This is a genomic window from Rhodococcus sp. YL-1 (assembly GCF_001942025.1).
Lineage (GTDB): Bacteria > Actinomycetota > Actinomycetes > Mycobacteriales > Mycobacteriaceae > Rhodococcus_F > Rhodococcus_F qingshengii.
Map to the genome: position 1 here is coordinate 1 of NZ_CP017304.1, position 57671 is coordinate 57671.

47 protein-coding genes and 2 pseudogenes (1 of these 49 running past the window's edge) are annotated in these 57671 nt (G+C 61.1%); 26 read left to right on the forward strand and 23 right to left on the reverse strand.

All coding sequences use genetic code 11. The annotated features are described in order from the left end of the window. Nucleotides 1-233: 233 nt before the first annotated feature. The 3 genes from BH682_RS34070 to BH682_RS34085 form a co-directional block, all read right to left on the reverse strand. Nucleotides 234-1214: a DUF4192 family protein gene (locus tag BH682_RS34070; protein ID WP_223304708.1), complete on the reverse strand. Its 981-nt coding sequence runs from the start codon at nt 1212-1214 to the stop codon at nt 234-236. Nucleotides 1215-1428: 214 nt separating this feature from the next. Next, nucleotides 1429-2352 carry a DNA-processing protein DprA gene (locus BH682_RS34075; protein ID WP_190287677.1) on the reverse strand — a complete coding sequence of 308 codons (924 nt, stop codon included), beginning with the start codon at nt 2350-2352 and terminating at the stop codon, nt 1429-1431. A 584-nt stretch (nt 2353-2936) separates the two neighbouring features. After that, nucleotides 2937-3941 carry a DUF3560 domain-containing protein gene (locus tag BH682_RS34085; protein WP_075836477.1) on the reverse strand — a complete coding sequence of 335 codons (1005 nt, stop codon included), beginning with the start codon at nt 3939-3941 and terminating at the stop codon, nt 2937-2939. A 224-nt stretch (nt 3942-4165) separates the two neighbouring features. Here BH682_RS34085 and BH682_RS34090 point away from each other — a divergent pair, with 224 nt between their 5' ends. After that, nucleotides 4166-4735 carry a hypothetical protein gene (locus BH682_RS34090; protein WP_157127687.1) on the forward strand — a complete coding sequence of 190 codons (570 nt, stop codon included), beginning with the start codon at nt 4166-4168 and terminating at the stop codon, nt 4733-4735. Nucleotides 4736-4807: 72 nt separating this feature from the next. On the opposite strand, the gene BH682_RS34095 is transcribed toward BH682_RS34090, so the two are convergent. The 5 genes from BH682_RS34095 to BH682_RS34115 all read right to left on the reverse strand — a co-directional run bounded on the left by BH682_RS34095 (nt 4808) and on the right by BH682_RS34115 (nt 12800). Beyond that, nucleotides 4808-5437: a hypothetical protein gene (locus tag BH682_RS34095; RefSeq protein WP_075836479.1), complete on the reverse strand. Its 630-nt coding sequence runs from the start codon at nt 5435-5437 to the stop codon at nt 4808-4810. Further along, on the reverse strand, nt 5437-6048 hold the full coding sequence (locus BH682_RS34100) for a terminal protein (protein WP_075836481.1): 612 nt from the start codon (nt 6046-6048) through the stop codon (nt 5437-5439). Before BH682_RS34100 ends, BH682_RS34095 begins: the two co-directional genes overlap by 1 nt. Next, nucleotides 6048-11450 (reverse strand): telomere-binding protein, encoded by a 5403-nt coding sequence (locus BH682_RS34105; protein ID WP_075836483.1) that lies wholly within the window; start codon nt 11448-11450, stop codon nt 6048-6050. The genes BH682_RS34100 and BH682_RS34105 overlap by 1 nt, the downstream gene beginning before the upstream one ends. A 255-nt stretch (nt 11451-11705) precedes the next feature. Further along, nucleotides 11706-12008 carry a hypothetical protein gene (locus tag BH682_RS34110; RefSeq protein ID WP_075836485.1) on the reverse strand — a complete coding sequence of 101 codons (303 nt, stop codon included), beginning with the start codon at nt 12006-12008 and terminating at the stop codon, nt 11706-11708. Nucleotides 12009-12461: 453 nt separating this feature from the next. After that, entirely contained in the window at nt 12462-12800 is a 339-nt protein-coding gene (locus tag BH682_RS34115) for a hypothetical protein (protein ID WP_030537743.1), read from the reverse strand. Here BH682_RS34115 and BH682_RS34120 point away from each other — a divergent pair. Next, nucleotides 12799-13077 (forward strand): hypothetical protein, encoded by a 279-nt coding sequence (locus tag BH682_RS34120; RefSeq protein WP_075836487.1) that lies wholly within the window; start codon nt 12799-12801, stop codon nt 13075-13077. The two genes, BH682_RS34115 and BH682_RS34120, sit on opposite strands and share 2 nt — an antisense overlap. 175 nt (nt 13078-13252) lie before the next feature. On the opposite strand, the gene BH682_RS34125 is transcribed toward BH682_RS34120, so the two are convergent. Continuing rightward, nucleotides 13253-14215: a ParA family protein gene (locus tag BH682_RS34125; RefSeq protein WP_030537745.1), complete on the reverse strand. Its 963-nt coding sequence runs from the start codon at nt 14213-14215 to the stop codon at nt 13253-13255. A 233-nt stretch (nt 14216-14448) separates the two neighbouring features. Here BH682_RS34125 and BH682_RS36145 point away from each other — a divergent pair, with 233 nt between their 5' ends. Further along, nucleotides 14449-14940: a hypothetical protein gene (locus BH682_RS36145; protein WP_143542649.1), complete on the forward strand. Its 492-nt coding sequence runs from the start codon at nt 14449-14451 to the stop codon at nt 14938-14940. 69 nt (nt 14941-15009) lie between these two features. Here the strand turns inward: BH682_RS36145 and BH682_RS34130 are convergent, their stop codons facing one another. Continuing rightward, nucleotides 15010-15702 carry a hypothetical protein gene (locus BH682_RS34130; protein WP_030537746.1) on the reverse strand — a complete coding sequence of 231 codons (693 nt, stop codon included), beginning with the start codon at nt 15700-15702 and terminating at the stop codon, nt 15010-15012. Nucleotides 15703-16594: 892 nt separating this feature from the next. Between BH682_RS34130 and BH682_RS34135 the strand changes: the two genes are divergently transcribed. The 21 genes from BH682_RS34135 (at nt 16595) to BH682_RS34240 (ending at nt 41426) form a co-directional block, all read left to right on the forward strand. Continuing rightward, nucleotides 16595-17098 (forward strand): hypothetical protein, encoded by a 504-nt coding sequence (locus BH682_RS34135; protein ID WP_143542648.1) that lies wholly within the window; start codon nt 16595-16597, stop codon nt 17096-17098. A 5-nt stretch (nt 17099-17103) separates the two neighbouring features. Beyond that, nucleotides 17104-17811, forward strand: coding sequence for an SAF domain-containing protein (locus BH682_RS34140; RefSeq protein WP_051720975.1), 708 nt, complete (start codon nt 17104-17106; stop codon nt 17809-17811). A gap of 4 nt (nt 17812-17815) precedes the next feature. After that, entirely contained in the window at nt 17816-18664 is an 849-nt protein-coding gene (locus tag BH682_RS34145) for a hypothetical protein (RefSeq protein ID WP_075836489.1), read from the forward strand. Beyond that, nucleotides 18661-20349 (forward strand): CpaF family protein, encoded by a 1689-nt coding sequence (locus BH682_RS34150; protein ID WP_083954822.1) that lies wholly within the window; start codon nt 18661-18663, stop codon nt 20347-20349. Before BH682_RS34145 ends, BH682_RS34150 begins: the two co-directional genes overlap by 4 nt. Before the next feature lie 2 nt (nt 20350-20351). Continuing rightward, complete coding sequence (locus BH682_RS34155; RefSeq protein WP_075836491.1) at nt 20352-21239, forward strand: type II secretion system F family protein; 888 nt, start codon at nt 20352-20354, stop codon at nt 21237-21239. Further along, nucleotides 21236-22141: a type II secretion system F family protein gene (locus tag BH682_RS34160; protein ID WP_030537752.1), complete on the forward strand. Its 906-nt coding sequence runs from the start codon at nt 21236-21238 to the stop codon at nt 22139-22141. Before BH682_RS34155 ends, BH682_RS34160 begins: the two co-directional genes overlap by 4 nt. Nucleotides 22142-22376: 235 nt before the next feature. Next, nucleotides 22377-22610, forward strand: a complete 234-nt coding sequence (locus BH682_RS34165; RefSeq protein ID WP_030537753.1) for a hypothetical protein — start codon at nt 22377-22379, stop codon at nt 22608-22610. Between the two features lie 129 nt (nt 22611-22739). Beyond that, a complete protein-coding gene (locus BH682_RS36150; RefSeq protein ID WP_155277957.1) occupies nt 22740-22886 on the forward strand; it encodes a hypothetical protein in 147 nt (48 codons plus the stop codon). Between the two features lie 27 nt (nt 22887-22913). Beyond that, nucleotides 22914-23339 (forward strand): TadE family protein, encoded by a 426-nt coding sequence (locus BH682_RS34170; RefSeq protein ID WP_030537754.1) that lies wholly within the window; start codon nt 22914-22916, stop codon nt 23337-23339. Between the two features lie 98 nt (nt 23340-23437). Continuing rightward, complete coding sequence (locus BH682_RS36155) at nt 23438-23578, forward strand: hypothetical protein (protein ID WP_155277958.1); 141 nt, start codon at nt 23438-23440, stop codon at nt 23576-23578. A gap of 167 nt (nt 23579-23745) precedes the next feature. Continuing rightward, complete coding sequence (locus tag BH682_RS34180; RefSeq protein WP_075836493.1) at nt 23746-24192, forward strand: TadE/TadG family type IV pilus assembly protein; 447 nt, start codon at nt 23746-23748, stop codon at nt 24190-24192. Next, entirely contained in the window at nt 24189-24644 is a 456-nt protein-coding gene (locus BH682_RS34185; RefSeq protein ID WP_030537757.1) for a pilus assembly protein TadG-related protein, read from the forward strand. Before BH682_RS34180 ends, BH682_RS34185 begins: the two co-directional genes overlap by 4 nt. 97 nt (nt 24645-24741) lie before the next feature. Continuing rightward, nucleotides 24742-28923: a LysM peptidoglycan-binding domain-containing protein gene (locus BH682_RS34190; RefSeq protein ID WP_075836495.1), complete on the forward strand. Its 4182-nt coding sequence runs from the start codon at nt 24742-24744 to the stop codon at nt 28921-28923. Between the two features lie 118 nt (nt 28924-29041). After that, nucleotides 29042-29671: a hypothetical protein gene (locus BH682_RS34195; protein ID WP_075836497.1), complete on the forward strand. Its 630-nt coding sequence runs from the start codon at nt 29042-29044 to the stop codon at nt 29669-29671. 1115 nt (nt 29672-30786) lie between these two features. Next, on the forward strand, nt 30787-32070 hold the full coding sequence (locus BH682_RS34200; protein WP_075836670.1) for an IS256 family transposase: 1284 nt from the start codon (nt 30787-30789) through the stop codon (nt 32068-32070). Nucleotides 32071-33273: 1203 nt separating this feature from the next. Further along, nucleotides 33274-33573: a hypothetical protein gene (locus tag BH682_RS34215; RefSeq protein ID WP_143542581.1), complete on the forward strand. Its 300-nt coding sequence runs from the start codon at nt 33274-33276 to the stop codon at nt 33571-33573. Between the two features lie 156 nt (nt 33574-33729). Next, the gene (locus BH682_RS34220; RefSeq protein WP_143542582.1) at nt 33730-37275 is read left to right on the forward strand and encodes a DEAD/DEAH box helicase; all 3546 of its coding nucleotides are present in this window, start codon (nt 33730-33732) and stop codon (nt 37273-37275) included. 189 nt (nt 37276-37464) lie between these two features. Beyond that, nucleotides 37465-38745 carry a zinc-ribbon domain-containing protein gene (locus tag BH682_RS34225; RefSeq protein WP_075836508.1) on the forward strand — a complete coding sequence of 427 codons (1281 nt, stop codon included), beginning with the start codon at nt 37465-37467 and terminating at the stop codon, nt 38743-38745. Between the two features lie 46 nt (nt 38746-38791). Further along, the gene (locus tag BH682_RS34230; RefSeq protein ID WP_075836510.1) at nt 38792-39337 is read left to right on the forward strand and encodes a hypothetical protein; all 546 of its coding nucleotides are present in this window, start codon (nt 38792-38794) and stop codon (nt 39335-39337) included. A 468-nt stretch (nt 39338-39805) separates the two neighbouring features. After that, on the forward strand, nt 39806-40714 hold the full coding sequence (locus BH682_RS34235; protein WP_075836512.1) for a hypothetical protein: 909 nt from the start codon (nt 39806-39808) through the stop codon (nt 40712-40714). 49 nt (nt 40715-40763) lie between these two features. Further along, nucleotides 40764-41426: a TetR/AcrR family transcriptional regulator gene (locus BH682_RS34240; RefSeq protein ID WP_075836672.1), complete on the forward strand. Its 663-nt coding sequence runs from the start codon at nt 40764-40766 to the stop codon at nt 41424-41426. A 78-nt stretch (nt 41427-41504) separates the two neighbouring features. On the opposite strand, the gene BH682_RS34245 is transcribed toward BH682_RS34240, so the two are convergent. From BH682_RS34245 to BH682_RS34305, 13 genes and pseudogenes are all read right to left on the reverse strand, one after another. Continuing rightward, nucleotides 41505-42392, reverse strand: a complete 888-nt coding sequence (locus tag BH682_RS34245) for a TolB family protein (protein ID WP_075836514.1) — start codon at nt 42390-42392, stop codon at nt 41505-41507. A gap of 440 nt (nt 42393-42832) precedes the next feature. Further along, a pseudogene (locus BH682_RS36160) lies at nt 42833-42950 on the reverse strand (short chain dehydrogenase); the annotation flags it as partial. A 613-nt stretch (nt 42951-43563) separates the two neighbouring features. Beyond that, a complete protein-coding gene (locus BH682_RS34255; RefSeq protein WP_143542583.1) occupies nt 43564-43842 on the reverse strand; it encodes a hypothetical protein in 279 nt (92 codons plus the stop codon). An 85-nt stretch (nt 43843-43927) separates the two neighbouring features. After that, nucleotides 43928-44191 (reverse strand): hypothetical protein, encoded by a 264-nt coding sequence (locus BH682_RS34260; RefSeq protein WP_223304635.1) that lies wholly within the window; start codon nt 44189-44191, stop codon nt 43928-43930. A 71-nt stretch (nt 44192-44262) separates the two neighbouring features. Continuing rightward, nucleotides 44263-45072, reverse strand: coding sequence for a hypothetical protein (locus BH682_RS34265; RefSeq protein WP_075836675.1), 810 nt, complete (start codon nt 45070-45072; stop codon nt 44263-44265). Nucleotides 45073-45172: 100 nt separating this feature from the next. Continuing rightward, complete coding sequence (locus BH682_RS34270; RefSeq protein WP_075836520.1) at nt 45173-45967, reverse strand: hypothetical protein; 795 nt, start codon at nt 45965-45967, stop codon at nt 45173-45175. Nucleotides 45968-46128: 161 nt separating this feature from the next. Continuing rightward, nucleotides 46129-46611: a hypothetical protein gene (locus BH682_RS34275; protein WP_223304636.1), complete on the reverse strand. Its 483-nt coding sequence runs from the start codon at nt 46609-46611 to the stop codon at nt 46129-46131. Nucleotides 46612-47364: 753 nt separating this feature from the next. Further along, nucleotides 47365-48762 carry an IS1380 family transposase gene (locus BH682_RS34280; protein WP_075835702.1) on the reverse strand — a complete coding sequence of 466 codons (1398 nt, stop codon included), beginning with the start codon at nt 48760-48762 and terminating at the stop codon, nt 47365-47367. Between the two features lie 333 nt (nt 48763-49095). Beyond that, a pseudogene (locus tag BH682_RS34285) lies at nt 49096-50302 on the reverse strand (IS4 family transposase). 504 nt (nt 50303-50806) lie between these two features. Further along, the gene (locus BH682_RS34290) at nt 50807-51562 is read right to left on the reverse strand and encodes a glucose 1-dehydrogenase (RefSeq protein WP_075836521.1); all 756 of its coding nucleotides are present in this window, start codon (nt 51560-51562) and stop codon (nt 50807-50809) included. Beyond that, nucleotides 51559-52941, reverse strand: a complete 1383-nt coding sequence (locus BH682_RS34295; protein WP_075836522.1) for an NAD-dependent succinate-semialdehyde dehydrogenase — start codon at nt 52939-52941, stop codon at nt 51559-51561. The genes BH682_RS34290 and BH682_RS34295 overlap by 4 nt, the downstream gene beginning before the upstream one ends. 31 nt (nt 52942-52972) lie before the next feature. Further along, nucleotides 52973-54598 (reverse strand): flavin-containing monooxygenase, encoded by a 1626-nt coding sequence (locus tag BH682_RS34300; protein WP_075836523.1) that lies wholly within the window; start codon nt 54596-54598, stop codon nt 52973-52975. A 36-nt stretch (nt 54599-54634) separates the two neighbouring features. Beyond that, complete coding sequence (locus tag BH682_RS34305) at nt 54635-55567, reverse strand: alpha/beta hydrolase (RefSeq protein ID WP_075836524.1); 933 nt, start codon at nt 55565-55567, stop codon at nt 54635-54637. Nucleotides 55568-55791: 224 nt separating this feature from the next. On the opposite strand from BH682_RS34305, the gene BH682_RS34310 reads away from it, so the two are divergent. Together BH682_RS34310 and BH682_RS34315 are read left to right on the forward strand one after the other, a co-directional pair. After that, the gene (locus BH682_RS34310) at nt 55792-56856 is read left to right on the forward strand and encodes an alcohol dehydrogenase (RefSeq protein WP_075836525.1); all 1065 of its coding nucleotides are present in this window, start codon (nt 55792-55794) and stop codon (nt 56854-56856) included. 4 nt (nt 56857-56860) lie between these two features. Further along, on the forward strand, nt 56861-57671 hold the 5' portion of the coding sequence (locus BH682_RS34315; protein ID WP_075836526.1) for a helix-turn-helix domain-containing protein. 407 nt of this gene lie beyond the right edge of the window; only the first 811 of its 1218 coding nucleotides appear in the window; it begins with the start codon at nt 56861-56863; its stop codon lies beyond the right edge, outside the window.

Here is a 57671-nt window from a genome sequence, read left to right on the forward strand (position 1 = left end):
CCTTCGGGGCCGTAGCTCCGGGCTGCGCCCGGAACCGGAAGGGCGCGGGCGGCAAGCCGCCCTGATGACGGAAGTCCTACGCGCTGCGCGCCGGACTCGTGGCTGCTTTTCGTTGTGGCAAAAAAGATTCCAAGAGAAGGCGCGCACAAAAAATGTGTGCGCTGTTTCGGTTGCGGCGCAATCGAAAGTGGTGGTGCCATCCTTTGGCTGATCGGGACGGCACCACCGAATCGTTATCTTCCGGTTCGAGTGCTCGCTGTTACCGCCGCCGTGCGCAGTTGGTCCCAGAGTGCCGGATTCATTCCGAAGTCGAGTGCGCGCTCGAACAACTGCCCGAAGGAATGAGCCGGATCGAGAGTGCGCCCCACGATGAGGGCCTCGCGAGAAAGCGCCGCATGACGCGCCACCCAATGGAATATCGCGCCGATGATGATCACCGGACCGGCAAGGTTGGCGGGCAGTAGTGCCCCTACTTGCCGCAACATCTCAGCGGCGGCATCGGCGTTCTTGTCCGTCACATGTACGAACAACAGATCACGGACAGTCACATCGTGCATCGCGGCCGCGATAAGCGCTGCATGTTCGTCCGTGACGACGATTCCCCCGTCATTCTTTGCACGACCGATATACGGCGCTAATCCACTGGTGAACGCGAGTTCGGCTGCCCCGCGTGGATCCATGGCCGCCAATTTCACTCGCTGCTGATCGAAACCTTGCGCGACCGTTGCGGCGCGCTCTGCGCCGAACTGAGCTGGTTCGAAAGCTGCGCGCATCTGCGCACGAGTCTGCAGCGTGGCCACGCCGAGTGACTGCGCCTCCAACACGATCGGATGCGACCGCAAATCCATCTGGTCACCGGCCTGCAACGCGAGCGATCCGACGCCGTGCCACCGGCGAACGACACCCTCGGTGAAGACGTACACCGGTGTAACCGCATCCGGTCGGAACTGCTCGAACACCTCACCCACAGCATCGCCACGCTCAACCGGCCCGAACACCACTACCAACATTTCGCGGCACTGGGCGAACGGAGTGGCGCCCTCCAGATTCGCCAGAACTCGCGCCGACTCGACATCAGTCAGCTTGATCATCGCAACCGGCATCGGCTCGAGATCGAGGGCGATCACAACCACCTCATCGACAGGAATATGACCGCCGAGCGCAACAGCACCGGCAACGCAATCGGACGGCGAAGACAAACGAAAAGTACTCACAGGTAACCCCTTTGGGTCGTGGGGGTGCGCTGGTGAGGCGCACCGGACTAGGACAACACCGATGACACTGCCACATGCCTCCGACAAAAAGAGCCATGAACGGCGGTGAAATGCCGCCTGCCCTCGCCGTGCCGGGGGCAGGGCGAGACGCGAGAAAGGCCCTGGTCCAGAGGGTGCGGACCAGGGCCTTCCCCGCGTCTGCGGGGATCGGGGTTTAGGCGATCGCGGCGACGACGTCCGCACTATTCGTCACCAAGGCAGCGTGACCCTCCCTGATCGCTCGGTGACACCCTTCGGAGGCGGCCGAGGTCACCGGACCTGGTACCGCCAGCGCGGGTCGGCCGAGCTTGGACGCCCACGTCAAAATGTCACGAGAACCGCCGCGCCAACCGGTCTCTACAACCACCGACGCCTGAGACAGGGCGGCGATCAAGCGATTCAGCGCGAGCGAACGATGCCGAGAGGGGACCGAGTGTGTGGGCGGGTACTCACTGACCACAAGGCCGCCATGCTCCGAGATGTCTCGGAACATTCGCTCATGTGCAGCGGGATGAGCCCGGTCGATGCTTGCTGCTGTGACTGCGATCGTCGCACCGCCCACTGCCAAGGCAGCACGATGTGCGGCAGAAGCAATTCCGAAGGATCCTGTCGAAACGACAGTCCAACCCGTAGCGGACAGGTCACCGGCAATCTCGGAGGTCACATGTTCGCCGTATGCCGTCGACGCCCGGCTTCCCGCGATCGCGATCATGCCCCGATCGGAGTGCAGGGAACCAGTGCCGAGGACCCAGAGTCCAAGAGGGCTCACATCATCCCCGTCTGCGCCGGTGAGGGCGCTAAATCGTTCGCGTGGCCACTCTGCGTCGTCGGGAGTGACGAACCGCCCGCCGAGATGCTCTGTGGCCTCGAGGAACTGCGCGGCCCGATCGCCTCGCCGTAGATCCTCAGATCCCAGAGGCAATCCCTCGACGGGCACTCGGTCCCTAACAGCTGCTGCAGCCTCTTCGACTCCGAGCTCCTCGACCAAAGCGACCAACGCCGCGGATGGCCCGTCCGAGACCACGGACAAAAATGCCCACGCCTCACGCCTGCTATCGGAAATTGCACTATCGACACTCGGTACTGAAACAAACACCACGACAGATCCCCTTTGAGTGGGCACAAGGTGAGCTGGTCATGCTCACCGAAGACGAACTAGGACAGCACAAACACTAATCGACAGCACCGACGGAATTGGTCTGAAACGCCACTGCCCCTCGCCGTGCCGGGGGCAGGGCGAGACATGGAAGAAGGCCTGGTCGCGCGGTTGCGCGACCAGGCCTGATCCATGGGTGGTGGCCGGCGAATCCTCGGGATGGCGCAGGCTCCGCTATATCGCAGCGACGCTCTCCGCTGTCATTGCTCCGACCGCAGTGCGCACTAGTAGCGAATTGGTTCCCTGTGCCTGTGCGATCCACTCCGACTGTTCACTCTCATTGAGTGACAACCATTCTCGCGACGTCAACACCGAGCAGTCGAGTGCTGCAACAACCGTGAGTGGTGTGAGAAGCCTCCAAGCGGCTAAACGATAAACATCGGCGAACTGTGCATTGACCGGAGGCCACTGCGCATCTGGGTACAACCTCGAAAAGGACTGCGCTGCAATATCCTCCACTGCCGCAGTAACCGGGTAGTGCCGAGACTGTCGAAACTCTCCGCTGTGGATTTCTGTTCGATGATCACTCATGAGCGGATCTCCTCTGAGGCGGTTCCGGCCGCCGCGGTCTGCGCACCTTCGTCGGGACGTTTATGCCCGCTGAGCTTGTGGTACGGCATGGTGTCAGTCCAACTCCCCCCGACTATGGAAGGAATCGTCACAGACTTTTTGTTGACCCGGACAACCGGGTACCAACCTCCGGACCACTGGACGAGATCGCCCTTCGAGATCGTGTCGGGACCGTAGTTCGTCGCCTTCCCGGATTCGATTTGCTGAGCCCGGACCGCTTCCCAGTAACTGATCTGGTCCTCGCGCTCGGCGATCCTGCTTTCGAGCAGTTCCCGGTAAGCGCCTTGCGCAGGTGGGAATTTCTCGACCTGCTTGGTGTCGCCCAGGACAAACAACGTCCGTTCATGTCCGTCGCGTTCGCGCTGGTCCGCCCGCTGATCGGCGTGCAACTTGTCGATGCGGTTCTTCACCGTCACAGGGCTGTAGCGAGCCTCTGTAGTCGCAGCTGCGGACTCTGCACGTCGTTGCGCTTGCCGTGCATCATTCTGGGCGGAAACTGCCTGACCGAGCCGCCTGTGCGCTGTATCGAGTGCTCGGCGATGGCGCTGTTCGGAATGATGACCGATCTTGATCGGCTCTCCCCCGGGAGGCAGCGCTTCGACCGCGCGATGTTCCGCCTTCCACGCCTGTTCCGCTCTATCCGAGCGGCGTTCCGCCTTCTGCTCAAGTGCAGCGACGCGCTCCGCCTGCCGATCGATGCGATCGGCTTCAACCTCGACCGCCGGCCTAGCTGTGGCATCGATTGAAATCTCGACCTCGAAACCCTGCGCCCGTAAGGCATCTGCCGTCATGTCGATCAAGCGAACACGGGGCGCTCGATCGCGACTCCCCCGCATTCCCCACATCGCAATGCTGCGAAACCACCGCCACCCGTGCGCCCGTAGTACCTCGCCGGAACCGTCACCGCGGGAGGTTCCATCGATCAACGTGCCATCAACCGCGCTGTGCGAAATCGTCAACATGCCAACTCCAAAATAACCGGTAGAGGGAGGATGGTCAGTCCGCCCACACTTCACTAGGACACTGATCATTCTACTGCCTGACCTGCTGATATATGGGAAACTTTCGATGAAAATGCCCCTGCCCCTCACGGTGCCGGGGGCAGCGTGAGGGGCAGGGGCAGGGGGCGGTAGGTTGTGTTCGGAACCCCGCAGTTTCGGCCCTTAGCCGACATGTGTGTGTTGAAGTGGATGAGGGTATTGAAACGGCAGTAGTACAGAGGATGAGGATCCCACCGATGACGCAGCAAGAGCCGTGGCGCAGGATCTCCAACCCTGTTGATTTGCCGGCCTTTAGCGGTGCCGCCGACCTGCGAGTGCTTGATGCAGAGGTTTTCGAATGCATCCTTCGTGACCACCTGATTCCTCGATCCTCAGAGCGAAAGTACAACGCGCACTGGCGAAACTTTTGGAATGTGCTGGCTTTCGACGATGAATTGGCGGATCGGGCGACGGCCATCCTCGAAGACTTCGTGGATCAAGCCAAAGCAGCTCTCGACGCAGGAGAGTTGGATGACAAACAACAAGGCCGCGCCAGGAAATTCATCGACAAATCAGTCATGGCGCTCGACCGAATCGACAAGGCAGAGGATGCGCCTCTGGCCTGGATAGGCGAGCGGGCAGCACAGTTCAACCCGCGATCACGCGAGGTCATAGAAAAGCTCGTCCAAGCCATCGCGGAACACCGCAAGACTTTGGACAACGAAAAACTCTGGCGAGTACTCAGACGCGTGGGACTGGACCCGGACGCACGCTGACCTCTCATTGATCGCGGTTTTCACCACTGTGGGGGCTTTTCCAATACGTCGGTATCGCGACGTTGGGTGGTGTCAGCGCAAAGCCGCGGCGACAGCGATCTGCGAAAGATCCACTGTTGGACCGTCTTCAGCCCAGACTTGAGTCCTACCGACTGCCAGGATCTCGCGAGAAGGCAAGACGCACCACGGCTCGACACGTGAGAGCACCTCGTGAACGAGAACAGTGGCGTGGAACCGTGTCGGTACGGTGGTGACGTCGAGCAACTCACCTCGCCGCCGCAGGTCGGCAGTCGATCGAGCAGTGCCGTTACTGATCACCACTTGCCGAAGTGCAAGACCGCGTAATGCGAGTACTCCGACGACGTGCGGTTCGAGCCAACCTTGTTCGCGCCATGCGGGAAGGATTCCTCGCCCTTTGGGCAGAGAGATTTTCACGATCGCTTCACGTGCATAGTCAGCAGCCTGTTGTGATCGCTCCTGAGTGTCGGCCGGCGGGCGGCACAACTGCAGAAGTCTGGTGTGCGGAATCGCCGCGTTCTGGCGATTGCTGCCCGCCATCCAGCGCTGGACGGTGCGAACGCTGACGCCGGCGGCATGTGCGACGGCAGCCGTATCGACGTGGCCGGCGAGGGTACGCCCGTAGCAGGTCCCCAACATCGTCTCGAGGCGCTTACGCGTCCACCGAGGGGCCGCAGGTGCCATCACGGGCGATCGATCCCCATCTCGTCGATGCGTTCGAATTCCCAGCCGGCGACATACTGCTCGTCGGCATGGTTCGTCATCCACGTGGACACGCCTTCATCGCCGTTCTGCTCGAACGCCGACCACATTGCTTCGACATCGGCAGGGGTGAGTTCGAGTTGGATCTGGCGGTCCCGCTTGTAGGTCTTGCCGGCGGCGCTCGGACCTTGATGGCCACGTATGCGAAGGTGACCACCCCGATTCGCGAGTGCCTTGCCCTTCGGCGTCCCTCGAAAAGATGCCAGCGCAGCTTTGCGGCCGCGCTGTGTCGTGGCCGCTTGCCGCGATTTCTTTGCGAGTTTCTGCAACGTGTCGGCTTTGGGCTTACCGATCCGCTGGCGTCCTTCAGTTGCTACCCACCGCTGAACCGTACGTTGTGTTACCCCAAGATCTTTGGCGGCATCTGCAGTGTTGAGGCCACCTCTCTTGTTGAGTCCATAGGCAGCGAGCAATAGTCCTCGAACGTCCGGAGCTGCTCGCCCGGGTGAGACCGAGGCGCCGCTTCTTCCAGTGAGGGCGCCGAAGATTTTCGACCGGCGGCCAGGATCTTTGTTCGTGTTCTTGCGCGCCATCACTGATCACCGCCCACGGTGTAGTCCGCGGCATTCCAGTCCAAATGGAGTTGGTCTTTTCCTCGGTAGCCCTTACCTGTCAAGAACTCGACCTGATCGGCGAGCAAGGCCGAACCTTCCCATTTGTACTGGCCGAACCCGCGACCCAACGTCTCTTGCTCTCCCGGCCAGGATGCGATCGGATCAGGATTGTTGGAGACGTACAGAACGGTGTCGTTCGAGATGGCAACTGGCCACCTGTCGCTGGCCTTGCCGATCTTCACCACGCGGCGCAGGATATTCGCTCGGGCTTTCGCGATGATGTGATGGCGCCGTTCCGGTGCATAACCCGGCCGGCCCTTCATGAAATCGCTACTGCCGAGCATGCCCAGAGTGCGCGTGTAGACAACCTTGAGTTGATCGCGGGCGAGTTGAGCATCGGGATCGGCAAGGTCCAATGCGGTACGCGCATCGCGGATCCGCTTGTACCAAGGATCGAGAACTCTGCCGTGCTCGTTCCACACGTACGCCTCGATAACTTCCGGCTCGTATCCGAGTTCGTGGGCGTACTGCATGGTCGGCGTTGTGACCCATTTGGGCTCGTTGATCGAAAGCCCTCTCGGGTTCAACGGATTCGGGTACCGCCAGTCCGAGGATTCCGGAATCTCGATCTTCCAGTAACCAGGCAGAGATTTGTCGAATACTGCCCCGCTCTCGTGATGCTGCGGATCTCCGATTCCGAGTTCGAGGCTGGCGATGCCCGCGGCGTGGGATCCGCCTCGGTCATACGCGTGGATAAAGAGATGTTCGGCCTCATCGGCGGTCGGCGGCCGTGACCAGTCGATGTCGGTTTCGGTGTTGCTCATCTGGGAGGGTGGAATTGGTTGTGACGGAGCGAAAACCGTGTCTCGTTCCCGTGAGCGAGTGCTGATCATGAGATCGAATCCGGTCGTGGACGCAGACATTGCCCACGGGAACTTCAACGCATCGGCGAATGTCGCCAACCTCGACGCCAGCACTGCTGGTGTCGGCGCATCAGCGAGGATTGGCATGTCCAATTCGTCCTGGCCCATGGCGGAGACGAACGCGACCCAGACGCCGCGCTCGTCGCCATGCCATACCCGCGTCCACGTACCCAGGCGATCGCCGAGCTTTCCGCCCAGCGACCACCCTTCCTCCAACGCTTCAGTCACGAAAGGGATCCCTGCAGTCAACGAGCGCATTTCTTCAGCGCGCTTGCGTGGATCGTCCCCGAGGGCGCCCGTCTCGATCCCGAACTGACGTGCCATGGCATCGGTGATCCAGATCTGTCCTGGTTCACTCCACCGCTCGTTGACTGCGGTACCGAAATTCTGTGCCCGGATGACCTCTGCGATGTGTCCGACATGGAAGATCGGCCCAGGATCGACTACCTCACCGCTCGGCAGCCACAATCCGTCGACGTCGAGCACCCCAGCCGGGCCGATGAACTTCGGTCGTGCCACAGCAGCGCCGGATGGCGACTTGGACTTGCCGGGAGACAACGACGTCGTACCTGTGCCGTCAATCGGTGCTGCGCTCGAAACCGAATGTGCAGAAAGATCAGTGGATTGTGCTGACACCGGCGACGCGTTTTGCACCGGATTTCCGCTATGGACGCTTGAATGTAGAAGGGCGGCACGCTTTTCCGATGTACTTCCGAGCCAGCACGGAACGTGCATCGCGTTTCCGTCGAAGGTGAAAGGCGCAAGCTCGCCACACACCAGGCAAGCCTGGGCCGGTGACATCGGTTGAGCGACTGCCTTGTGGCCGTCGGCATCGTAATAGCTACCCACCTGGAACTCCTCCGAAATAGCAGGGCTGGTCAGGCTCTGCACGTGCTTGGACACTGTGGACTGTATGTCATCGCTACGACCATCCGGCCCCATCGCCAGCAGATCGACAAGGTCCAGCGGCCGATCCGGAGATACAGAACCACCAGAATCGGGATCATCGATCCCCGGCCCGCCATCCCCGATCGGGCTGCCACCACCGTCAGGGCCGGAACCATCGATGCCATCGATATCGTCATCGCCGAGGTGCTCGCCGATCACCTTCCACAACCGCAGCGCAGTCAACCTCTGACGTCGATCTTCACAATGAATGGTGCGCTGAACCGTGTACCTGGGTGTTTTACCTGCGCGTTCCTCGCCGATCAGGATTCCCTCGTCGTACAACGCACGTAGCGCCGTACCTCGATCGATTTGCGGCGCATCCGACATCGACTGTGCTGCCGATTTGAGTACCTGCTCGAGCGCTGTCGATTCCACGAGCAACTGCGCTTCGCCGTCCCGCGGAGTCGGATCCGTCAGCACATAGCCGAGCCGGATTCCGCGAGCATCCTCGCGGTACTTCTTCACGTCCTGAAACTCGCCGACGAGAGTTCGCTTCCAACCCAAACGCCCAGCCAACGGCCGTCCCGGAGCCTCACCGGTACGCACATCGTCGACGTACGCCAACCCGGTTCGCAGAGCATGCGCAATCAACTCTCGCACCCGGGCACCTGTACGGGAAGGAAGATCCGGATCAGCTGCTGCAGTGATGGCATCACGAAGACCGACATGAACAAGCTCGAGCGTGTGATCGACCTCTGCCTGGGTCAAGGCTCCGATATCGAACAAAAAGCGCGTCATGGCAATCCAGCCACCCCAGACAGCGCCGACGGCTTCGGCTTGCCGGACGCTCTCACCGTGATCGCGCAGCGACTCTGCGTATGTCGCGGCCGCCCCGAACGCCAACTCCCGGATCTCTTCCAGCCTGCCCGCCAGATATTGCAGGAACGACGCCATCAGCAAAGCGCGCCCGTGACGACTTTCGGTCTGGTCGAGTGCGATCAACTGGTCGAGTTCAATTTCATCAGACTGCAACGGCACAGCGAGCATGCGCTGCGCTCCTGACCCTGGACGAGGCATCACCTCGGACGTCACAACCGCCGATGCCCTCGGCGGAGTGCCGTCGAGAATGCCCAAACCATCTCGTGTCGAACGCGACCGTTGCTCGCCGTTGTGCACCATACGCGCGAATTCCTCGAGCGATTTCTGCGCTGCACCCCAATCCCGAGTCGGCGCGACGTCATCAGCCCAATAGAGTGCATCCTTCGCCGAATTGAGCTTGATACGAAGAGCATTGAGGGTATCGCCGTTCCCGGACATCGACGATGCCGGACGGCGGCGATCCCACAGCTCACCCCAGTGGTGCATCGCAATCGAGGTAAGTGAGGTCTTGTACGACCCAGGCGAACCCACAACCAGCAGCACCCACGGGTTCGGGCCGAGAGCGGACCGATAGACATGACCGAGCAAGGTCGCCGAGACCCGCGCCGGAATTTTGGTCAGCATCGACCCGGAATGAGCGAGGAAAGCTTCGCGGAGCCGCGACGCGTCTTCCACAGGTGCCGGCAGGTCGTAACGAGCAAGAGGTCCGCTCAGGAGGACCGGCGCGACCCGGGCGCCGTCGTTGCTGATTGCACCCCCGGCATGAACGAAGAACCATTCACCTTCAGGGGTGCGTCGCCATCCAGTGGAGCGGAATCGAACTGTGCGGGTGATGGTTCCACCAGCAACTTTGAGCGCGTCGCGAAGTTTCGCGATCCCGGACGGTCGTGAATCGTAGGCGGGCGGACCGGGCAGAGACTCCACCCAACCGCAATCACGGAAGTCGAGCGCAGCGATGCGCAGCCGCATGAACTCCCTGGTGTCCGGGTGTGTGTAGCCGATGATGACAGCTGACAATTGCTCCGGCGCTGGAGGATTCGCCTCCTTCTGGCCGACGATTCCTTCACGTCCCATCAGCTCGGGAACATCGACGTCCAACGAATCATCGGTAGCTTCGAGATACTCCATCTCCACGATCCGGGCATCAAGACCCAAAACCAGTTTGGCGTTCTCCTCGCCGTCCTTGGTTGTGGTGATCTCGACCAGCTGCATATCGACGATCCGATACGTCGGCGCTGAGATCGCGGATCCGCGGCGAATAGTCGAACCGCCGATGGGGGCAGCAGCACCCGCTGCGAAGACACCGGTCTCGCCGGCCTTTCGCTCAGCCGCTTCTGCCTCGGGGACCGGCTCCTCGTCGAGCGCGGGGACGATGTCGATCTGCTCGTCCGGATCCTGAAGCAAGGGAGGGACCGGCAATTGAGCGACATCATGGGCAGCGCGTGCGGCGCTGCGTGCCAGACGCCAGATCGCAACAGCTTCATCAGCCGCCTGACCCGCCCATTCACTTCCCTCTGTTGCCGCCTGCAGACGGCAACGGTCGACAGCTTCGCTCAACGACTCGAAACGGAGCTCGGACTCCACAGCCCAACGCTTGGCGCGCTTGAGCGCAAGCTCGGAAGACTCTGCATCGGTGGCCAGCGCGGCGTGCGCGGCGGCCTCGGCAGCAGCTTTCTCAACCAAGACATGTTTGCCGCGCACAGCACCTGCATATGCATGCGCCGCAACCTCCCCCACCCTGACCTCGATGAAGCCACCGAGCTCTTCGTCGCACTCCCACAGGCCGCCGTGCACATGGTCAGTGAAATCGCTCTTCGGATCGAGTGTGGCGGGCACCAGCAGTTGCACATGTGCGCCCACTCCCCCAAGCAAGGAAGCGAGATCGATCCCACGATCCCACCCGGCGTCGTCACGATCGAGCACGACTCGGACAGTGGCATTCTCGAAAACGGCGGCGCACTCCGCAGGAAAGCTTCGCCCGCCCTGCGCGTTCGTGGTGGCGACAAGACCGACCTGCTCGGCGGTCTCGACATCTTTTTCACCTTCGACCAGCCACACCGGAGTGCCGGCTGAGATAGCGGCGAGGAGCTGTGGAGTCCGGTAAAGGACCGACTCGAAATCGCGGGGCTTTTGCTTGACCCGTCGCCCCAGCGCAGAGACGAACACCTGCCGAAACTGCTTGTGCCGGCCGAGCTCGCAGCTGGAGCATTCTTCCCTGACAACCTCCTGGACGAGCGAGCCCTCGGCATCGACGTACGGGTATGTCGCAACCGGCACCCATTCGTGCTCAATCTCAGGGCCTGCAGCTTTGGTGACAATCGACTTCGGGAGGGCCCCGAGCTTGCCTCGGCGCCGGCCAGCGGTTCGCTGTTGGGCCGATCGACCAGCTAACGGATTTGCCGAACTACGAGGGGGAAGAGGTTCGTCGAAGAGATCTGCTGTGGAAATCCCCAAGGCATCGACGATGTCCTGGGCACTTGCCCCGCAGCCGTGGCATTTGAGGAGTACTTTTCCGCCGGCACCATCATTGGTCCAGGTCACTGACAGTGAGGCATTCCCGTCATCGTGAACGGGGCATCGAGCTGAAAGCTGAGTGGAGCTACGCACCTTCATGCCACCCGAGGACTCGAGGAGTCCCCGGATGTTCTCCATCGACCACATGTGGCCGCGGTGCGCGGGTGAGGTCGTCATCGGTCACCGACGGGTGCTTGTGTCGTAGACGACACTGCCCACAAAGGTAGTGCCCCTACGCAGGGGTGAGCTACCATGAAGACACACCGCTCCTTTCATCAATCGAATTGAGCAGATACTCCAGCTGGAGTACTGCACACCGGTCGCTTTCGCTCCGGTACCAGTTCCTTTCCTGAATTGAACGGATGAATAATTCGAGAAAAGCCCCCCCTCCTGCCGCCAAGCACGGGGGGTTTTTCGCTGTCTAGGACGAGGTCATGTCCCCACCATTCGCAATTGTTGGGGCCGAGATCGACGTTCGACTGCGGCAACCAATCGATCGACCTGATCGTCGCTGGACGTGTATTGACGCGGGTCGAGACGATGCAGCGATTCCGGGTCGAGCTGAACGATGATGTAGTCGGGCACGTCGAAGCCATGAACGAGCGCAAGGACGAGTACTGCGTAGTCACCAGACGGGAGACCGACCTCCCGGGCGCGCTGCTCGTAGATGTTGTGTTGACATTCAGGCGCCCGGGTTGCAATGAACCCACGCGGCCCCTTGTGTGGACGTGCCATAGCGCAACCTTAGGTCCAATTCGTATCTGATAGCGATTACTCGGATTCGTGGGTGTGTCGCTTGCCAGTGCGGTACTCATGCTGACTTCTCTCCCGCCTTCCCTCGATCGGAGAAACTCCCCTCTCAAAAGAGAGGAGGTCCCCGTCGCCCGCTCCTGTGACAGCTCAGCCGAAAATCTTTTCGTTCAGTCTGCGCACGCGACATGACATCTCTGCACGCCCAGTTCTCAGCAGCGCTTCACGCAGAGTCAAATCTCCCCGCGTATTCCTCTACGCGCGAACCTTCGCGAAAATGTGTGGGGAGCGTGGGGAGTGGCAAGAAATGCCAGGTCAGAGCCTATAAAGTGCTCCCCACCAGTATGGGGAGCATGGTGGGGAGCATGGTGGGGAGCATGGTGGAAGACGCGTCGAACTGGTCCACCAGTGATCGGGAAAGAAATTTACGAACGGGGACTAGCTCGCCCGAGTCCCGAGCTGAAGCTGCAATGCGACAGCCACCACAACACTTCGGGACGGTGCACCGAACTCCGCGACCTTCTCGTCAAGCCAGTCACGTTGAGCCTTGGTGAACCGGAGCTGGACCTGGATCCCTCCGCGGATCTGAGGGGATTTGCGGCGCTTGGGCAAGGAACTGCCGGCAGACTTATTCGCCGCCCCTTGCCGGAGAATCTCCCCGACGTGGTCGATGTGCTCGTCGAGCGCGGCCTCCGCAACGTCGGCGTAGGTTCCGCCGATCCGACCCTTTTCAGCCTTGAGCGCAGTCAAGGTCGCACTGTCGATGTAGATCGGCATGTTCTCGACTGCATCCGCAACGTCCGCTGAACTCTCTGTCGACGACTCGGCGGGCTTCGGCGCTGCCGACGATGCCGGCGATGCTGCGGGCGACTCGGCTGGCTTCGGCGCTGCCGGCGATGTTGCAGGCGACTCGGCGGGCTTCGGCGCTGCCGGCGATGTTGCAGGCGACTCGGCTGGCTTCGGCGCTGCCGGCGCGCTCGGAGCGGCTACAGCGTCTCGGGGTTGCGTTGGCGCGCTCGTCGCGACTGGGTCCGGCGCGTCGTTCTCTCCCTGAGGTGCAGGGTTCCTCGGTTCCGGGGTCTGTACGGCTGGGCGAACAGGTGAAGTAGCGGACGGGCGCGGCGCACGTGACGGCGGAAGGAAATTCGCAAGGCCCGCTCCCCTTCTGCCTGGGCCGCTGGGCGCGGAGAACGCATCTTCGAGGCTTTCGCGTGCAACCTTGCGTGAAGTCATGACACAGCCTCGACTTCCTGATTGATCTCGGTCAATTTGCCGATGATTTCCATCGTGAGCTTTTCGTAGTCCTCGGCGAGCCCAGTTGCATTGCGCGCCAAGAAATCTTCTTCAGGCTTAGTTCCCGCTCGGAGTGCCTTGAGTCGACCCTTCTGCGCGGCAGCAGCTTGAGTTTCGAGCTCGTGGGCGAGGATGCCGTGTCGGCGCAAGTCAAAGCCGGCCGTCTCGAGGTACCGAATGTAGGTGTCGAAGACGGGAGCAGATTCCCCGATGATTTCGTAGACAGAGTCTCGAACCGCGTCTTCGAGTCGAGAAGACCGGGAACCGATGCCGAAGAGGACGACGCCGGCGAGACGAAGGTCAGGATTGACGCGCCGAGCTCGTTTGAACCGCTTCGCGATGCGGGTGAGGCCGTCGAGGCTGCCCTCGTCTGCTCGCGTGGGAATTACCACGCCCTGGCAGCAGGCCAGCACAGCGTCGAGGATCATGACGTCGCCCGGAGGAGTGTCGAACAAGATGAGATCGTAGTCGGACGCGATACCAGAAAGTGACCGGAATAGCAGGTCACCGAGTGTTTCAGGTTCCCCGTCGTCGTCGCCGTGTGACCTGTTTGCGCGTGAAAACATCAGACCCTGGATGTCGGCGAGAGTGGGCCCTCCCGGAACTACGTCGAGACCTGGCCGGACGTCTTTGAGTAGCGGCGGCTCAGTGCCGGTGATGAGGGCGTTGAGCAAGTCCTGACCGTCGGCGACGTCGTATCCGAGGTCGCGGGCGAGATTCCCCTGAGGGTCGAGGTCGAGGATGAGGACTCGCCAACCACCAGCGGCTGCTAGTCCGCCACAATTGGCACTCAATGAGGTCTTCCCTACCCCGCCTTTGCCGTTGGCGAAGGCGATGGTGTTGGGGATCTGCTTGCTGATTGCAGTTTCGGAAACGGCTGCTGCGATGTTCTGGGCCATTTGGTCACTCCGACGTTGGTGAGGTTTCGGATAAAGAATGTCTGCCGGATTTCACGCCGCACAACGCGTAGGACATCGCGTGTGATTGATGGCGGTAATTACCGGGCGTGTTCACGCTGTAGTACATACAGGAATTACTGCGAGGAACCGCGCGGTAATACGTGCGTGAATCGCTGCCTGCATACAGGTAGTGAATCACGGAGGAAAACTACTTGCAAGTCCTACGTGAAAACATGCAGGTAAACACGGTGGAAATCACGCCAGAAACCACGCCGGAATTATGGCGTGAATGCGTGCGTGTGTTTCCGTACGAACCGACGCCGGAAGCTGCGACGGAAGTGTCGCCACAAGACGGGGTGGAAAGCGCAGGAGAAACCTCAGCGGAACCGCCGGAGGAACGCCCACGTGAAATCACGGCGGAATGCCAGCCAGAAGCCCTGCGGGAATACGTGCCGGAAACGGCGGTAGTCGCCACGCCTCAAAGGGCAGTGGAAGCAACAGGGGAACGAAAGCCATATCCGATGGCGGAGAAGGCAGGAGCACCAACAGTGGAACCCGAAGTAGAAGGCGCAACAGCAGGCATGACGGAACCGGTGCCGGAAGTGGCGGCGGATGAAGGCGGAGAAAACCGGAGGACTCGCTGTGGCCGGCCCGACGCAATTCGGGCCAGATCACCCCGGCGTAGTCGCGCGGGCGATATCTCCGTCCACATCGAGACGAATTGAACGGCATGCGCGATGACGGAACTCGCACCATAAACTAGGGTATAAAACTGTTTGACCTGCGAATACTAGTCAATTTGTGAGTGGGGAGAAAGCCTGACGAGGTACCCGGCGAGGATCTCCAGACGGCCCGCGTTCGTGTCGCTGACTGCTGATCCGATTGCTGAGGCCGACCTCGGTCGTCGTATGCAAAGCCTGAAGAAGATCCGAGGTCCGTACGTGTGGTTGCAACTCCACGACGAGGTCGACGAGCGTGTCCTCGAGTAGTTCTTCGGCAGCTCGATAGAGCTTCCACAGTTGGGATAGTTCCCACGCCAGAAGTAAGGGACTGGCGAAGAAGAATCCGGCACACATCTTTCTGATCCTGCGGACTTGAGGATTGCTGAATTGGCCGGCGACGCGAGGGTCGCCCCAGCGCGCGAAGTACGAGCTGGCTGCACAGTCCACGGCGGTCAGATCCAGCAGTGCGGCGATGTCTTCCCAGTGGCCTGCTCCCAAGCCGTACCGGGCCTCCTGCAGGGCCAGCCCGAGTGCACGCTGGCATGTCATCGAGTACTCCGACAGGGCGAGGCGGTATCCCTCCAGATCGCGCAGATCGGCGACGGTCCGGAATTCTTGACATCCTCCGGTGAATTCGGTGGCAACCAGAAGGGCTTCGGTGCCGTCCCAGCGGAACTTCGATTGTTTGTACACCTGTCGATGCCACGCCAGATCATCGATCCAGTGCGCAGGTTCCATGCGCGTCGAACCTAGCGGCAGGGGCATGCCGTCAATGATCGCAGCAATACGAGCCGCTGTCACGAGGAGTGCGGACGGACACGAGGCGTGAGTCAGCGAGCGAGCGGACGGTGGTCATTCGGTCGTTGACTGCGGGACGGTCGACAACCAGTAGCCCACTGGAAGGGTTACGGAAGGGCTCGCGCTGATGTCAGGTGGACCATTGGTGGGCGCATGGTGGGCGAATGGTGGGCGTGCGGTGACGTAGTGGGGAGGTGTCTTTGTGGCGCGAGCGGGCCCTCGGTTGGGTGTGTAACACCATGTTGTCGGGGCCAGGGGCAGACATATGCCAGGGTCAACCGTTCGGCGATGTGTGAACGGACGCTGCCTGTGCTCCCGTGGTGGGAGAAACCGAGATCGACCGAATGGGGACTGAAGTCCTTTTCTTCGTCAATTCGCTTGCGGTTATGCAAATTTCAATCAAATTCCGTGGCCGTCCAGTCGCCTCGATGTCGGGTCATCGACGGGCTGAATTCCGGCGACAGGGCCTCAATTGACGCCACATCGGAGTATGTGTGACGGATGTTACACAGGCAGTGGAAACCCTGTTCTACCACCGAATTGCGGGTTGTTTGGGATTCCATACGAACCGCGCCGTTTATTTGCCTCTGTCAGATAACTGCAGGTCAGATTAGGGTGCTTGCGATGGTTTACCCGCTTTGCAACGTTCTTCCTATTTGGAGCGGGTAACTGACGTGTTCGTGGTGTAACTACCCGCCGCTATACCTAGTCGTGTGGCACAAGGTCAGGGCCACACGCCACACGGCCGAAGCGATAGGCGGATACAGATGATTGAGCAATCAGGAGACGATCACACGTCTCAGCGGCAACCTGAGCGCCTTTCTTCGCGCGCCTACGGGATCAGTCACGGGGGAGTGCGATGAGCTCCCCACGAGCCACTGAGCCGACACTCTCACAAGGACTCCCCGGGATGCGTCGCCGCCACGAATCCCTCGAAGCTGACTTCGCCACACCAGCGAGCGCTACCTATGCGCTCGTGCCCGACGACGACGATCTCACTGATCCCGTCGTGTCCTCGAATGTCCATCTGCCCACTGCCATCGCCGCACAGTTGGCCGAAGCGCGAACCGAACGTCGGCTGACCACCGGCGAATTCATCATCTGGGCGATCGAAGAAACACTCGATCATCTCAACGACTACGTCCACCCCGGTGGCGTGGTCGGCGGGCGCCTCTTCAAAGCCAGGGGAGTGGGATCGACATCGCCGGCAAAAGTCCCCACCACGCCGGTGGCCTATTCCCTTCGCGCCTCCGACTTCGACGTGCTCGACGAACTGAAGAAGTCCTTCGCCGCGCGATCCCGGAGTCAACTCATCACTGCGGCACTGACCGCGCACTTTCAGCTTGAGACCGAAAAGGACTGAAACCCATGGTTTTCGAAAAACTCCGCACGACAGCAAAGTCCAAAGCCATCGGGGAAGACGTCGATCCGGACAACCCCACCACCCGGCGCGGTTCAGACTTCACCGCAACCTCGAGAACGAAAGTTCGGCGCCGCCCGATCTTCCTCGCAGCCGGCATCGCCTTAGTCGTCGTCTTCGTCATCGGAGCTGTCGCCCTGGTCAACGGAATGCGTCAAGTGACGAATGTACTGGTGGTCTCGCATGACATCGCCCAAGGCCAGCAGATCACCTCGCAAGACCTCACCACCAAACAAGTGAACGCCGACGCTGGAATCGCCTCCGTCGCAGTGGAAGACAAAGCCTCCGTCGTCGGCCAGGCAGCGGCCGTACCGATCCCCAGTGGCACCGTTCTGAACCCCAACGCAGTGACCACAGCTGTCATCCCCGGCAAAGGCCTGACCCTCGTGGGTGTCACCGTCAGCTACTCGAAACTACCCGCCGAACCGCTCCGAGCCGGCGACCAGGTCCGCATCGTCGACACTCCCCGGGACCAGGATGATTCCCCAGTTCAGGGCCCTATAACCAGCAAAGCGCAGGTCGTTTCGACCAGGTTGATTCCGGAAACGTCGGAAACCACCGTCGACGTTCTGGTACAGGCCGACGAAGCCTCCTGGGTATCGGCGCGAGCAGCGACACGGCGCGTCGCTATCGTGCTCGACACCAGAGAGAAGTAGTCAAATGTTCGTCGTACTCGCGTCGGCAACCGGCGCTCCTGGCGTCTCGACAACCGCCCTCGGGCTTGCATTAAGTTGCGAGAGCGTCGGCGTTCTCTATGTCGAAGCCGATCCCGTCGGTGGATCGCCCTTGCACAGCGGCTATTTCAAGTCCTCCCGAGAATCCGCACTCGCTCGCGGCCGCCGATCACTGATCAACCTGGTTGAACCCGCACGACATGGACAGATCGGGCAAGCATTCGGCGCCCAGACACTGAACATCCCAGAGACCAATGTCTGGGCCGTGCCAGGACTCAGAACTGCATCACAAGCAGATTCCATGACCTCCACGTGGGGACCGCTCGGCGCGCACCTGCGCACAATCGATCGGAATGGAGCGACAATCATCGTCGACGCCGGCCGAATCGGACATCGTTCGGGGCCACACGACCTGATGGTGCAATCCGACCTGATCCTGGTAGTAACCCGAACGAGCGCAACAGCTCTCGGCTCACTCAAGGGCGTACTCGACCAGTTGCGCGGCCAGCTCCGAGCGATTCGGTCACCCGCAGCACTCGGGCTCGTGGTGATCGACGACAAGTACTATGGAGCCGCGGAGATCGCAAAGTCTTTCGGTGTCGATGTCGCCTTCACCCTCCCCGATTCCCCGAAACACGCGAAAATCTTCTCAGAAGGTCACCAGCTCACCAAGTTCCAGAGAACCCAGTCCCGATACCTGCGGAATCTCGAAGGTGCATGGCCGAAGATGCAGACCTACGTCGAAGAACATCGGCCCGAATGGGTGAATGCGTCCCGGAATCAAACACTCCCGAGCAACCCGTCAGCCCGTGAAGCCCTTGGAGAGCCGTCATGACAGACCGCAACGAACAAGACCCGGCACGCGTTCCACTCTGGTTGGTACTGAACGAGGTCGACGAAGCCGACGCCTTGACGATCGACCAGCAGTCAGCCCCACAGGTTGCACCAGGGGCCCACGAAAACGCTGACGCTCACCCCCTCGGCGCGTCAAGCTCCCATCCCCAGCATCGTAGTAACAGTGCCGCGGCCAACCTCCTCAGCGCCGCAGGTCACGGCAATGCCGCCCCCGTCTCGGCCGAGCAACCCTGGCATGCTCCTCCCATCCCGAAGAACACTGCGAAGCCAATCGATTCCGCAATGAATGCTGTTGCGTACCGGCGTCTGGTGCGCAAGCTCGTCGACGAAGCCTCACAAGAGCTCACGTCAATCGTCTCCGAGCGAAAAGCAGACGTCGCCTCCGAGGACGCCCCCGACACTCTCCTTCCGTACACCAAAGACGAAGAGCAGGCCAAGGGCCGCGATATCATCGCCGACAAGGTCAAACGCCACATAGCCGCGGGAATCGAAAGGGGCTCCGGCGCAATCGATCCAGGCGAAGAGGCGCAACTCGCACAAGACGTCTACAACACCATCTTCGGGCTCGGCCCCCTTCAGGTCCTCGTCGACGACCCGAGCATCGAAAATGTTCTCCTCACAGGCACCAGCGTCCTCGTCATGTATCCGGACGGTCGTATCCAGAAGCGCCCCAACATCTTCGACTCCGACGAAGAACTTATCGACTGGCTGATCAACCTCGGTCAACGCGCTGACGGCGGCGGCCGCACATTCGCAGTCAACAATCCGCATCTGCGACTGAACCTTCCCGGCAACATCCGCCTCTCCGCGATGGCATGGACCGTCCCCGAACCCCATGTCGCGATCCGCCTGCACCGCCTCAAAAACATCACACTCGACACCCTCGTCGGATACAAAGTCATGCCCGACCTCCTGTCCCAACTGCTCACCGCGATGGTTATCGGCGGAGCATCCATCGTCACGTCAGGACCCATGGGCTCGGGTAAGACAACGCTCACCAGAGCGCTCGCGAACGCCTTGCCGGTCGAAACTCGAATCGGCACAGCCGAAACCGAACGAGAACTGTTCCTCCACGACATGCCCGGCCGTAAAGGGTTCGTCGTGCCGGCCGAGGTGATCAACGGCGGTGGGGAACGAGACTCGACGACAAACGAATTCAAAGGCGGCACAGACCTGTCCGCCATCCTCTACGCGTTCGTGCGCATGCACCTCGAACGAGTAATCGTCGGTGAGGTAGCAGGCAAAGAGATCATCGCGATGTTCAAAGCGATGCAGATGGCCAAAGGCTCTCTCTCCACCACCCACGCAGACGACGCAAAAGGCGCGATCAACCGCCTGGTTACCGTGGCTCTCGAAGCAGGCGTCACCGAACGCTATGCCATCCGACAGGTCGCCGCCCACATCAACCTGATCATCCAGCTCGATACGTCCTACTCCGTCAACGACGCCGGTGAACGTGTCCACACCCGCTACATCAGTGAAGTGATTTGGATCGAGCCGGGGGAGGAGGGCATGCCGGCAGTATCCACGGTCTATCAAGGCCGCCCCGGCGGCACCGGAGAATACGGAACCCTGCCCCCCAAACTTCGCCGCAAAGTCATCGAAGGCGGGTTCCCCGAACACCTGATCCCGCTCCACTCACTGGAATTCGAGGAAGGACACTAACCATGTACACCCTGATGGCAGTTCTCCTCGTCCTCCTACTTCTGGGCGCTCTCACACTGATCTACCACGGCTGGAAAGACCGCAGAGACCCCACAGCCCCCCAGAAACACCGCCGAACCACCATCCACATCAGCCGAAAGTATCGCCTCCTCATCATCGCCGGCACCCTCGTCGGCGCGCTGACCTGGATGGTGAGCGGATGGTTCATCGCACTACCCATCAGCCCCATCGCATTCGTCGCTCTGCCTTACCTTCTCGGCAAACCAGCAGCCGAAGGGGAAATCGCCAGACTCAACGCCATGGAAGAGTGGGTGAGAAACCTCAGCGGCGTACTTGCTGTAGGAACGGGCATCGAGCAAGCAATCATCGCCACCCACAAAGCGATGCCAGAAGCCCTCACCGACGAAATCAGCCGACTGATCCAAAGGCTCCGCACCAACACACCGATCAACGACGCACTCCGAAGCTTCGCAACTGACCTCGACGACGCCACCGGCGACCTCATCGTGGGATCACTCATCCAAAGCGCCGCCATCCGTGGATCCGGACTCACCGCAGTCCTCGACCGACTGTCCCGGTCAGTGGCCGAAGACGTCAGGAACCGCCGAGCAGTCGAAGCGGCACGCAAAGGCAGCCGCACCACCGCTCGATGGGTCACCATCATCACGATCGGTTTCATCACAGGCCTCTTCGTTCTCACCGACTACATGGCCTTCTACAAAACACCAGCAGGGCAACTGATCTTCGTCGTCGAAATAGCCGCCTTCATCGGATGTCTCCTCTGGATGAAGAAGCTCGTACAACCACCGAAACTCCCGCGATTCCTCGGAACGACCCGCAAAGCGGCGAACGAGAAAAGCGAGAGCTTCATCGAGGGAGTTCTGTCATGACATTTCAGATCCAAGCCGCCCTGTTGGCGGTAGTTCTCTGCGTCGGACTCATCTGCCTGTTCCTGCGTTTCGCACCAGCACAAGCATCTCTGTCCGAAGTGCTCGACAACCTCGGCGCCCACCGCTCCACCGACAAACCCGCCGACATCAACGTCGACGAATCCGTTCGAGGAAAAGTGGGAAGGCGAGTACTCCCGTACACCGCAGACTCCACGATCCTCAAAATTCCTCGATCAGATCTCGCGATCCTCAAAATCGAGGTTCCATACTTTCTCGGGGACAAGGTTCTTTCTGCGCTCCTCGGCCTACTTTTCTTCCCCGCCGTCAATCTCATGCTCACGATCCTCGGCCGCGGGATCCCCTGGGGCATCCCCGCAATCCTCTCCCTCGCCATCGCTGCAGCGTGCTTCGTCGCCCCAGACATCGAAGTCCGGAAGAAAGCTGCCGTAGCCCGTGAGGAATTCGGCCGCTCCCTCGGCGCCTACATCGAATTCGTCGCACTCAACCGCACAGGCGGCGTCGGAGCCGTGCAGAGCCTTGAAAGAGCCGCAGCAGTGGGCGACAGCTGGGTCTTCCGGCGCCTCGACGAAGAACTCATGCGAGCTCAACGATCCGGACAAGCGCCGTGGGACACCCTCACCCGAATCTCCGGCGAACTCGAGCTACCCGACCTCGCCGACCTCGCCGACATCATGACGTTGACCGGCGAACAAGGAGCATCGGTCGCCGTCACCCTCAGCGCCCGCGCATCCGCACTGCGAAACGCTCAACTCTCCGACGAACTCGGCAAAGCCGGCTCCTCGACCGAGAAGATCCAAGCTCCCCTCGCGCTCATCGGAATCGTCTTCATGATCATGCTGTTCATCCCAGCCATGTCCAGCATCATTCTCGGATCGTCCTGAGGAAGAGTCCAATGGCAACTATTCAATTACCGCCCCAAAGGCGCACCAGCGACCAGAGTGCGAACGCCCCACCAGCGCAAACACGCATTCTCGGCAGTACCCCCCAACAATTCCGCGCTAACCTGCAAACGCCAAGTTTCTGCCTACTCAAAAAAACTTTCACCCAGGCGGTCACAGCGGCACACGAAACGGACCTCTTCATTAGTAGAGGGAAAAACAAACAGGAGGAACCCAGATGATCACCAATTTCGCCCACCGCGCACAGCGCGCAACCACCGTCACCACCCTCGCTGGCATCGCGATGATCACCGGATTCCTCGATCGAGCCAGCGGATCCAACCGACGACGTTCTGACCGCGGATCAATGCTCGAATACGTCATCATCGCGGCCGGCGTGGTGACTCTCGCAATCGCAGTCGTCGCATACATCGGACCCGTTGTCATGCGCTACCTCAACCAGATCCAGTAGCAACCCCACCAGGTGCAAGGGTGGATCGCCGCAACCCTCCTGAAACCCCAGGAACACAAACAACGCGTTCCTCCGACGATCCACCCTCACCAAAAAATTCGAGCCAGCGATGCAGAACGGAGCGAGACGATGACACTCATCAACCGCAACCGGCACAACGACAGCGGAAGCATCCTGCGTCTCTGGATCATGTCCGCAGCAGTCTGCCTCATCGCGATCTTCGTCCTCATCCAGCTAGGCCCAACAGTTCAGCGTTACCTCGCAACCATCGTCTGAACACACACCAACGAAGGAGGGGCGATCATGCGGCCACCCACAGCAACACCACTCGCACGCTTGAAGTCTCGGCTCGGCAACGACCGCGGTGGCGTTCTGGAAACCGTCATCATCTGGCCAGTCGTCCTCCTACTGTTCTTCGGCGCAGTCCAAGGAGCGTTGTACTTCCACGCCCGCAACGTAGCGATGAAAGCAGGCGAAGAAGGACTCCGCCAAGCACGAACACAATTCGGCACATCAGCAGCAGGAACAGCCGCCGCCTACGGATTCATCGCACAGACCGGCGCCACAGTCCTACGGGGCCCCGCCGTCACAGTGACACGCAACCAACGCGAAGCCGCAATCCAGATTGTGGGACAACCGATCTCGCTCATCCCCTTCCTGAACCTGACCATCAACATCGATCAAAGCGCACCCGTCGAACGCATCACCAACCCCGGAGACCTCTGGTGAGCGGCCACCGCCCGGTACCGGCCCGGACGTCGGAAACTGTCAACCACAGCGGAGGGAAGGTCACCGCAATGACGGACTCACTCAGGAATGAACAGACCGTGGATGAGAACAGTCGCCTATCCCTCAAAGAAGTAATTTGGGGGATCCTGTTCACCGGATCCATTACCGCGGCTCTCTACTTCTACAGCCCAGACGCGATAGTCACCGTCATCCTCGGAACCGGACACCCCATCCCATGAACCCGACACACGCGCGTCCTACGAGCGGAGAAACCTATGATGCGAACACGCAGAAACTGGCTCCTCGTGGCCGCATCCCTCTCACTCTTTCTCCTAGCCCTAGGGGTAACGACCGGATTCGATCCCGACATCCTCTTCCCTTACCGGCCTCTACCGTACTGAACGCAATGACCAACCTACGCAAACGAATACACGCCAACGACCGCGGCGCCGAAACCCTCGAACTCGTCATACTGACGCCATTCATCCTGCTCCTCATCGGCGTCATCATCGTCGGCGGCATGGTCACCATGGCACACCAAAAAGTCGAACACGCCGCAGCCGAAGCATCCCGATCAGCCTCCCTCGCACGAACAATGTCCCAGGCCACCACAAGCGCAACCGAAGCAGCAACATCGGACCTCGCCGCAAAAGGACTCAACTGCGTCAACCTCTCCATCAGCACCGACGCCAGCGGTTTCCGCACCCGCCCCGGCGTGAGAGGCACCGTCCAAACCACCGTCACATGCGACGTCTCCCTCGACTCACTCGGCCTCGTCGGAATCAGCGGAGTCCGCACCATCCGCCACACAAGCTCCTCACCGATCGACACCTACCGAGAGAGAGTCCGATGAACACACTCATCGCGAAACTCCGCAACAAACAAAACGACCAAGGATCAATCGTCCTCTGGGCAGTCATAGGAGCATTCGCTCTACTCCTCGCCCTCGGCCTCGTCGTAGACGGCGGCGGAAAGCTCCACGCCAAACAACAAGCCCAACTCGTAGCCGAAGAAGCAGCACGCGCCGCAGGCCAAGCCGTCATCACCCCACTCGCCGCACGCGGAACAGCCGTCGTCGTCAACCCCGCAACCGCCATGATCGAAGCGCAAAAGTACCTCAACGCAACCGACATCAAAGGCGTAGTCGTCCCCACCGGCCCCAACACCCTCCTGATCACCACGACAGCGCACTACACACCGAAAGTCCTCGGCCTCATAGGACTCGGAGAACAAACAGTCGTCGGAACAGCACACGTGAACCTCAACCGCACCAACACCGGCGCCGGAGCAATCGGCGCACCATGAGCGAACCCGGGACCCGGCCCCACCCCGCCCCCGCGCACCCCAGCAGCGAAGGCATCACAACCCCCACCACTTATCGAACGAGCGAGAGGACCACGACGTGAACGTCGCCGCAGCCCGCCTCAAAGGCCTGCTCTACCTCATTGCACTCCTCTCGCTCACCGCCGGAATCCCGTTCGCGCTCTACACATTCGCCGGAAACCCACTCGCCGGCATCACCAGCCTGACCCTCGACACCGTCAAAGAAGCACTCACCACCCAAGACGACGGAACCCTGTTCCTCTCCGCACTGACGATCATCGGCTGGATCGCCTGGGCCACCTTCACCTACTCGATCATCATCGAACTCGCTGCAGCACTCCGCGGCGTCAAAGTCAGACGAATCAAAGGACTCCAGCTCCAACAACACTCGGCAGCAATACTCGTCAGCGGCGCACTCCTACTGATCACAGCCGGCACAGCAACAGCCACCCCCGCAGCCGACATCCTCGGACCCAACCACACCTCACCCACCTCGATCAGCGCACCCGCCTTCCTCAACGACACCCACACCCAGACCCCACAACAGAACGCCCCCTCCTGGACGAAAACACCAGCACAGACAGCTGCCGGAACAACCATCGTCACCGAATCGGGCGACACACTCTGGGGCCTCGCCGAACGGCACCTCGGAGACGGAACACGCTATCCGGAAATCCAGTCACTGAACCAAAACGCAATCCCAAACGAAGCCTGGATCGACGCAGGCCTCACGCTCACACTGCCTGCAGCACCCGAGAAGCAGCTCGACGGCGCCTACACAGTAAAGGCCGGCGACACACTGTGGGACCTCGCCGAAACGTATCTCGGTGACGGCTCCCTCTACCCCCAAATCCACGGCGCCACCGGACCACTGACTACAGACGTGATCCAGATCGGCCAACAACTCTTCCTGACGCACACCTCCATCAGCGCAGAAGAAGCTCCGCCGGCAGTATCACCCACCCCCGCGGAGGAATCGTCCGCACCGCAGGCCGCCCCCGCACCTGTACCTGAACCTGAACCGCAGCAGCCCGCGCCCGAGTTGATCCCGGACGTCGCACAGGCACCTGAGGATGCAGCACCGGCAACTCCTGAAGTGGCCCCTCAGGCTCCAACCGCCGAAGCCGCAGAGGCCCCCGCAGCCGAAGCACCCGAGGCTCCCGCTTCATCTGCACCGTCCGAGGCAGCAGGGGAGCAGTCACCGTTGGTGGTTCCCGATGTTCCCGAGCTACCGGAGCTGGTGCCCGGTGGCGACGAGATGGCTCAGGCCGAAGCGCGTGCCGCGGAGGAAGCTGCCGCGCGGATCTTCGGTATCGAGATCCCCGGTGCTCCCGCTGCAGAAGCCCCCGCACCCGAAGCTGCACCCGCGCCCGAAGCTGCACCCGCGCCCGAAGCTGCACCGGCGCCCGAAGCTGCACCGGCGCCCGAAGCTGCACCGGCGCCCGAAGCTGCACCCGCGCCCGAAGCTGCACCCGCGCCTGCACCCGAGTTGGTTCCGGACGTCGCAGAGACCCCCACCGCACCTCCGGAGGCTCCCGTCTCGCCTGCACCGTCCGAAGCGGCAGGGGAGCAGTCACCGTTGGTGGTTCCCGATGTTCCCGAGCTACCGGAGCTGGTGCCCGGTGGCGACGAGATGGCTCAGGCCGAAGCGCGTGCCGCGGAGGAAGCTGCCGCGCGGATCTTCGGTATCGAGATCCCCGGTGCTCCCGCTGCAGAAGCCCCAGCGGCAGAAGCTCCGGCGCCCGAGCCTGCCCCGCCGGTCCCTGTTGACGTACCCGCCCCCAGCGAAGCGCCTGACGTCGCCCCCGCACCAGCACCGGACCTCCACGAGAACTCACCCCTCGCCTCCGCCCCCACCGCGCCAAGTGCCCCCAAAGCACCGATTTCCCCATCCGAGCAGCTCAACACACCGGAAACTGCACCAGAACGCACAACAGAAGCAGCACCAGAATCAGCGCCAGAGACCAGCGCACCACAGGCCGCACCCGCAGACACCGACAACCTCGAAACACTCGTCCCCCTCAACACCACCGCCCCACAAGTGCCGGAAAACACCGCAGCAACGACAGCCCTCACCTCAACCGACAACGCCCAAGACAGCAAAACCGTCATGGGACTATCCGCACTCGCCGGCATCGCCCTCCTCGCCGGCGTCGGACTGTTCCGCCGCCGACAGCAGAACCGCCGGCGCCGCGGAGAACGCATCCCGATGCCCCAACCCTCGACCGCACTCGTCGAACAGCAGATCCGCGACAACGCAGACCCCGCCCTCCTCGACCTCCTCGACAAAGCACTCCGCGACGTCGCCGACATCTGCCGCACCAACTCCATCCCACTACCCGCACTACTCGGAGTCTTCCTTCACGACCGCAGCATCGAACTCGCGCTCGTAGACGACATCGAACTACCCGCCCCATGGCAACGCGACGCCGAGACGTCGGCCTGGACCATCACCGCCGACGACGAACTCGAACCCCCACTCACCACCGTCAGCCCCTACCCAGCCCTGGTGGAAATCGGCGAAGTCGAAGGCGGATCCAGACTCCTCCTCAACCTCGAACAGCTTTCCCACCTCGGAATCGCAGCCCCCACAGCAGAGGCCCGCGACATCATCCGAGCGCTCGCAGTGTTCCTCGCCTTCTCCCCGCTCGGCGACAACCTCAAACTCACCCTCGTGGGCACAGGCGAAGCCCTCGCGCGCCCGAACACCGACGGATCAGCACTGATCGAGTACGCCCCAACCGCCGACGCAGTCCTCGAACGACTCGCCCGCCACACACGAACCGACGCACAAGCCCTCGCGGACAACGGAATCGACGACATCGCGCAGGCACGCATCGAATACACCGACAGCGCCATCACCAATCCCGAAATCATCCTGCTGTCCGAGCCCCTCACACCCGCACAACGCGAAGTCTTCGACAACATCCTCGCCAACGCACCACGAGTCGCGTTCGCCGCGGTCACCGCTGCAGACGACCCCACAGCAGACTGGACACTGACCACCGGAACCGACGGATCCGCCACACTGCGCCGGCCGGGCAGACCCGCGTTCGACCTCAGACCCGCACGCATCTCCGAAGCAGAATTCGACGCAATCATCGACGTCCTCGAAACAGCAGACGCCGACCCCATCGCTGACGCCGCTTCCCAGAACGACCCATGGACAGCGGAAGCCTTCGACGACCGCATCGCAGAAGCAACATCGGTCGACGATCTCCTACCCCACCAGGCGCCGACCGTCCATATCCTCGCAACAGAACCGAACTTCGACACCGCAACAAAAGAATTCGACGACACCGAGGCCGACACTGAAACCCTCACCTACCTCGACCCCGCCGACGAATCATCGATCAACAACACACCAGACACCGCAGAGAACACGCCACCCTTCGCGATGGCGATCGCGCCGACACCAGACAACACACTCTCCGTCGACGAACACATCTGGATCCACGTCCTCGGGACCCCACGCGTGACAGCACTCAACGAAGGATCCGACGTCGGCCGACGACCTCACCTCACCGAACTCGCAGCCCTCATCGCCACCCACCCACACCCCGGAATTCGCGGACCCCAAGTCGACGAAAAGATCTGGCCCAAGCAGACATACGCAGACCTCAGCTTCTCCGAACAAACCACAAAACGCACCGCCCGCCGAAACACCGCCTTCACCAGACTCCGCAACTTCCTCGGCGAAACCGCCACCGGAGACCTCGCATTCCCCAAGGTCTTCGATAACACCGGCAACACCCCATACCGCCTCGACGACACCGTCCACACCGACTGGGACATCTGGAACAACCTCATCGGAGGACACCCCGCCACCGCCGACCACAACGAACTGACCACAGCCGTCGCCCTCGTGGAAGGCGCCCCATTCACCACGAAGAAGGCCCCCGCACGATACGGCTGGGCAGAAGAACTACGCCAGAACATGATCTCCGAACTCACCGATGCCATCGAAGAACTCTCAGCACGTCACCTACAAGAAGGCGACACGCGCACCGCACTCGAACTCGCTCAAAAAGGTCTCGAGGTCGACGAATACCATGAAGGCCTCTGGCGACTCGCGATCATCGCAACCCACGGCAGCGACGACATCACCGCCACACAAGGCCTCATCGACACCCTGCTCACCAAACTCGCAGAACTAGACGTCGACCCCAACGAGCAGACAGCTGAACTACTCCAAATACTCGACGATTTCCACGACACAACCGGTGAGCGCCCCTACCGGATCACCCAGAGAGCATCCTGATGCGAACCAACAGACCCAGAGAGCCCAACAACTGGACATGCGAAAGTGTGACGTCCAGCCGATACGCTCCGAACAACACCGATAGGGCTCCCGAACCGGAAGCACTGAAGGGGGAACCATGACACTCAACATCTTCCGTAAGACGGCAGCTTTGACGTTTGGACTCGTCACAGCCGCCGCCGTTGTCTCTGCTTGTGGAACGGACGGCGACACTTACGATCCCGCGCCGACCTCAACACAACAGCCAGTCCTGACAGGCCCGGAGGGATCACTCAAGTCACCAGAACAACAAGCAACAGAAGCTGCTATCGCAAAGTCGAACGAGTTCTTTGCTGTGCTGGCAAAGGTAGAAAACGATCCGGCGACGGACATAAATGTTCTGGATACCGTCGCAAGCGGAAAGATCCTCGAGCAGCTGAAGAACAGCGTGACTCTGCGCCGTTCTCAAGGGATCGTCGGATCAGGTGCCGCCACAGTTATTGACGCCACTTCGACAAAGGTCGAAGCGCCGAAAGATGCTGACGGCACGCCCATCGCGGAACCAGCGACGGTTTCGCTGCGGGTATGTGTGGACACCTCAAATTACGAGCAGCGCCGCCCCGACGGCACAAGCGTGCTCGATCCGAGTCGATCGATGCAGGAGCTCGGCAAGCCGACCCTCGAAAACCCGAGTTGGCCCGATGCCAGTGGGTGGCGAGTGGTCTCGGACGCTGTCACTAAGTCGGGAACACCATGCGATGCACCATAAGCACTTTCAGCTCAGCGAAGGGGCATGACATGAATGTTGAAACACGACGTCGACCGATCGGCGTTTTTGCGATGGTGCTGTCGGGTCTAACGGTTGCGAGCATCTTGTTTCCTAATGCCGCGTCGGCTCAGCCAGGGGTCAGCTCTGGAGGCGCATTCGGTGGCGGACTAGGCGGGAACACGGTAACGGCGGGAGCCTCCTACGTATCGGTTCCGGCTGCGGGTGGTGGCGCAGGCACTACCGGAGGTGGTGTGGGAGCGGCAGCCGGTGGTGCTGCAGGAGCAGGCGGTGGTGCTGCAGGCCCTGGCGCCGGCGGCGCCGCTGCTCCACCGCCGCCAGCCATTATCAACCAGATTCAGCAAGGCGCGTGCCTCGGAACGCCGGGTGGGTGCCCAGCGCCTCCTGCCGTACCCGGTGTTGATGTCCCACCCACTCCGGTGACCCTCGCCGAGGTCATGAATGTCGTTTCATCCGCAGTTTCTGCGTTGCAGGTCGAGCCAATTGACATCGGAATTACCCCTCAACCTGCAGACAGTGGAGCAACGGGGCTTGTGGGCTTCAACTCCTGGATATGGGCGAACAACCCCACTGAAGCGCAGGTCGGGCCCATCAATCGTACGGTTACTACTGGCGTCATTACCGTCAACATGAATGCCGTGAATACTGGGCTCGCGGTCAATTACGGAGACGGACTGCCGACCGTCCCGCCAGTGTGTCCGGTCCTTGCGCCGGCGTACACGGACGCTGCTCTAGGTCTCCCCAGCCCCGCATGCAATCACTTCCTGCAAAAGAGTTCGATCACTGAGCCAGGAGGGACATTCCGTCCCAGTGTGACGAGCCTGTGGGTAGTGACGTGGACGGCCGTAACCCCAGGCCAAGCCTTTGGAGGAACCATCCCAATTGCACCGACTGCTACAACCGAAGTTCGTGTCGGTGAAATGCAAGTGCTGGTCACTAATTGACGAGATGAGTTCTCACGTTCACGCGAAACCTCGACGATTCCCCGGGCATCACTTGCCCGGGGAATCGTCTTTCGCGGGAGACGCGGGACTGTTTCTTAATCGGTGTTTTGGCCCCGACGCGCTGGGTGAATGCCCGGCGGGGAAGGTGCCGTGATGACGACACTGGATGATGTGACCAAGAAGAAATCGACACCACCGTCGGCCGAGGAGGCCGCGGCAGCGGAGCTGGTGCGTTTAGCGAAGGAACAGGGCCTGTCGCTGACGGGTCCGGACGGTCTGCTCAAGCAGTTCACGAAGACGGTCCTCGAGACCGCATTGAACGAGGAGATGACCGAGCACCTCGGGCACGGGAAGAACGAGGCGCCACCGGATCGGACGACGACGAACATCCGCAACGGGACCCGGCCCAAGACAGTGCTCACCGGGACCACCGGCCACGTCCCGATCGAGGTTCCCCGGGATCGCGAAGGCACCTTCGAACCGCAGATCGTGAAGAAACGACAGCGGCGGCTCAATGGTGTTGATGAAGTGGTGTTGTCGTTGTACGCCAAGGGATTAACGACCGGTGAGATCAGCGCTCACTTCGCAGAAATCTACGGTGCATCGGTCTCGAAGGAGACGATCTCGCGGATCACCGACAAAGTGATCGAGGAAATGCAGGACTGGTCAGCCCGGCCGCTCGATGAGGTGTACGCGGCAATCTTCATCGATGCCATAGTCGTGAAGGTCAGAGACGGCCAGGTCGCGAACAGGCCGATCTATGCCGCGATTGGGGTGAGTCTGGACGGGCGCCGCGACGTGCTGGGATTGTGGGCCGGCACCGGCGGCGAGGGCGCCAAGTTCTGGATGAGCGTGCTCACTGACATTCGCAATCGCGGCACCAGGGACGTGTTTTTCCTGGTCTGCGATGGCCTCAAGGGACTGCCGGAGGTTGTCGAGCACGTCTGGCCAGCCACCACGGTCCAGACCTGTGTCGTGCATTTAATCCGGAACACTTTTCGGCTCTCAGCTCGTCAGCACTGGGACGCACTCAAACGCGACCTCAAACCCATCTACACCGCCCCGAGTGAACCGGCGGCACGAGCGGCGTTCGACGAGCTGGCCGAGCACTGGGGCACACGGTATCCGGCGATCATCCGGCTGTGGGACAACGCGTGGGAGGAGTTCATCCCCTTTCTCGACTATGACACCGAGATACGTCGAGTCATATGCTCTACCAACGCTATTGAATCCCTGAACGCGCGCTACCGGCGGGCTGTGAAAGCTCGCGGCCATTTCCCCAGCGAGCAAGCCGCGCTCAAATGTCTGTACCTGGTGACCCGTTCACTGGACCCGACGGGCAGGGGTCAGGCACGATGGATCACACGGTGGAAACCCGCTCTCAACGCCTTCGCGATCACCTTCGCGGACCGTTGGCCCGGATCAGAAACCTACTAATGAACAACGGCCGAAACACCGTTAACGTGATAGTCCCGGAGACGCTGTGATTTCCTGAAGATCGGAAACCCATGTGCCACAGTGAACCGCATGCAGAATCGTGGAATTGCTCCTGCTGAGTTGGACGCAGGCTGGGCTCATGACCACCGAGACAGGAATTTCTTACTATGAACGATGGTGACCGCCAAGTCTCTGAGATCGATCATGGCAACATACGAAGCGTGGACCGAGGCTCTGACATCGATCGTCGTACGCGCGATTCGTTCAGACGTCCTTGACTGCACAGATAGCACGTCACGGCTCGCAGATACTCTCTGCGCCTGGTTTGTTGGCACTGTAAAAGTTGCGGCGAGTCTGGATCAAATCCACACGATCACTAAGCGGATCGATGATGTGCTGTTGTTGTGGTGCGGTACCGACCCGGTGGCGGCCCGGATGATCGAAGGAGCGTCTGTGTGAATAGCGACTTATCAAATCAGAGGCCCCACCCCGCCTCATACACCGAACTCGTTTATCGAGAGCTATTTTCGGACTTTCGAAGAGCCGCCATCGGCGCTGATGGAGCTGCGTCCTCGTAGATAGAGTGGTTCACTGCATCGATGATTGCACCGACACAGTGAACCGTGTGCACACTACGCCAGCAATGCGCCTCGTCGATTGTATGCCAGTTCGATCAGATTTCTGGCGCCTTTTGTTGTGAGGACGCGAGTGATGTTCTGTCGCGGTTCAGTTGGCTGGTCAAGGACGGCTCGGCTGATTGGTGCGTCGGCTATTGGTGTTTGGTGGCATCCCGAGACGTGAGTGGTGACGCGACCTTGCGAGTGTGCAGGTGCGATGATCTGGGAAGTGTCGCTGACATTGCAGTGCGTGTTCTGGTTCTGCCGGGCGAAAGGCGTGAGAAATTTTGAGGGATGTAGAGCGCTTGATGTTGGGTGTCCCCTTCTGCATGTTGGTGATTTCCGGTTTGATCGTTGTCACGGGCTTGCTTGACTTGTCCCCGGCCGCAGCCGTTTTGGTCGCGAGCGGTGTTACCTTGGCGCTGTTCTGCACAGTATTTGGGATCTGGTTGCTGATTGACCGAGTTCGGTGCCGGCGAGCTAAGTGACACGGTCGATGGTGTTGCTCTCCAGGTAATCTTGCATCATCCTTGCGATAATCTTGCTGGCCGAGTGTGTTGAGTAGGTACAGGAAAGTGACGGTCCGATGTCGATTATGGTGACCGCAGTCGTTGTGGCGGGTTTCTTCGTTGTGTTCGGTCACTTCGCCGGTGTTCCGCGAACTCAAACAGTTGCCACCATCGTGGTGGTTCTGGTGTCCGCTGTGCCGACGCTGTGGATCGACGAAACCACCTCGTTTGCAGTTGCATTCGGCATCTTTGTCTCCACGGGTGTTCTCGCGTCCCTTGCTCTGGGGGGAATGTGGTTTCTTGCGAGGTACGTGCGCGGCCGTCGCGACTCGCGTTTGTCCAATTCTGGCGGCGAACTGGGTGGCGTGGTTAGCTGAGGCGCTTGTCGTCGAAGCGTTTTTGTTGCCAAAGGCTTGGACGTTTTCAGCTGAAGGGTGCAAGGGTTTCGGGCCCTGTCGCGGTCGTAGTTTCGTGGCAATTGTCGATATCGTTGTCATTTAGACGCTGGTTCAGTGACAGGTGGGGTGCAACAAGTGGATGCAGGTGAGTTGACGATGGGGCGGCACGTGGCGCGCCCGCATCAGGAAGAAGCGATACGAGCTGCGGTGGAGGGGTTCTCGTCTGCATCGCGCGGCACTGTGGTGATGGCATGCGGGACAGGGAAGACACTCGTTGGGCAGCGAGTCGCGGAAGCGTTGATTTCAGGTGTGGAAGATCCGCGTGTGTTGGTGACTTTCCCGTCGATTCAGTTGTTGGATCAGACTTTGCGCTCGTGGCGGCGAGATGCGTTGCTTCCGTTTGATGCGTTGGCGTTCTGCTCGGATTCGACGGTGGGTAGTGATGACATCAGCGCAGCTGAGCTCACGGTCCCGGTGACGACGGACCCTGAGGTGTTGGCGCGATGGTTCGATGAGTGCACTGGATCGGTGAAGGTGCTGTTCAGTACGTACCAGTCGACTCCCTCGGTCGCTGAGAGTCACCGCCAGTGTGGGATCGGGTCGTGGGATGTGGTGATTGCCGATGAGGCGCACCGGTGTGCGGGGGAGTCGGACAAGGCTTTCGGGACTGTCCTTGCCGATGAGCGGATTCCAGCGGTGAAGCGTCTGTTTTTGACTGCGACTCCGCGTGTGCATTCGGCTGTTCGCCGGGGGGCGTCGCCGACATTGGCGTCGATGAATGACACCTCGCTGTTCGGAGTTCGGTTGCATACCTTGACGTTCGGTGAGGCGATCGGGCGAGGGTTGTTGTCGGACTATCACGTTGCAGTGATCGGTGTCTCGGATTTCGAAGCGCACAAATTGGTGCTCGACAATCCGGTGGTCGATGTCTCGTCGTTGGATCGTCTCGATGCATCGCATGTGGCTATACAAGTTGCGGTCGCGCAGGCTGCCCGCGAATACGATTTGCGGCGCATCATTGTCTTTCACAACAGGATTCGTTCTTCGAAGAGTTTCACAAAGGCTCTACCGGCGACCGTGGATTGTCTTTCCGAGGATCGACGTCCGACGGTGCCTTTGCGCGCGGAACACATCGACGGCTCAGCCGATGCGTCGCGCCGGCATGAGGTCGCCGAGCGGTTGGCGGCAACGGGGGCTCAGGAGTGGACGGTGATTTCGAATGTCCGATGCCTTTCCGAGGGCGTGGACTTTCCCGCGTTGGATGGCATCGTCTTCGCTGAACCGCGGACGTCGCAGATCGAGGTGGCGCAGGCTGTGGGCCGCGCGATCCGTCTGAACCCTAATCGGGATTCCGCCTCGTTGATTGTGTTGCCTGTGTATGTCGCTCCGGAGGAGAGCGCGGAGTCCGTCGTCACTGACTCGGCTTACAAGCACGTCTATCAAACGCTCAATGCCCTTGCCGATCATGACAACGAGTTGGCTGTTCAGTTGCGCCGTGCGCGGAGAGAATTGGGAAACGGTGAGCGCCCCAAGCTGCCTGATCGTGTCAGTGTCGTCATGCACGGTGCCGCGGACTCATCGTTTTACGAGGCGTTTTCCGCACGGATGATTCGAATGACGACAAGTTCGTGGGATGAAGCGATGGCGATTCTGCTGCGCTACGTGTCAGAAACCGGCACGTCTTTCGTTCCGACTGAAACTGTCTTCGGGGGAATGGAACTAGGCCGGTGGGTGGCCGATCGCCGCAAGAACTTCCGCAGGGGGCAGTTGTCGAAGGACCGGATCGCGGAGTTGGAGTCGTTGCCGGGGTGGGTCTGGGATGTGCTCGAATTCGAGTGGGCGCGGATGCTCGGTGTGCTCGAGAGATACGCCGCACAGCACGGCGGCACTTTCTTCACGAGGAAGAAAGTGGAAGGTACCCACCTCTCTAGCTGGGTGACTTATCAACGCCGTGACTACCGTGCCGGAATTATGTCGCCGGATCGAATCGCAGCTCTCGAGAACGTATCGGGATGGACGTGGGACCCGGCCTCCACGGCATGGGAGCAAGCGATGATGTTGTTGCGCCGATATGTCGATGAGCACGGAACATCGAAGATTTCGAAAAGCGCCACTATCGATGGTTTTCGACTCGGTTTGTGGGTTCGAAATCGGCGCAAAGAGTTTCGTGATGGAGTCCTTCCCGCGGAGCGTGTTGCGGAGCTGGAGGCGCTGCCGGGTTGGACGTGGGATCCCAAAGAGGCCCAGTGGAACGCGGGGTTGGATGCTCTTCTTGCGTATGTGGAGAGGAATGGTACTTCTGTCGTCGTTCCGGGCACGGTGATTGATCGTGTGAATCTGACTGTATGGGTGCAGAATCGCCGCAGGAACTTTCGTGATCGAATCCTTGCCGCGGAGCGTGTTGCGGAGCTGGAGTCGTTGCCGGGTTGGACGTGGGAGCCTCTCGCAGATCTGCAGAATGCTGGTATTGAGGTGCTGCGCAGGTATGTGGCCGAGTACGGCACTTCGAATGTTCCCGCGGACACGGTGTTCGAAGGGATCAACCTGGGCGGATGGGTCCAGGAGCGTCGTAAGAACCACCGCCAGGGGCAGTTGGCACCGAGCCGGATCGCGGACCTCGAAGCCTTACCGGGGTGGACGTGGAACGAGATTGCCGATCGATGGTCGTCAACATTCGACGTATTGAAGCAGTACGTTGCCGACCATGGCACTGCTGATGTGCCCAGACGAACGGAAGTCGGTGAGGTGCAACTGGGTCAGTGGGTCGGCAGACAGCGCAGATACCGACGGGGAGGTCAATTGTCGCCGGCACGTGTTGCGGAGTTGGAGGCGCTGCCGGGGTGGACGTGGGATCCCAAGGAGGATCAGTGGAATGCGGGGCTGGGAGCTCTTCGTGCGTATGTGGCTGAGAATGGTACTTCTGTCGTGCCACCGGGAACATTGATCGACGACATCAACGTGAGTGATTGGATTATCAACCGCCGGAAAGAGTTTCGTGATCGAATCCTTGCCGTGGATCGTGTCGCGGAGTTGGAGTCGCTGCCGGGGTGGACGTGGGATCCTCTCGCCGATCAGTGGAATGCGGGGCTGGGGGCTCTTCGTGCGTATGTGGCGGACAATGGTACTTCGATCGTCGCATCGGGAACGGTGATTGATGGCGTGAATCTGAGCGGATGGGTGCAGAATCGTCGCAAAAACTTTCGTGATCGAATCCTTGTCGCGGAGCGTGTCGCGGAGCTGGAGTCGTTGCCGGGGTGGACATGGGATCCGCTGGAGGACCAGCGAAACGTAGGCATGGTGGCGTTGCGTAAGTATGTAGAGGATCACGGCACTGCTTTGGTTCCCCACGATAGTGTGATCGGGGGAGTAGGTCTCGGAGAATGGGTAATGAAGCAGCGCAAGGACTTTCGATCAGGTTCACTCGCGGAAACACGTGCCGCCGAGTTGGAGGCGCTCCCAGGCTGGAGTTGGGATCCGCTAGCTGATCGATGGGCAGCGGCTGTGGCCGTACTGCGGAAATATGTCGATGAGCATGGCACCGCGAAAATTTCGAAAAGCACTGTCTTCGAAGGTGCCAACCTTGGCTTTTGGGTGAACAAAGTTCGACGGAACTTTCGTATGGGGAAATTGGCTTCGGACCGTGTAGCAGAGTTGGAGTCGATCCCGGGTTGGCGATGGTGAGCGGTGTGTTCACGGGCTGTCGGCGGCGCACATCCGTGGACCGCTTACTTGCTGTGCGCTGGTGTCGTGATCGGGCTATCGGCTGTTGTAGCGGACTAGCGGGAGGCGGGCATTTTGCCGACGTCGTCGGTATGAGGGCGGGGTTGCGGTGGCACGCGATGGCAGAGAGAAGAGGCTCGAAGGGGGAGTATGCGCATCAAAGATGATCATCCGGAGCTGTTTCGGCAGTTGCATCCGACACGAAATGTGGGGCTTGATCCTGGGTCGGTGACGAATTCGTCGCACCGGATGTTGTGGTGGTTGTGCCCGGCCGGCCATGAATGGTTGGAGTCAGCGTTTCAGCGGACCTCGCACATGGGGTGGAAGAACGGTGACCGCTATGCCTGTCTGTATTGCGTTGCTCCTGGATGTGTGGTGAACAGTTGTGGTCATCGGAAGTTTCGGGGCGGTAAGAACGCGATCTTCCGTGTGCTTGCGCATCCTTGTGACAAGTGTGAGATCACCGAGCACGCGCGTCTGATTCTCGATGCGCAGGCTGCGGCTGGTCCTGCCGCGGTGAGAGTTCTCGAGGACAGTCCGTTGTATGCGTTGTTCTGCAGTCGGGGATCCGAAGTGGTGCAGTGGTGGGAGCAGTTATTTCCGCTGTTCGAAGCCTATTTCGTTCGGATGGTCAGCTTGTACATCGCTGTGGATTCGGTGCAGGGTCGTCGTACCTTGAGTTGGCCGCAGCCCGCTGTGCTTGGTGGGTGCATGCTTCGCATTCTGGAGGTGTTGCCGGCTAGTTGTCAGGCCGAAATGCAGTCGGTCGTGCCAGCGGAATCGGGGCATTTCGGGCGTGCGGGTCGTACGACCCTGCCTGAAGTGCACCGGCGTTTCGAACTCGGGTGGGCGTTGAAGAATGCGGGGTTCGACATCTGCGACGAGGCGTTGGACGTCGATGTTGATCTGCGTGTGCTTTTCCTCGAGCAGCAACGTTTTTCGTCGACGGGGGAGCAGTCGCCGGTGGATTACTCGGATCGGCATTATCCGGCGTTCGATGCTGCGTCGTTCGACCGGGAGAAGGCATCTGCAGCGGTGCTGCACAATTTTCGGCCGATGGAGTTTCCGCAGCGTATTACGGCTGTGCGGGTGACGCTCGCGGAATCGGCGTCGGCGGACGTCGACGATCCGCTCGGGCGAGTACATGTCGGGTATGCGCCGGACCTGGCGCCGGAGGAGTTGTGGGAGCGGGCGCGTGGGGTGTGGAAGGTGCGTGCTGATCACGTTGTAGCGTCGTCGATTGTCCTGGTTGTCTTCGACCGCCGGGTGGTGATGGTCGCGTCGATCTCGGGTCTGTCCGTTCATCGTGACGGGCTGGCGATTGTCGGGACACCTCTGGTTGATCACCCGTTGATTGGCCGACCGGATCCGCTGCATACGCCGAATCCGTTGGCCCACGGATCTTTCGATCAAGGGAAGGTAGCGCGATGAGGAGCGATACTCCGCGTCATCTGTATGAGGTCGGGTCGGCGCTGTGATGTCGGAGGCACGTAAGACCAGCGATGTGGGGTCGATGTTGCAGTTTCTGCTCGCGACCCAGCCTGTCGGTGAGGTGCAGGTCGTTGACGGTTGCCGGGAGATGCGCCGGCATGTGCGATCGGATCCGTTGCCGGTGGCCGGTACCGGCGGGGCGGTGTGGGCGCAGTCGGTGGCAGCGGTGATGGAGAAACCGCAGCGCGCGAGATCCGGCCTGAAGTCGTCACCGCGTGGACCGAAGTCTCCGGTGCAGTCGTGGACGGCTGTTCTCAACGTGGGTGCGGAGGCTCTCGCGGGAGTGAACGGTGACGTGTCGGTGATCTCGAGTGGCGTCATGGGCCGTCTCGGTATCGACTCCGACGATGGCTCGTGGAGATGGATTGCGTTGTCATGTCCGGCTATTGGCGGGTTTGTGCGTCGTGTGCAGTTGGCTGCGACGCCGCTCGACAACGGTGACCCCACCTGGAGTCTGCTCGGCCATGATCGATGGGCGCCGCGTGTAGTGGCGAGAGTTGCTGCGGATGCAGAACGTGGGTTTCTGCTTTGACGCACGAAGCGGCGGGCGACGGCTGAACCACGGTATTTCGCCACATTCATGCTCCGTTCTGCGTCTATGCCGTCGAGGGGCGCATCTTTTCCGTTTTGGGGCCGATTGTGTCGGGGTGCGGCGGTCTGCGGGTGTTTGGGTGTGCGGAGATGTAATGGGTGCGGGGTAGAACGGACCTATGGATTCTGTGGAGTGCGCTGATATTCAGCAGCAGGTCAAGGTGACTGTGCCTTAGCCGCCGTGGGCGGCAGTCGCAGCTTTGTGGCGCTGAGAGTTCAGTGAGTACGAAAGCTGTTGTGCCGGAATGTTGATCATTCTGCTCAATGGTTCAGGCCACCGAATCGAGAGGTCAGTGTCGATCCGGCGGCCCGAGGCTCGCCGATGAGGGTCGGCGGGCAATTGCGATGTTATCGACATAGGCCGGCGGGTGGGTAGTGCCATCGGCTGGATGAGCGCACAGGAGGGGTCATGGCATCACCGGAGAAAAAGCTCGAGGAGCTGAAGGCGCGACCGGCTGGGCAGGTCGTGCTAGCTCGTCCGGGCAGTTGGTACCGATGGATTTACGTGGCCACTGCCCTCGGGACTATCGCCCTCGTCATCGGGACGGTCCTGGTGGCGCTCGGAATTCTGGCGCTCCCTCTCGGTTTTCTGGCAGCGGGCACGAACCCGTTCGAACTTCTCTTCCCCGCGGTGGAGGAGGCGAACAACGAACCCACCAACTTGCTGGTGCAGGCAGGTGGATGGGCGGTGTTCGGGGGGCTCGGCCTTTCGCTCGCTGGTTACGGACTCGGCGGCGCGGCCAAGGTGAAGACTGCAGGCCCCGACATCGTGACCGCCGGCGAGATCGTCAACGCTCCCACACGGCTGGCGAGGCCCCTGGTGCGGGCACTCGACGCCGCGGAGACGATCAGGCGCTCTGCTGCAGTCCGGGAAGGGTGGCTCACCGGTATCGACGTCGACGCGGCCCTGTGGAACCTCGTGCAGCAGTTCAAAGCCGGCGTGCACCTCGATGGAGAACTGCGCGCCGTGTACGAGCAGGTGGCCGGGGCGTCGGTACCCGACTTCCGGGAGCAGATCGACGCGGCCGAAGCTGCTGTTCTCTCGTGCACCGAACGTGTGAAGGCCGGAACGCAACGACTGGTCGACATCGCTGACCGCGTCGACAGTTTCGACCGCGAGCTTGCCGAACCCGCACGTCGAGCCGAGCTGACGAAGGAACGCGAACGCCGTACGCGCCGTACCCGTGAGCAGGTCGCGAAACTCTCCGCCGCACGGACCGCAGTCGAGAACATCGAACCGGTCCTCGACAATGTTGTCGACATTGCCGCCGGGCAACTTGACGCGTACGGAGAGCTACCGAAGATCGAAAAGATATGAAAGGCAGAGGCATTGGAGATGGCAAATGCCACAGAAAGCGACTGTGACCATGCACGATCATAACCAGTCTGATTCGGAGATCGACCACGGCAAAACTGGTCGTCCACCGATGCAACCGCGCGCGAAAGCCACCCGCGAAGCGATCCTCGAAGCGTCCGCAACCCTGTTCGGCAAAACGGGGTACGCGGGCACCTCCATCGACGACATCGTCACACTCGCCCCGGTCACCAAAGGCGCGATGTACTTCCACTTTTCGAAGAAGGAATCCATCGCAAGAGAGATGTTCCGCCGTTGGTCTGACGCAGTCACCGAGACGGTCGGGAAAGCGATCGCAACCGGTCAACCCGCAGACCGGCAAGTACTGCTGATTTACCGCGAACTCGCCCGCCGCACCCAAAACGAGGCGATCATCCGCGCCGGCCTCGTCCTGAGCGTCGACCAGTCACTCAACGACGCGTATGCCACCTACGAAGCATGGACAGAAGTCCTGACGCCGATCGTCATCGACGCGATCCGTTCAGGCTCCCTCGACTGCGCCGAAAGCATGTCCAGGCTCGCAGACACGCTCTGCGCCGGTTTTGTCGGCGCGGTGAAAGTTGCGGCGAGTTTGGGTGAGAACGGCACCATCATCAGGCGTGTCGATGATCTGCTGATGATGTGGCGCGGAACCGATCCGGCGGCCGTCCGGATGATCGCAGGAGCGATCCTGTGAACACGGCCGAACGAATCTAGGGCCGCACCCAGACGCGTATGCCGGAATCATCCATCGAAAATTGTTCGCTTGGTGATGTCACTGTCCGCCGCCGCTGCTCGGTATCTGGGCTGTGATCGAACGGGGCGTCAGCCGCTTCTGGTCGGTGCCGTCAGGGTTCATGGATGCAAGCTCGGTGCGTTCAGCCGTGGAAATATCGACAACCACATCCCCCGACAGCGTCGTTGCTCTGTTGTAGAGGATGCGTGAACCGTCCGGTGTGAACTTCGGATGCACGGCGGACGTGTCGGTCAGTGGCGTGATCTCTCCACCACCGGCAGGCATCGAGTAGATCTCCGATCCGTTGTTTCCGCCGCGATTGCTCGAGAAGACCAGAGTGGAACCGTCGGGCGAGTAGGCGGGGTCCGCGTTCCAAAATTGGTCCCGCAGAACAACCTTTGTTTCTCCACCCGTCACCGGTGTCTCGACTATGTAGCCGCCGACTCTGAAGACCACCCGCGAGCCGTCCGGTGAGAACGTGGCATCGGATCCGCCCTCTTCCTCGGCGACAACGCGCACGTCGGAGCCGTCGGTGTTCATGATGCTGATGCCGCTGCCGGTGCTGAACGCGATGTGGGACCCGTCGGGGGAGAAGGCAGGTTGGTGGCCACCTTCGCGAATAGTGCGCGATTCACCGGAATCTAGGTCCACGAGTTCGATGTTTCTTCCTCCGCGGGTGTAGGCCAGCTGGGTTCCGTCTGGTGATAGTGCGGCGAAATTGCCGTATCGGCTGTCTGTGCTGTCGTCACCGACCGTTGGGGATATCTGTCGCACACCGCTGCCGTCGATGTTCGCCACGAATATCTGGCCCCAGCCGTCGTCAAAAGAGATGATCGCCTGTGCTGGAGTTGGCGGCGGTTCGTCGGCGCAACCTGCAAGAACGATGGAAGATGCGACGAAGACGGGCAACAGCCGGGAGAAACGCATCAACTGATCATGCACGAATCACGGCGTCGTCGTCGCCTGTGGTTTTTGTGGCTCGCCTTCGCCTCATTCGGGAGTGGACGTTGATTTGGATTGCCGTGCCGGCTCTTCCAGATTCGGTGCCTCTGTCCTGTCCTCGCCGGGAGTCGGTTCGAGGGCGGCCGCGGCGACGGCGGGCGCCTCTCTCATGTTTTCTGGCACCGTCGTGCCGCCCGGCAAGCTGACTGGGCCATTGTCGTTGATGTCGCGGAAGAGGAGTGCGCGGTAGTTAGGGTTCAGAGTGGACTTCCCCCAACGGTATTCACTGCCTTGCGGGCCTTTTGCGCGTACTGCGCTGGTCGCCCGCTGCAGCATTCCGCGGTCTTGTGCGTCGAGCCTCTCGATCAAGCTCGCGATCATTGTTGCGCTCCGACTCACCGCTTCTTTGTCCGACGGTGTCAGAACGCTGGGTGTCAGAGCGGTGATGCCGGCCTTGGCTTCCGCGTAGTCGGGCTGTCCGGCGCTGCCGAAGAAGAAGGCCTCGGGAGAGGTGTTGACGAGGCGGCCGTGGACCGGTGCCCCGTCTTGGTCGAGTCGGTCGAGCAGAACGTAGCCGTCGGGCGGGGAGACTGGTTCGGTGGTTGGCCTGGCCACGGCCCGTATGGCTTCGGGGAACGTGGTCCCGGGATGTTCTTGCTGGTACTTGCGTGCGGCTTTTTTCCGGCCGGAGTTCTTTGTCATCGGTCGAGCTCCAATCACGATGGATGGGCGATGTCCCGCGTGCACCGCCACAAGTCGTGACGAGCATTCGTTGATTGATCCGGTGGACCTTGCCCTCGACCGTCTCCGCTGCGATGACGCGGGCATCTGGAAGACCTCGGGGTCAGCCGTACAACGTCGGCTCTGGCAAGCAGACTAACACGACCGAGCGACACCAAGCGGGCGAAGCGCATGTATTGCCTTGTGCGGGAACGGCACACAGAAGCTGCGTTGCCGGAACGGCTCTCACCGCGTCGCCGCAGATTGCTGGACGTATCTGGGAGGCGGGATGGGGTTTCGGGGGAATTCCGTAGCGAACGCCATCAGGGTGGTGACCTAGGTCGAGTTTGTACGTGCAGGGCCGGTGAGCATTGTGTTCACCGGCCCTTTTCGTGCGCCCGACAGCTGCGTGGTTGGCGCAGCGGTGCCGTCTGAGCTAGTGCGTGAGCTTCAGCTGGTCGTGAAGAACCTTGGCCCCGGCGAGCGACAATCCTCGATTCGCCCGACGCAACTCGCGTATGGCGACTAGTGGTTGTTTCGAGGGAGAAATCCCCTCCGCAGCCAATATGTCTACCGCCCAACGCGTTCCGGATCGCACTGCTTCATTCTCGGTCCCGCCGAACACCGCGGTCAGGTTCTTTCTGCCGCCCACAGAACGGGGCGCCAGCACAGCAACACCGATAACCAAAGCCAAGGTCGTGTAGATCGCCATCACACGGTGAACGCTACCGCCGATCTGCCGGCCCTGCCTGGCGCAAAGATTCTCAGCTTCTGCAGGATTGGACGCTTGAACCTTCCGGTCAGCTCACCGATGGCACTTCGGTGATGGCGTCGGCAGTGACGAGCATGTCGATCTCGACGCTGTTGGTTCCGCCGGCGTCGGTGACGTGCACTGTTACTCCGCCGAGCCACTGTCCGTCATGCATTTTCGCCCAGAATTTCAAAACCCCGTCCAGGTATCCGGACATGTACAGCGCGGACGTTTTCACCCGCATACTCACATGATCGGCGCGTGATGCTCCTCCGCGTCCGAGTGGCAGCGCCCGACCGATGTCGATTTTCACTGCCCTCGGCTCGTCGAATGTCCTGATCACAGGGTGGTCCGGCCAACGTTCGTTCCAATGATTGGTGTTGATCACAGTGCCTTCTTCAGGGGGGCAGGCTTGTGTGCTGCGTCGACGGCCGGGGCGATCGCTCGCCAGACGGACACCCCTGCCTCTTCGCGGATCTCCATCCGTCCTGTGCGCCGTTGGAACCCCTTCCCCGTAGCCGCGACGTCGAGCTGGACGGACGTCACCCGCCCGCGCCCCGCAGTCAGGCCGCTGTACCCGGCGACTGTTGATTCGATGCGCAGATCCGGGCCGTCCCATTGCCCTTGAGTGACCACGAGAACATTGCCCTTGGATTTGGCCCTGGCGACGACTGCTCGCGCCCTCGACGGTGTGACGGCCGCACCAGAAAGTCCGAGTATCACCAGGTCAATGCCGTCAAGCAGGACTGCTGCCACCTCGACTGCACTGTCCCGAGGCTCCGGGATCAGTGCAATCCGTGACAAATCTGCACCTTGTTCCGTGGCTGCGAGTAGTCCCAGAGTGGGCATTCCGATCACTGCTGCGTGCCCGCCGTCTGCTGTGACGGATGCAAGCAGGCCGATGAGGACGGAGTTCGCCCCGGAGACGCTGACGACGGTGCCTCGTGCGAGTCCTCCGCGTGGAAGTAGTTCGCCGATCGGCGGCGGCACCGGGAGCATTCGGAGGGTTGATTGCGCCGTGGCCACGATCGGAGTCGGCTCGCGCTCGTCGACTGGGCGGAGCATCACCGAGGGTGTCGCTGGTTCGGTGCCGTCCGAGCGGGCGGGGATCGAGGCCATCTTGCGGCGTAGCTGTTCGAGCTTTTCCGCCTTGGTCAGCACCGTTGTTGCTGATGAGTGGGGCTGTTGGCTCACCGTCGCCCCGCTTTCCTGGATTCGCGCGTATTTCTCGCACACCCAGGATACTCGAACACAAGTTCGATAAGAACAGGTCTGGGCCGAGTAAGCGCGGCGTCTAGTTCTCGAGGGTGGTATCTGCGTCGCGACGAGGACGGGGCGCACCCTCGATGTGTTTGGTGCGGACGCCAGGACTGTCTGTCGCTTCGTCCGCTGGGATGTCGCGTGTGAGGTCGGAGCGGTCTGTGAATTGCGCTCGTCCGAGGGAAGCCGGGAGGAGCGGGAACGAGGGGGATGTGCGCATCCACCGCTTTTCTGCGCCGATCGTCGCCCACAACACTGCAGCCAGAAGTGCCGCGTTGAGCCACATGTCCGCACGGGAGAGGTATGTGCTTTCCCCGGCGAGGTGGGCGAGGATCGCGCATGCGATCAGCAACGCGGCGATGTCCTGTACGAGGTAGCGCGGTAGCCGGGCCAGTGAACGTGTCAGCAGCGGTGAAGGGTTCGACTGCGGCGATGCCAGGATCGACACTGCGGACAGGAGGATCGCGCAGGTGGCAGCGAGCCAGGCCAGCCACCACACGTAGGTGGCAGCGGCGGCGCTGGAGCCGATCGCTTCCGCTGCCTGCAGCACGGCATCGGAGGCGTCGAAGGCGGCCACTGGTGTCGGATGTGAGGTGCCGGCGGCGGCGACGAAGTCGGCGCGAATGCTGTCGAGATCTACCCATCGGGAGAATCCCAGCGGGACCATGAAGGCGGCAACGCGCAGAGCGAAACGGACGGCAGGGCGCAGCAGCCACCATGCCTGGCGAAGGACGAGTTTCACCTTGGTGGCTGTGTCGCTGGTGAAGATCGCGGCGAGAGAGTTGATCCGGTCCGCCAGCAGCGACCGGGTGGAGGCGATAGTGCTCATATGTGCTTACTTTCGATGCGAAGGGGAGGATGCGGCCCGGCCGATCCGTGATCTCTAATTGCTCTGTCGGCCAGCATCATTCATTCTTGGATGACAGGTGGATTACTACGAAGCGTCCAGAATGCAGGCACTAGACTTCGGCGTTTCGAAGGGTGTCATCGTCATGTCGGGTTTTCCTGCTGAGCAATGGTTTCGGCGCGGCTTGCGCAGTCTTCGAGATCGGCGATTGTGTGCCACGCGTCCTCCCAATCGCCACCTTCGTGGGGGTCCAGTACGTTCGCTGGTTCGGTTGCCAGGAACCGTGCGAGGAGACGGCGGGCGGCTTCTCGGCTGGCGATGTTGCCGTACTGAAGCGCGCAATTCGACACCTGTCGTATCTCGTCCGCCTCTTCAGTGGTGATGCGCCGGTGACCGTTGAGTTGTAGCCAGTAGAAGACAGCTTTCCCTGCTGCCAGGAAGAACTCGTCGGGCTCTGAGCCGTAGGGGACACCTTCACTGGCTTCGATCGCGACTCTTCCGATGTCGATCGCAAGTTCGTCTGCGGCTGTGAGGTTATCGGCGTCGAAACCTGTTGCCGGTTCCGCTGCGGGGGTGGGGAATTCGTTGCCGTGCTGGTGGGCGGTGTCGCCGGTGGTGGTATTCATCTGTGGTGTCTCCGTTCGATATCGGGCGGAATTCAAACGCCTTGTCCCGGTGTGTGGTTCAGGAATGAGTGGCTGCTTTTTCAGGGTGAAAGGGCTATCGTGCAGGACTTGCGCACTAGTAGCGTTGTCGCTAAGAACTTCAAAAAGGGAGGCCGGAGAATGTGCCGGTGTGCAGTGCGTTGCGGAGTTGGGTTTCGAGTGTCGCTCATTCCGCCACCGCCGGAGTGAGTGGCGCCCACGTGCTTGCTGTCACCGTGCGGGATACGGCAATGGGTTTGAGCGGTCCAATCCCAGTGGATGTGTCCCACATTGAGGCGACATGTTCCGCCTCATTTTGGCTTTGCAACGGCGCTACCGTGCGGATGCCATCGAGGGTGTTTCTTTCAACGCCCCATTCGGTCCAGGTCTCCATCACGCACCGCCCGGAGTGAACAGGACACGGATGCCCGCCTTGTAGATGCGGAGGATTGCGTGGGATGGAGTTGTTTCCTCTCCGTCGAATCGGTCTCCCGGATCAAGCGCAAGCCAGTGATCGGGGCCTATCTTCTCGTACACCTCACCCGACCGCTGACCTTCGCGTTCTAGCGCTCGGATCAAGCTGCATTTAGCCTGAATCCACCGATGAGCTTGTGAAAGTTGATCCGAATCGACGACACGAGCAAGAACTGTTTCCAGGCAGGGCGTGACCGCTGGTCTACCCAGCTTTTCCACGATTGACGAGTGTCGGGCCGCTGTCGGCGATTCGGTCAGATTTCAAGTGATGGGTGGCGGGCTGTACCCGATAGTGTTGGCCCACAGTCGAAGCCACACAGCGGTCCACGGCCAGTGAGTGGGCAGTCGCAGGATCGGTTTTCGTTGCGGTCGAGTCAATCGAGCGGGGATGTTGACGATCTTGCGTCGGAGCGTGGCCCCGCGGGAATGTGAATGCCGGTCGCCGGCAAGAACGCCGGTTGCCCGAAGCAGATTGTGGGCGATCGCCGCGCACAACACCCAGGCGGAGTTTGCCCCGAACTTCCCCGATGGCATGTGTGCAAGTGGCCCGTCGATGAGATCAGCGAACACGGTTTCGATAATCGCGTGCCGGCGGTGTGTGACATCTGCGTCGGCGGTGAGCCGGGTGGTGTTGGTGAAAAAGGGGTGATACCGCCAGACGGGAAACAACGTATCCGGGAATCGTGCGTCTTTGACGCGGCGCACAATCAGCCGGGCGGCGACCGGGGTCTTGGTGGAAGTGAAAGCGGTGTAAGTGGTTTCGGCGACTTCGGCATCGGAAATCCAGTCACCGGTCTCGGGGTCTCGTACCGCGCCGGGATACTTCACGGGTGTCCAGGCGTCTTCGGCAATCGAATCGATTGCCCGCGCGACGGCGGTGTTCTTGGCCATCACGACCGAGAATTCGACCTTTGAGCGCAAGCAAGCGGTCACGACGGAGCGGGTGCCGTAGGCAGAATCGCCACGAACGAGGATCGTGCCGACCGCACCCGCTTTTCGGGCGGTGACGATGGCTTGGGTGACCATCCGGCCTGCGCCTTTACCCGATGCGGCTTTGCCTGCTCGTAGCCGCATCCCGGTGATGACCGGTGCGGAATCGGCGGTGCTGAGTATCGTTGCGAGCGGTGAGAGTCCTTTGCGGAGGACCTGCTTTCCGGCGATTTTTGCATGTCCGTAGGAGGCGCCTTCTTTGGCGTGGCCGTAAACGGGGCGCAGCAGCGAATCGATGTCAATGAACGCGTGATCGACGAGTCCGGGGAGAATATCGGTGCGGGAGGCGAGTGAGATGAGGTGTTCACGCAGCACTGATTCGAGTTGGCGATTGTGCCCGAAAGTGAACTCACGCAGCAGTGTTCCGATAGTGGAGGGTGCGTAGACGTTGCCGAACAGCTCCTTCATGCCGCCGGAGCGAAGGACGTCGATGTCGTCGATGCTGTCCGCGCCCGCGCACATCCCGGCGATCAGTGTCACCAATTTTGGTGCCGGATTCGCTGCCCCGGATGCGATTTTCGTGGCGGTGATCGAGATCTTCTCGGCGAGGAGGTCCGTGAGCCTGGTCTGCTCGGCCAACGTCATCACCGGGACCAGTCCCGCGCACGAGACGATGTGGTTCTCGTTGAACACTGCGGAATCTTCGACGAACTTGTGGGACACTTTCACTGGAAGTGCCTTTCCTGAGCTGGTGGATTTGTTGCGTGAGAACTCAAATCATCCCAGTTCAGGGGGCACTTTCTTCAGTTAGACACTCCGGTCAATGGAAGTTCTATCGGTGGATTCAGGCTAAGGGCAATACCGTTCAGTTAGTGACGGACGATGGTGCATTCTGGTGATGATGTTGGTTGTGGATGATGTTGATGGCGTGCGCGTTTGGCTGCCCACTTGAAGATCTTGCGTTTGACGACGCGAGCGTTCGCACGTAGTCGGCGTGCGGGGTTGATCCGGCGCGCCAGTTTGTCGACGGCGTGATTCCACAATCGGGTGAACCCAGAATGGTCATGAGGGGGAAAAAGAGCTGTGCGACAGTGACCTTCGGGCGACCCGAAGTGCGGCAACGAACGAGACCCGGTCAGGGTCGTGCCCGCCGGCGGTGGCGGCATCGAGCATCAGGGTGCGAATCGCGTAGTGACAGCACAGGTGCCCCCCAGATTTCCTGCAACACCAGCGGCGGGGACTTCGACCGCAGAACCTTCCGTGGGCCGCGTTGATGAGTTTTCAGTTCGTCGAAGGTGTTCTCGATTTCCCATCGCTGCGCGTAGGCGAGAGCAAGGTCTTCGGCGGCGGCTTCCTCGGGGTCGAGGATCGTGGTCAGCAGCCGGTACTGTTCGGGGTTCTCCCGTCCGTCATCGAGGGTGTAGTCGATCACCCGGACCAGTAGCGGTGTTCGGTGTTGCCGATCCTTCCCCGACGTCGGGATGATCCGTGCCAGCCAGGACCCGTCGTCGAGAGTCTCCAGATGTCGGGGTGAGAGGGTAGATTTCACTCTCCACAACAGGTCCGCGCCGCTGGCGGCGGCGCGGGTCCACATGTCGAATCCGTAGAAACCTCGATCGGCGAGCAGCAGCATCCCCGGCTCGAGCCGGTCGATCAGATTGTTCGCCAACTCCCGTTCCGAGGTGCGGTACGACCCGATTTCGGCGTCGAAGACGGCGTGGGTGCCGCATTCGGCGACGGCGACCAGCTTCGCTTGCGGGAACGCGGACTGCTCACCCCGGCTCGACGGCGGCCGCCCGAAATGCTCGTCGTTCGCCGGCGTGTCCGGCAGGTCGAGGCAGGTGCCGTCGATAGCCACCAATCTGCGTCCCGCGAACCATGATCCTGGGGTGTCCGCCCCAGCGAGCGGTCGGGCGACCCGGCGGAACAACTCCCGGACCGGTTCGTGACCCAGGCGTGAACGGGCTTGGAAGATAGCCGATTTCGTCGGCGGAGTCCAGGTCTTCGACCATCCCGACGACCACGACAATCCGTCGGTGAGCTGCGCGAAGACCTCCTCGTAGGAGCCTTCCGCATTCAATGCCATCCCAATCGAAAAGTATGCCGTCACCCGCGCCGTCAATGTTCGACTGCGCTGCTCGGTGCGACCGCAGTCGGCGATTACCTCGTCGACCAGGTCGGCAGGAAACACCCTGGTCAACAAGCCGACCGACACCACATCCGACAGCCGGCGGTCCGAGGCCGGTTTCACCCATCCACTACGAGGCACACCTCACCATACCTCATGAGTCACTAACTGAACGGTATTGAGGCTAAGGGTGCCGGCGGGCCGGAGTCGGGCGAGGGGTCCTGAGTCAGCGGCCGTCGATGGTCTGCTGGAGCACGGCCGCATATTGGGCTTGAACTGCGGTAGTGGCATGTCCCCGTGGTTGGTTTCTCCTTGGGGCGTAACGGGTTTGACGCGTGTCCGCACCCCCGCCACTGCACTCGGCGGGGCGGCAGGAACTACAGCGGTTTGGCAGGTCGTTTTTGACTGGCTGGATGAGGTGAGCAGGTCGTCGGCACCATGCGGTCCCTCATGTGTTTCAACAGCCGGACGGGCATCGCCTTTCCGTCGATATCGTGCGGTGGCCGAAGTCGAAATTGCCTGGTATGTGGTGTGTTTCGAGTTGCAGGATGCACTGGTAGTTGGCTGGCCGCTTGTCCTTACAGTGCCCCGCGCCTCGGCTGATGCCACCCGAGGCGCGGTGCACTGAATTAAGCTGAAGCTGCCCTATTGAGCGATGTAGCCGCCGTCGACTACGACTTCGGACCCGGTCATGAACGAGGACTCATCCGAGGCAAGAAACAGTACCACCGTGGATACCTCCTCCGGCTGGGCCGCACGACCCAGGATGGTGGTGCCCAAGAGAGCCTTCTTCCCTTCGGGATCGGCCAGGATATCGTTTGTCATCGCCGTCGCAATCACTCCTGGGTGCACCGAGTTCACTCGAATCCCGAACTCTTGCAGGTCCACTGCAGCGGCTTTCGTCAGAGTCCGCACTGCACCCTTCGATGCCTCGTAGGCGGCTGCATTTGGGGCGCCGATGATCCCGTACATGGACGAGATGTTGACGATCGACGGCGCCTTCGACTCCTTCATCGCAGGGATGATCGTCTTGCAGCCCAGGTACGTGCCCTTGGCATTGACCGCGAAGATGCGGTCCCACACGTCTTCCTCCGTGTCCTGCAGTGACGTGAAAGCGAGGATGCCCGCATTGTTCACCAGGATGTCGACGCGGCCGTGGGACTGGACGGCATGGTCGACGACAACCTTCCAACCTGCCGAACTCGAGACGTCGTGCTGCACGAAAGACGCAGTACCGCCGTCCTTCTCGATCAGCTTGACGGTCTCCTTGCCGCCTTCGACGTCGATATCGGTGACGACAACGGCGGCACCCTCTTCCGCTAACAGCTGGGCGTGCGCGCGCCCCATACCTGTGGCGCCACCGGTCACGACGGCAATTTTGCCTTCAACACGCTTGGTCATTTCATTCCCTTCGGATTTCGCACCAACTTTTTGTTGGCGAATTCGTTCAAGCCGAACTTGGCGAGCTCGCGACCGAACCCCGATCCCTTGACACCGCCGAACGGTAGGTCCGGGGCCGTCTTGCTGGTGCCGTTGATCCAGACCATTCCGGTTTCGAGTTCCTCGGCCACTCGGCCGGCCTTGTCCGGATCCGAGGTGAACACACTGGATGAGAGGCCGAACGGGGAGTCGTTGGCCAGGTCGATCGCCTCATCTAGAGACCGGGTGCGGTAGAGGACCGCTACCGGGCCGAACAGCTCTTCGCGGAATGCACGCATCTCGCGTGTAACTCCAGCCAGCACGGTGGGCGGGTAGTAGGCGCCGACCCCTTCCGGTCGGTTGCCACCCAAGAGAGCCTCGGCCCCGCGGGAGAGTGCGTCCTGGACAAGCTCGTCGACTTCCTCGACTCCCGCGTGCGACGCGAGTGGCCCGAGCTTTGTCTCGGGGCTGGTCGGGTCGTCGGGTAGCCAGCCAGCCATCCCGTCGACGAACTTCGTTACGAATTCGTCGTACACGCTGTCGTCGACGAGAAACCGCTTCGACGCAGTGCACGCCTGTCCGCCGTTTCCGAGCCGACCGACGACGGCGGCGGCAGCAGCGATGTCTATGTCGGCATCTTCCAATACGATGAAGGGGTCCGAACCGCCCAGTTCAAGTACGCATTTCTTCAGGTGCCGGCCCGCTACCTCAGCGACGGCCGACCCTGCCTTCTCCGATCCGGTCAGTGACACACCTTGGACTCGCTGATCCGCTACAGCCGCAGCGACCTGGGCTGAGGAGACGAAGGCATTGCGATATACGTCGGTCGGCAGCCCGGCTTCGAGGAAGACTCGCTCGATGGCCAGGGCGGACTGCGGGCAGTTGCGCGCATGTTTGAGGATGATCGTGTTGCCCAGTGCGATGTTGGGAGCAGCGAAGCGTGCCACCTGGTAATAGGGGTAGTTCCACGGCATGACTCCGACGAGCGGTCCGATCGGCTCGGTCCGCACGACCGCCGTCCCGCTACCGGCGATGTCGAGGGTCTCATCCTGCATGAATTCTGCGGCGTGGTCTGCGTAATACTGATAGATCGAGGCAACCAGCTCCACCTCGCCTTGTGCTTGTGCGATCGGTTTGCCCATCTCCAAAGTGAGCAGCTTGGCCAGTTCGTGGGATTGTTCTCGATAGAGTTCGGCGACCCTGCCAAGCGCAAGGCTTCTTTGTTCGAGATCTGTTGCGCGCCAACTCCTGTAGGCGTTTGCGCTGCTGCCGATGAGGACGTCCAACTCGTCGTCCGATATTTCCGGATACCGCGCGAATTCCTGACCGTTGGCAGGGTCGATGGTGGTGTACACACCCATGGTCGTCTCCTGTTTTCGTATCGATCGGGAGTCAGGCGTCGACGGTGTCGGCCGTCTTCAGAGCAAAGCCCTGATAGCCCCCCTCGGTGACGTCTGCCAGGACGGCGCGGTAGTTGCCGAGCCCGCCAAGGTAGAACAGCACGCTGGGCTTCTTTCCTGGAACATTGGCCCCGAAGATCCATGAATCAACCTTGGTGAAGACGGTCATGTTCGCGATGTCCGTGCAGGTCGCGGTCCATGCGGATTCCGCCTCCGGTGTGGGTTCGATCGCCCGCACACCTGTCCGCTCGACGTAACCTATGGTGTCGCTGATCCACTCGACCTGAGTTTCGATGCTTGGAGGAAGGTTCGTGAACGGTCCGTTGGGGCCGAGCACCATGAACCAGTTGGGGAAGTTCGCGGTGGCAATCCCCAGGTAGCTGGTGGGTTGGCCGTCCCAATGGTCGTTGATGTTCAGGCCACCGCGACCGGAAATGGTCATGCGGCGGTAGTTCCCGTCGACGGCGTCGAAGCCGGTGGCGAAGACCAGGACGTCCAATTTGTGCAGGACGCCGTCCTCGGTCACCACGCCCTTGGCTGTGATCTCACGAATGGGGTTTTCCTTGATGGCGACCGCCTCGACGTTCGGGCGGTTGAAGACCTGGAAGTACCCGTCGTCGCACAACGGTCGTCTCGCGAATAGTCCGGTGGGCGTCAGTTTGCGGGCAGTCTCCGGGTCTTCGATCATGGCGGTGATCTTCGAGCGAATGAACGATGCTGCAGTTTCGTTGGCTTCTTCGTCGGTAGCGATGTCACCGAAGGTTCCGAACATGAATCGGAAACCGCCGCCCTGCTCCCATGCCTCTTCGTAGACCCTGAGGCGTTCTTCCGCGGACACGCTCATGGCCGGAACAGTAGATTCCTCGAAGCCGAATGCCACCGAGGATCTTTTGACCTGAGTCCAGATGTTCTCGTAGTCGGCTTTGACTGCGTCGATCTGCTCGTCGGTCACCGCGCGCTTGCCGACCGGCACCGAGTACTGGGGAGTTCGCACGAATACAGTGAGGTGTTCGACCGTTGGCGCCAGGGCCGTGATGACCTGTTGCCCAGTAGATCCGGTACCGATCACGCCGACGCGGCGGCCGGTGAGATCCTTGCCCTCGGGCCACGCTGCGGTGTGGATGGTCTCGCCTTCGAATGTCTCGAGACCGGGCAGATCCGGTCGATTGATGGCGGAGAGGAGCCCGACAGCATTGACGACGTAGGTAGCGCGGTAGATCTCGCCTGTGTCGGTGGTGACTTCCCACAGTTGTTCGTCTTCGAGATACACCGCAGATTCGACGGCAGTGCCGAAGTGGAAGTGCCGGCGTAGGTCGAACCGGGAAACGACATCCTCAAGGTATTCGAGAATCTCGGGTTGAGTGGTGTAGGTGTGCTTCCAGGTACCGTCCTGAAGCAGGTCACGGTCGAATGAGAACCGGTAGACGTGGCTTTCGGTGTCGGACAGTGCACCCGGGTAGCGGTTCCAGTACCACGTGCCGCCCGGGCCGTCTGCCTTGTCGAAGCCGACCGTCGTGAGGCCGAGCTCGTTGGCCAGTTTGTGGACGGCGTAGATCCCGCCGAATCCGGCGCCGATGACGATGGCATCGACAGTGGTCAGGGCCTTTTGTGTAGTCATGGTTTGAAGTCCTTGGTCGTTACGAGGAATGAAAGTTCAGGCGTGGTACCAGGCGGATAGCTGCGCAAATTCCTCGGCAACAAGCGGGGAACGGCCGGCCAGAAACGGGTAGACATGCTGCTGCCCTTCCCCGATCGAAAGGGTGACATCGACACCGGCAGCTTCGGCGCGTTCGGCCACTCGGGTGGCATTGTCGAGGAGTGATTCAACGCTGCCAGCCGTGAGATACAGCCGTGGGAAGCCTGCGAAGTCGGCGTGCAGCGGGTTCGCGAGTGGAGTGGTCGGGTCGACGGTGCCTCCGAGAACGCCGGAGATCATGCCTTCCAACAACTCTGGTGTGATCAGCGCATCGGTGTCGTTGTTGGTGACCAGAGTCTGGCCTTTGTTCTCCATGTCCAGCCAGGGGGAGAAGGCAATGACACTGCCAGGGCCACTTTTGCCTTGGTCGGCGAGGGCCAGAGCGATGGCGATAGCCAGGTTCCCGCCTGCCGAATCACCGATGGTGGTGATATCACGAGCGGTGATGCCGGAAGCCACGAGCGCGTCGAACGCTGCGACACCGTCCTCGATCTGCGCGGGATGTGTGTGTTCCGGGGCGCGCCGGTAGTCGAGCACGAGACTGGCCGATCCGAGCGCTTTAGCGACGTGGCCAGCAAGTTTGCGGTGGCTCGATGCGGAGCCGACGGCGAAACCTCCACCGTGGGTGTAGAGCAGAACTTTCGACCGATCTGCTCCTTCGGGCAAGCACCAGATGCCGGGGACGCCGCCGACAGTGTCTTCGCGGTAAGTCACCCCTTCGGGTTCTACGGTCGGTTGGTGCCACTCGTCGAAGATCGAACGTAGTAGACGGATCGTCAGATCCGGTGTGCTCGACATGATCTCAGACCAATCGGCATAGAGTTCTCGCAGTACGTCATCGGTGCTGTCATCATGTGTGGCGTTCGAATCGCTGGCAACGGCGGTGCTCATGGGTTCTCCTGGGCTCGTCACGGCGAAAAGGAAATCGGCCGCGGTCTGATATGTCGGGCGTGCCACACACTGGAAGTTTTGTGACGGGCAGCACTCCCTTCTAGAACCAACGTAGGAGCACAATGCACGACACCTGTGTTCCGTTATGAAACAGTCGGCAGTCAGGATGCGTGGTCATGATGAGGACACCGCCACATTCCTTCCACCCGAAGAGGTGCTTGTTCATGCGCGCATATGCAGTGTTTCCCGACGATACGACGATCCACGAAGTGGAGGTCCCCGTGCCGGCGCCTGAAGGGAGCAGCGTTCTTCTGCGGGTGCTGAGAGCCGGTGTGTGTCACACCGACACACACCTACGCGAGGGTGGCTATGACCTCGGCAGCAAAGGGATGATGAACATGAAAGACCGTGGCGTCGAATACCCCATGGTGCTCGGCCACGAAGTCGTCGGCATCGTAGAGCAGGTAGGCGAAGCCGTGGACACTGTACGCCCTGGTGATGTCCGCTTGATCTATCCGTGGATCGGATGCGGCGAATGCCGCCAGTGCCGATCAGGCCATGACAACAGTTGCGCCACAGGAAGAAACCTCGGTGTTGCCCGTCACGGCGGGTACGCCGAATACGTCCTCGTTCCCGACGCGAAATACCTCGTCGACATCGACGGACTGGATCCGAGTTGGGCTGCGACGCTTGCCTGTTCAGGATTGACGGCCCACAGTGCGGTCGACAGGATCCTTCCGCTCGAACCGGACGAGCCGGTCGTCGTTTTCGGTGCGGGCGGGCTAGGGCTGACAGCTATCGCGATCCTGCGTGCGCGAGGACATCGGGCGATCTGCGCGGTCGACCGCGCAGATCAGAACCTGTCCCTCGCTCGCGACATGGGCGCATCGGCCACCGTGCTCTCGGGTTCGGATACAACAGCGCGCGACGTTCGACGCGCTGTGGGAGGGCCGGCCGGGGCGGTCATCGACTTCGTCAACAATGGAGCCACCGCAACACTGGGGTTCGAGGTGTTGGCCAAGGCAGGAATCATGGTGCAGGTCGGACTCTTCGGCGGCGAATTCACCGTCCCCACGGCACTACTCGCTTTGCGCATGATTCGCCTCGAAGGCAGTTTCGTCGGAACGCTCGACCAACTGCGAGACCTCGTTCGGATCGCCCAAACGGGGCAGATCCCCACCATTCCGATAGCCGAGCGTGCCCTGTCGGCAGCGGAGGTCACCCGCGCATTGGATGAGCTCACGGCAGGTGGCGTTGCTGGACGCATCGTCCTTACTACTCCACACTAGAAAAGTGAGCGACCGCGCACACCGCGACGACGCCGTACGACGCGCGCGCGAGCAACTGATCACTCAGGGGCTCGTGCGGGCTTCGCTGCCTGCATCGCTTGTCGCGCACGAAATCGAGCAGAGTTGGCGCCGTTCGGTCTCGCTGAGCGTTGACCCGGCAGCAGGTCCTCACATAGTCGGCGAAATAGATCCCGACACAGCCATCCTGCGCGCTGCTGGTCGCATTCTCGACCAGTGGCAGACCAACCTGACCGATTCGCGGATGACCCTGTTTTTGGCCGACGAGGCAGGTCGCATAGTCTCACGCCGCATCGTCGACCCGCAGGACGAGCCCTCCCTGGACCGCGCCAACGCTGTCGAAGGTTTCGACTTCTCCGAGCAAGCCCTGGGCACCAACGGTTTGGGCACGCCGATCGAAGCACGCGGAGTAGTGTTCGTCCGCGGAACAGAACACTTCAACGACGCGCTTGCATCCCTGGCATGTGCCGGAACGCCTATCAAGCATCCGATCACGGGCAGAATCGTCGGATCGCTGTCCATCGCATCTCATGTCGATTCGGCCAGTCCCCTGATGGTGTCGATGGTCCGGCAAGCCGGGTACGAGATTTCCGAAGCCCTCGAACTCATGGCCGATTCGCGAGATCTCGAGCTGGCGCGCACATATCGCAACTTGCGCACCTCCAAGAATCCGGTACTGGTGATGAACTCAGGAACCGTGATGACCGACCTCCCGGCTCTCGCGCACTTCGACGCGGAAGCACACGCAGGGTTGTGGGACACCTTGCGCCGGTATCGGTGGGATGAGGACAGCATGC

Excerpts from the sequence above, each read along its gene's own strand:
- BH682_RS34165 (WP_030537753.1), top strand. The coding sequence starts at position 22,377 with ATGATCACCAATTTCGCCCACCGCGCACAGCGCGCAACCACCGTCACC.
- BH682_RS34240 (WP_075836672.1), top strand. The coding sequence starts at position 40,764 with ATGCACGATCATAACCAGTCTGATTCGGAGATCGACCACGGCAAAACT.
- BH682_RS34100 (WP_075836481.1), bottom strand. The coding sequence starts at position 6,048 with ATGGCGCGCAAGAACACGAACAAAGATCCTGGCCGCCGGTCGAAAATC.
- BH682_RS34095 (WP_075836479.1), bottom strand. The coding sequence starts at position 5,437 with ATGGCACCTGCGGCCCCTCGGTGGACGCGTAAGCGCCTCGAGACGATG.
- BH682_RS34270 (WP_075836520.1), bottom strand. The coding sequence starts at position 45,967 with ATGAGCACTATCGCCTCCACCCGGTCGCTGCTGGCGGACCGGATCAAC.
- BH682_RS34105 (WP_075836483.1), bottom strand. The coding sequence starts at position 11,450 with ATGACGACCTCACCCGCGCACCGCGGCCACATGTGGTCGATGGAGAAC.
- BH682_RS34275 (WP_223304636.1), bottom strand. The coding sequence starts at position 46,611 with ATGAATACCACCACCGGCGACACCGCCCACCAGCACGGCAACGAATTC.
- BH682_RS34125 (WP_030537745.1), bottom strand. The coding sequence starts at position 14,215 with ATGGCCCAGAACATCGCAGCAGCCGTTTCCGAAACTGCAATCAGCAAG.
- BH682_RS34305 (WP_075836524.1), bottom strand. The coding sequence starts at position 55,567 with ATGAGCACCGCCGTTGCCAGCGATTCGAACGCCACACATGATGACAGC.
- BH682_RS34130 (WP_030537746.1), bottom strand. The coding sequence starts at position 15,702 with ATGCCCCTGCCGCTAGGTTCGACGCGCATGGAACCTGCGCACTGGATC.
- BH682_RS34195 (WP_075836497.1), top strand. The coding sequence starts at position 29,042 with ATGACACTCAACATCTTCCGTAAGACGGCAGCTTTGACGTTTGGACTC.
- BH682_RS34230 (WP_075836510.1), top strand. The coding sequence starts at position 38,792 with ATGTCGGAGGCACGTAAGACCAGCGATGTGGGGTCGATGTTGCAGTTT.
- BH682_RS34135 (WP_143542648.1), top strand. The coding sequence starts at position 16,595 with ATGAGCTCCCCACGAGCCACTGAGCCGACACTCTCACAAGGACTCCCC.
- BH682_RS34245 (WP_075836514.1), bottom strand. The coding sequence starts at position 42,392 with ATGCGTTTCTCCCGGCTGTTGCCCGTCTTCGTCGCATCTTCCATCGTT.
- BH682_RS34145 (WP_075836489.1), top strand. The coding sequence starts at position 17,816 with ATGTTCGTCGTACTCGCGTCGGCAACCGGCGCTCCTGGCGTCTCGACA.
- BH682_RS34225 (WP_075836508.1), top strand. The coding sequence starts at position 37,465 with ATGCGCATCAAAGATGATCATCCGGAGCTGTTTCGGCAGTTGCATCCG.
- BH682_RS34300 (WP_075836523.1), bottom strand. The coding sequence starts at position 54,598 with ATGACTACACAAAAGGCCCTGACCACTGTCGATGCCATCGTCATCGGC.
- BH682_RS34295 (WP_075836522.1), bottom strand. The coding sequence starts at position 52,941 with ATGGGTGTGTACACCACCATCGACCCTGCCAACGGTCAGGAATTCGCG.
- BH682_RS34200 (WP_075836670.1), top strand. The coding sequence starts at position 30,787 with ATGACGACACTGGATGATGTGACCAAGAAGAAATCGACACCACCGTCG.
- BH682_RS34115 (WP_030537743.1), bottom strand. The coding sequence starts at position 12,800 with ATGCCGATCTACATCGACAGTGCGACCTTGACTGCGCTCAAGGCTGAA.
- BH682_RS34235 (WP_075836512.1), top strand. The coding sequence starts at position 39,806 with ATGGCATCACCGGAGAAAAAGCTCGAGGAGCTGAAGGCGCGACCGGCT.
- BH682_RS34170 (WP_030537754.1), top strand. The coding sequence starts at position 22,914 with ATGCGGCCACCCACAGCAACACCACTCGCACGCTTGAAGTCTCGGCTC.
- BH682_RS34155 (WP_075836491.1), top strand. The coding sequence starts at position 20,352 with ATGTACACCCTGATGGCAGTTCTCCTCGTCCTCCTACTTCTGGGCGCT.
- BH682_RS34185 (WP_030537757.1), top strand. The coding sequence starts at position 24,189 with ATGAACACACTCATCGCGAAACTCCGCAACAAACAAAACGACCAAGGA.
- BH682_RS34160 (WP_030537752.1), top strand. The coding sequence starts at position 21,236 with ATGACATTTCAGATCCAAGCCGCCCTGTTGGCGGTAGTTCTCTGCGTC.
- BH682_RS34215 (WP_143542581.1), top strand. The coding sequence starts at position 33,274 with ATGTCGATTATGGTGACCGCAGTCGTTGTGGCGGGTTTCTTCGTTGTG.
- BH682_RS36145 (WP_143542649.1), top strand. The coding sequence starts at position 14,449 with ATGCAGGTAAACACGGTGGAAATCACGCCAGAAACCACGCCGGAATTA.
- BH682_RS34290 (WP_075836521.1), bottom strand. The coding sequence starts at position 51,562 with ATGACCAAGCGTGTTGAAGGCAAAATTGCCGTCGTGACCGGTGGCGCC.
- BH682_RS34085 (WP_075836477.1), bottom strand. The coding sequence starts at position 3,941 with ATGTTGACGATTTCGCACAGCGCGGTTGATGGCACGTTGATCGATGGA.
- BH682_RS34150 (WP_083954822.1), top strand. The coding sequence starts at position 18,661 with ATGACAGACCGCAACGAACAAGACCCGGCACGCGTTCCACTCTGGTTG.
- BH682_RS34120 (WP_075836487.1), top strand. The coding sequence starts at position 12,799 with ATGTTCTCGACTGCATCCGCAACGTCCGCTGAACTCTCTGTCGACGAC.
- BH682_RS34180 (WP_075836493.1), top strand. The coding sequence starts at position 23,746 with ATGACCAACCTACGCAAACGAATACACGCCAACGACCGCGGCGCCGAA.
- BH682_RS34140 (WP_051720975.1), top strand. The coding sequence starts at position 17,104 with ATGGTTTTCGAAAAACTCCGCACGACAGCAAAGTCCAAAGCCATCGGG.
- BH682_RS34310 (WP_075836525.1), top strand. The coding sequence starts at position 55,792 with ATGCGCGCATATGCAGTGTTTCCCGACGATACGACGATCCACGAAGTG.
- BH682_RS34110 (WP_075836485.1), bottom strand. The coding sequence starts at position 12,008 with ATGGCACGTCCACACAAGGGGCCGCGTGGGTTCATTGCAACCCGGGCG.
- BH682_RS36150 (WP_155277957.1), top strand. The coding sequence starts at position 22,740 with ATGACACTCATCAACCGCAACCGGCACAACGACAGCGGAAGCATCCTG.